The following is a 49,711-nucleotide window of genomic DNA, read 5'->3' on the forward strand; positions in this document are numbered from 1 at the left end:
GAAAGTCAATGAAATCAACGGTCTACCCAGACCACCCCCGCGCCAGTGCTAGCTTTGCGTACCGTCACTTATTGCACTGAAAACGAGGAGACCCCGATTTCGTCCCAATGGGCGCGGACGTGCTTGATGTTGAGCGTGCCGCCGATCATGGGTTTCAGCGCGTCATAGGCGGCGTCGCCCTTCGGGATGTAGAGCTTGGTGTCGCCCAGGTCGCGGATGCGCGGCGCGAAGCGGAAGCCCAGGAGGTGCATCAGGGCGAAGACGTGATCGGTGAAGCCCGCCGTGTCGGTGTAATGCTCCTCGATCCGCAAGTCGGACTCGTGGTACAGCAGGCCGTCGAGCACGTAGGTCGAATCGCGCACGCCGACGTTCACGACCTTGGTGTGAAATGGCGCGTACTGGTCAGAAATGTGGGTGTAGAACGTCCGCCCTGGGCTGCTCCCGTATTTCGGGTTGATGTGGCCGGTGCTCTCGGCCTTGCTGCCGGTGCGGAAGTTCTGGCCGTCCGACGATGAGGTGGTGCCGTCGCCCCAGTGCTCGGCGAAGGGATGGCGGAACTGTGCGTTGACCAGATCGGCCAGCGCCGCCCCGTAGGTTTCGTCGCGGATGTGCCAGGCTTGCAGCCAAGCCAGCTTGGCGTAGGTCGTGCCGGGGCAAGACTCCGCCATCTTGGTCAGGCCCAGGTTGATCGCGTCGGCGAGGATCGTGGTCAGCAACAGGTTCTTGTCTTTGGCCGGGTCGCCCGATTTCAGATGCGCGAAATGCCGAGTGAAGCCCGTCCATTCGTCCACCTCCAGCAGCAGTTCGGTGATCTTGACGTGCGGCAGGATCATTGCCGTCTGGTCGATCAGCGCTTGGGCGGTGTCGGGTACCGCCGCGTCGAGCGGCGTGATCTTCAAGCCTGACTCGGTGATGATGGCGTCCGGCAGCTCGTTGGCCGTCGCCATACGGTTGACGGTGGCAAGCTGTGTTTCCAGCAGCGTCAGCCGGTCGTTCAGGTACCGGTTGCAGTCGGTGGCCACGGCCAGCGGCAATTCGCTGGCCTGCTTGAGGCTGGCGAATTTCGCGGGCGGCACCAGGTAGTCCTCGAAGTCCTTGAACTGGCGCGACCCCTGCACCCAGATGTCGCCGGAACGCAACGCGTTCTTCATCTCCGACAGCGCGCACAGTTCGTAGTAGCGCCGGTCGATGCCGGTGTCGGTCATGACCAGCTTCTGCCAGCGCGGCTTGATGAACTCGGTCGGCGCGTCGGCGGGCACCTTGCGGGCGTTGTCGCTGTTCATGCCGCGCAGCACCTCGATGGCGTCGAGCACGTCCTTCGCGGCGGGAGCGGCCCGCAGCTTGAGCACGGCAAGGAATTCCGGCGCGTAGCGGCGCAGCGTGGCGTAGCTTTCGCCGATGCGGTGCAGGAAATCGAAGTCCTCGGGCTGCGCAAGCTTCTGCGCTTCGGTGACGCTCTCGGCGAAGGCATCCCAGGACATGACGGCCTCGATGGCGGCGAACGGATCGCGGCCCGCCTGCTTGGCCTCGATCAGCGCCTGGCCGATGCGGCCGAACAACCGCACCTTGGCGTTGATCGCCTTGCCGGACGCCTGGAATTGCTGCTGATGCTTGTTCTTGGCGGCGTTGAACAGCTTGCCCAGGATGCGGTCGTGCAGGTCGATGATTTCGTCGGTGACGGTGGCCATGCCCTCGATGGCAAGCGCCACCAGGGTGGCATAGCGTCGCTGCGCCTCGAACTTGGCCAGGTCGGCGGGCGTCATCTGGCCACCCTCACGGGCGATCTTGAGCAGGCGGTTCTGGTGCACCGACCGCTCGATGCCAGAAGGCAGGTCGAGCGCCTGCCACGCTTTGAGGCGTTCGATGTGTTCCAGCATGTGCCGCGAATTCGGTTTGACGGGCGATTGGCGCAGCCAGGCCAGCCAGGTCGTTTTGCCGTTGTCCCGACGCTTGAGCAGATCGTCGAGGCGGCGGCGATGCGCGTCCGACAGCGGTTCGGCCAAGGCATCGTAGATGCGCCGGTTGGCGCGGGTGATTGCTTCGGCGCTCGCCCGCTCGACGGCGTTGAGGGCAGGCAGAATGACCGACTGCTGCCGCAGGTGCTCGATCAAGGTGCTGGCCAGCACGATGCCCTTGTCGGTCTGCAAGGCCATCTCGGTCAGCAACTGGACGGCCTGCCGGTAGTGGCCCATGGTAAAGGGCTGGAAGCCGAACACCGTTTGCAGTTCGACCAGGTGCTCGCGCCGGGTCTGCTCCCGCTGCCCGTATTCGTCCCAGCTTTCGACGCTGACCTTGAGCTGGTCGGCGACCAGTTTCAACAAGGGCGGAAACGGCGGCTCATCGACGCCCAGGATGACACCAGGAAAGCGCAGGTAACAGAGCTGCACGGCGAAGCCCAGCCGGTTGGCCGGGCCGCGCCGCTGCCGGATGATGGAGAGGTCGGTTTCGCTGAACGTGTAGTGACGGATCAACTCATCCTTGGTGTCCGGCAACGCCAGCAGGCTTTCGCGCTCGGCGGCGGACAGGATTGAACGACGTGGCATATTTACTGATCCGTTCTCAAGTATTGATACAGGGTTTCGCGACTGATTCCGAATTCACGAGCCAGCTTGGTCTTTTGCTCGCCAGCCTCGACACGTTGGCGCAGTTCGGCAATACGCTCAGACGACAGGGATTTCTTCCTGCCACGGTAGGCCCCGCGCTGCTTGGCGAGCGCGATGCCCTCGCGCTGCCGCTCGCGGATCAAGGCGCGTTCGAACTCGGCGAACGCGCCCATTACCGACAGCATCAGGTTCGCCATCGGCGAGTCCTCGCCGGTGAAGGTCAAATGCTCCTTAAGGAACTCGATGCGTACGCCGCGCTGGGTGAGGCCCTGCACCAGGCGGCGCAGGTCGTCGAGGTTGCGCGCCAGACGATCCATGCTGTGCACCACGACCGTGTCGCCTTCGCGCACGAAGGCGAGCAGCCGTTCCAGTTCGGGCCGCCGTGTGTCCTTGCCCGACGCCTTGTCGGTGAACACTTTATCCACCTGGATCTGTTCGAGCTGCCGTTCTGGGTTCTGGTCGAAGCTGCTGACGCGGACGTAACCGATGCGCTGACCGTGCAAGGTATCCTCCTGAGGGAAATGTGTCAGGAAGAAATCTATGACCCTTGACGGCGCATGTCAATCAATTCGGAAGGCAACTCTATTCTGACGATTTAGCGCCGGATGGTCTGACGCCAAGTTAGGGTATGCCTCAATCTGACGGTAGCGAGTCGCAGGCGTTCGGATCGGCATCGGTTTCGTTCCCTGTCTTGGCACGCGCTTCGAAGCGTTGATAACACTCCAACCCGCAGAAGTGCTCGACGTATTCCGCGCCTTCCGGGGTGAAGGCGGCATCGAGCGGGATTTCCTTGCAGCACACGCAGCAACTGGTGGTGGTCGAGTCACTTGCATTCATGGTGGCACCCCTCCATTGACTGACGAAGACGGCGAATGCCGCCGCCGGCATTGGCTTCGCGAACAGGAAGCCTTGTCCTGTGTCGCAGTCCGCTTGTCGCAATAGATCAAGACTCGCCGATGTTTCCACGCCTTCAGCCACCACATCCATGCCCAGCCCGTGCGCAAGCTGAATCACGGTGTGCACGATGGTTTGGTCGCGGCGGTCGTTGGCGAGCCCGGCGACAAACGATTGGTCGATCTTGAGCGTGCTGATTGGGCAGCACTTCAGATGTTGCAGACAGGAATACCCCGTCCCGAAGTCATCGGCGGCGAAGCGCACACCGATCTGCCGCAAGGCGTCCAGGGCGGGGAAGATCGCCGGATCACCAAACGCGACCGATTCGGTCAGCTCGATTTCGAGATACTCGGCGGGCAACTCGGCATCAGCCAGCACGCCCTTTACCCACCCGTCGAAGTCCGGTCCCACTTGGCTCGCCGAAACATTGACGGCCAGCCGGAACGGTCGCCATGCCAGCATTCGCCAGTCACGCATCTGGCGGCAGGCTTCGCCCAGCACCCAAGCGCCGATTTCAGGCATCAGGCCGGACGATTCGACCACGGGCAGGAACTGGCCCGGTGGCAATAGTCCAAGCGTCGGATGACGCCAGCGCAACAGGGCTTCCGCGCCGACAATCCCACCACTGCGCAGATCGACGACGGGCTGGTAGTGCAGTTCAAGCTGCCCGCGCTCGACCGCTTGGGCCAGTTCCGGCGTCGTCCATCCATCCGGCCGGAAAGCGCTCATTCTCTTTCCCTGAATGCCCGCAACGCCCGCGACAGGGACAGAAGGAACAGGCCGGTCAAACCGAGCGCCGCGATGACCCAATGCTCGCCGAGGAAAGCACCGGCGGTTGTGCCGGCCAGCACGACAGCGAGGATGGGCAGGTGGCAGGGGCAAGTCAGCACAGCCAGTCCGCCCCACAGGTAGCCGGTGATCGGTTTGTGCGTCTCGGACGGCAAGCGCTCGGGGTTGTTCATGGCAGACTCTCCGCGTGCTGTGCCGGCTCGGTCGGCAGGGTGGCCAACTGCACTTCCAGATCGGCCAACGCTTCGCGCCGACGCTCGACGAACTGACGCAGCAGGGCAAGCTGCGCGGCCGCTTCGTCGCCGTCCGCCGCATCCAGCGCCCGGCACAGCCGCGCCAGCGCGTCGAGGCCGATGCCCGCCTCGAAGGCCGCCCGCACGAAGCACAGCCGTTGCAAGGCGGCGTCATCGAACAAGCCGTAGCCGCCTGGTGTGCACGCCACCGGGCGCAGCAATCCGCGCAGCAGGTAGTCGCGCACGATATGCACGCTCACCCCGGCATCAAGAGCCAGCCGGGACACCGTGTAGGCGTTCATTGAACACCTCCTTTTTCTCACCCGGCGCAGCAGGAAAGCTGCTTCACATCCTTGTTGAAGGTCTGCGCCGCGAGCTTCAACCCCTCGACCATCGTCAGGTAGGGGAACAACTGGTCGGCCAGTTCCTGCACCGTCATGCGGTTGCGAATGGCCAGAGCCGCCGTCTGGATCAGTTCACCCGCTTCCGGCGCGACCGCCTGTACGCCGATCAGCCGATGGCTGCCTTCCTCGATAACCAACTTGATGAAGCCGCGTGTGTCGAAGTTGGCGAGCGCACGCGGCACGTTGTCCAAGGTCAAGGTGCGGCTGTCGGTCTCGATCCCGTCGTGGTGGGCTTCCGCCTCGCTGTAGCCCACGGTCGCCACTTGCGGATCGGTGAACACCACGGCCGGCATTGCGGTCAGGTCGAGCGCCGCATCGCCGCCGGTCATGTTGATCGCGGCACGGGTGCCGGCCGCTGCCGCCACATAGACGAACTGCGGCTGGTCGGTGCAGTCGCCGGCCGCGTAGATGTTCGGGTTGCTCGTGCGCATGCCTTGGTCGATGGCGATGGCACCTTGCGCATTGACAGTGACCCCCGCTGCGTCCAGCGCGAGGCTGCGCGTGTTCGGTGTCCGACCGGTGGCAACCAGCAGTTTGTCGGCGCGCAATTCACCGTGCGTGGTGGTCAGCACGAATTCACCGTCCATATGGGCGACCTGGCTGGCTTGCGTGTGCTCCAGCACCTCGATGCCCTCGGCACGGAAAGCGGCTGTCACCGCCTCGCCGATGGCCGGGTCTTCACGGAAGAACAAGGTATTGCGCGCCAGGACCGTGACCTTGCTGCCCAGCCGGGCAAAGGCTTGCGCCAGCTCCAGCGCCACCACCGACGAGCCGATTACGGCAAGGCGTTCGGGAATGGTGTCGCTCGCCAGGGCCTCGGTGGAAGTCCAGTAGGGTGACTCTTTCAAGCCCGGAATCGGCGGGACCGCCGGGCTGGCACCCGTGGCGACCAGGCAGCGGTCGAACATCACGACGCGCTCGCCACCCTCGTTCAAACGGACGGTAAGGCTCTGGTCGTCCTTGAAGCGCGCCTCACCGTGCACAACGGTGATGGCCGGATTACCGCCCAGGATGCCTTCGTACTTGGCGTGCCGCAGTTCGTCGACGCGGGCCTGCTGCTGGGCCAGCAGCTTACTGCGGTCAATCGTAGGCACAGTTGCCGCAATACCGCCATCGAACGGGCTTTCCCGGCGCAGATGGGCGATGTGGGCGGCGCGGATCATGATCTTGGACGGCACACAGCCGACATTGACGCAGGTGCCGCCGATGGTGCCGCGCTCGATCAGCGTGACCTGCGCGCCTTGCTCGACGGCTTTCAGCGCCGCCGCCATCGCGGCTCCACCGCTGCCAATGACCGCTACCTGCACCGGGGGCTCGTTGCCACTGTGCTTTTCGGCGGCGGCCATCCATCCCCGCACCTTGTCGAGCAGTCCGACGCGGTTGTCCGCCAGTGGCGCATCGGCTAGCGTTGCCTTGTAGCCCAGTCCGGCCACGGCGGCAGTCAGCGCGTCCGGCGATGTGCCCGGCACGATGGCGAGTTGCGCTGTGCCCTTCGGATAGGACACCAGCGCCGACTGCACGCCTGGCACTTTTTCCAGCGCTTCCTTGACGTGCGCCGCGCACGAGTCGCAAGTCATGCCGGTGATTTTTAGATGGGTCATGCAACAGATCCTTTATCGTTTGTGGCGCCAGACAATGACGTCCGTTGTGCTGCGGTGCCGTTTTCAGTGACTCACTGCTTGACGCTGGACGGATAGCCCGCGTCTGCGGTTGCCTTGGTCAGCTTCTGCACGCTGGTCTTGGCATCGTCGAAGGTGACGACCGCTTGGCGTGTCTCGAAAGTCACGTCAACTTTGCTGACGCCTTCGACCTTGGAAATCGCCTTCTTGACAGTGATCGGGCAGGCGGAGCAGGTCATGCCCGGTACGGACAGCGTGACGGTCTGGGTGGCGGCCCAGACGGGGGCAACAACGGCGGCGAGGGCGAGGGAGGCAAACAGTTTCTTCATGGTGAACTCCGATCAGTAGAAAAATGGCATGACGTAGGGAAATCCGAGCGCGACCAGAACCAGCGCGGCCACGATCCAGAAAATGAGCTTGTAAGTAGCTCGCACTTGGGGAATCGCGCAGACCTCACCCGGTTTGCAGGCCGCTGCCTGCCGGTAGATGCGCCGCCAGGCGAAGAACAACGCCACCAGCGCCACGCCGATAAAGATGGGGCGATAGGGTTCCAACACCGCCAAGTTGCCGATCCAAGCGCCGCTGAACCCCAAGGCGATCAGAACCAACGGCCCGAGGCAGCAAGCCGAGGCGAGGATGGCGGCAAGCCCTCCAGTGAAGAGCGCGCCGCGCCCGGTTTTTGGTTCAGACATGCGCTTGTCCTTTCGAATTGAAATTGGATAGCGTAACCTTACTTCCGTACTCATGTACGGAGTCAAGCGATATGGAAAACAATTTGGAGAACCTGACCATTGGCGTTTTCGCCAAGGCGGCCGGGGTCAATGTGGAGACCATCCGTTTCTATCAGCGCAAGGGCTTGTTGCTGGAGCCTGACAAGCCCTATGGCAGCATCCGCCGCTATGGCGAGGCGGATGTAACGCGGGTGCGCTTCGTGAAATCAGCCCAGCGGCTGGGCTTCAGCCTGGATGAGATCGCCGAGCTGCTGCGGCTGGAGGATGGCACCCATTGCGAGGAAGCCAGCAGTCTGGCCGAGCACAAGCTCAAGGACGTGCGCGAGAAAATGGCTGACCTGGCGCGCATGGAGGCCGTGCTGTCTGAGTTGGTGTGCGCCTGCCATGCGCGAAGGGGGAACGTTTCCTGCCCGCTGATCGCGTCACTACAGGGTGGAGCAAGCTTGGCAGGTTCGGCTATGCCTTAGCGTGCTTTATTTTCCGTTTTCTGAGACGACCCCTGCCTCGCCGGAAGTGGCGATGCTCGAGAAAAAAAGCCGCCTCGATCTCGGGCGGCTCCAGGGGAGGGCAGGGGGGCGATCACCGCTTGCAATGCACCAGGTCGTCGTTCACCCACGCACTTTCGACCAGGCCGTTTTCGCGCAGCTCGTCGCACGCTTCGCCTACCTGCTCGCGCCACTTCTTCGGCCGGGTGGAATCCGAGCCGCACATCAGCCGGAACGTCTCCAGCTTGAGCGGGTACGGCTCCTTGTGGGTGGCGAAGTAGTCGAACATGCGCCGCGCGGTGGGCGACAGCTTGCGGTACTTCTCCCACACGAATTTCGTGTAGTGGTCGCCGGCGAACAGCACCACGATTTCGGCGTCGATCTCGACCTGGCAGCGCGACGTGCGCTTGCCGCGATCCAGGACGCGGAAGCGCCGGATCAGCGACACCGATTCGAGCCGGCCGATGCGTTGGGATGAGAACTGCATGGCCGACGCCTGGAGCCGCGTCAGGCATTCCTCGGCCCTTGTGTAGTACCGACCGTTGATTGACCAGTCCAAGTCCTGGCAAAGCTCGTAGAACGTGAAGGAAACCGGCTCTCCGAGCGCGGTGCGCTTCGCGTACTCCAGCACCTGGGCGAATACCAGCTCGTCGTCGTCGGCGCGCAGCTCGATCCCGGTGTAGGTGATCTCCACGTCTTTGTTGACGTGGTAGATCGACTGGCCTTGCAGCGCGGCGCGCGGCACCTTCTTGTTGCGGACGGTGAAGATCGCCGACCGCCCGAAGTCGTTGGGCAGTGCCCGCATGTGATCCGGCCAGGGAGCCAGGTCGAACAGCGAGAGCTGCATGTCCTTGATCTGCTGCTTCGTGTGCTTGAGCAAGGCCGTCTGCTTGGCCTCGCTGACCTTCTCGGCCAGCTCACCGCCGGCCGTTCGCTTCTTGGTCGCCATCGCACTACTCCGTTTGTCCTGGGCCAGCGCGCCGATCTGCTCGGCCATCTTGTTCACGGCGGTGCGCGGTTCGGGCGGCAGGCCCATCGTGCGCGCAAGCTCGGCCGATTCCTGCGCCATGCGCTCGGATCGCTCGACGGCGGCACTTGCCGGCGTCGGTAGCTTCGGCGGCAAAGCCGCCTCGTTGTCGCCGGCCGTGGCCGGCAGCTCGAAGAGGGAACCGGCGGGGCGGAAGGCCCCGCCGGCGCTGCCCGAGTCCCTGCGAGCGGCGGCGGTACGGGCGGCAAGGTCGGTGGCGTCGGCTTCGCTAAGCCCGCCCTCGATGAGCTTGCGCCTGTATTCCTGCTCGTTGAACTCGTTCTGCATCTAATCTCCCTCCTAGCATACTGCCCGGCCGTGGCCGGGCCTGGCCTTACTGGCCGCCGCCTGGCGCTTTGGTGTCCAGGTATTCGATTTCCTCGGCGATGAAATCGAAGCCGTATTCGGTCTTGCCGTCCTTCTCGTACTTCGTCGGCTCGATGCGGCCCTGGACGAACACCTTGGAGCCTTTGCCCAGGTACTTGCCCGCGTTCTCGGCCAGGCCGCCGAACGACTTGATGCGGAAGAAGTCCGTCTGCTCCTGCTTCGCACCGGCTGCGTTGCGCCACACGCGATTGACAGCCAGGTCGAAAACGGCGCGGGCGCTGTTTTCGCTATGGCGAACGTCGGTATCGCGGGTAAGATTACCGATAAACTGGAACAGGTTGTGGCTCATTCGTCATGCTCCTTTCGCTAATGGAGTCGTCAGTTTAGCTAAACCTGCGTCCGTGGTCAAGAACTTTAGCGGCTAAAATTTTCTGCCGCCCGCACCGAGAAGGCATACGGGCCTTGTACAACTACATCTTCTTCACGAACGTGCTCCGGCTGCTCGATGAGCGGCACATGACGAAAAAGGAGCTATCGGACAGGTCGGGGGTTTCGATCTCCTTCCTGTCCGATCTCACTACTGGCAAAGCCAACCCCTCCCTAAAGGTGATGGAGGACATTGCGCAGGCCCTTGAAACTCCCCTGCCGCTCCTGCTTGAATCGACCGACCTGGACAAAGAAGCCCTTGACACCCTGGCCGGCGGCAAGGCACCCCGAAGCCTGCCGCCAGGCTTCGAGCGCGTGGCGGCCGTGCTGCCAGAACACCAGGCGTTCATCGTCAAGAAGTGGGGCGAAGCGACAAGGAAGAAACTTAGAGGGAGTTGACGCCAGGATGTGAGAAGGGAAGGGAAGCGGCGCGGAACTGAGCCACAAGAGCCAGCCAAGTTTTAGCCGCTAAAGCCCGCCGGGGTGGCTCAACCCCCGGACAACCCATAACGCAAACGCCACGGGTTCGGCGCGAGGGCGCACGGAGCATGCGCCGCGTTGTCGCCTCTTTCGCCCCTGCAATCCGCGATGCAACGTCGCGGCCGAAGTCACCCTTGTGCGCTTCGGTGTTGCGGTCGAAATTAGTTCGGTATATCGTATGAACCTGTGTAGAATGCGCGAAACGCAACGGCATACAGGGCATACGGAATGACCGACCAGAAACCAGAACACAACAGCATCAAGGAACGGGCGAAGAAGAAGCTCGAACGCGACATGGGGCCGGAGCTGCTGGCCGCCCTCAACGATCCCAAGACCGTTGAAATCATGCTCAACGCGGACGGCAAGCTCTGGCTCGAACGCCTGGGCGAGCCGATGAAGTGCATCGGCACGCTGCGCGTCGCGCAGGCGCAAGCCATCATCGAAACCATCGCGGGCTACCACGGCAAGGAAGTCACGCGCTCCAAGCCGATCCTGGAAGGCGAGCTGCCCCTTGATGGCAGTCGCTTCGCCGGCCAGCTCCCGCCGGTTGTGCCCGCACCCACCTTCGCCATTCGGAAGAAGGCCGTCGCCATCTTCACGCTCGATCAGTACGTCGAACGCGGAATCATGACCGCGCCGCAGCGCGAGGCATTGATTGCAGCGGTGCGCGCGCACCGGAACATCCTTGTGATCGGCGGCACCGGCTCGGGCAAGACCACGCTGGTGAACGCGATCATCAACGAGATGGTGATTCAAGACCCGACCGAGCGGGTTTTCATCATCGAGGACACCGGCGAAATCCAGTGCGCCGCCGAGAACTACGTCCAGTACCACACCAGCATCGACGTGAACATGACGGCGCTGCTGAAAACCACCCTCCGCATGCGCCCCGACCGAATCCTGGTCGGCGAGGTGCGCGGCCCCGAAGCCCTTGATCTGTTGATGGCCTGGAACACCGGGCACGAAGGAGGTGCTGCAACCCTGCACGCAAACAACGCCAAAGCTGGATTGGATCGGCTCGCCATGCTCATCAGCATGCACCCCGATTCCCCGAAACCCATTGAACCGCTTATCGGCGAGGCGGTTCACGTGGTTGTTCATATCGCCCGCGTCGAAGGCTCGCGGCGCATCCAGGAAATCTTGGAGGTTTCCGGGTTCGCCAACGGCCAGTACATCACCAAAACCCTCTGACTAGGAGTTACGACCAATGCAAGCAACCTTCCCGGCATTCCGCCTCAACCGCAACGCCCTGTTCTACATGGGCCTCTTCGCCCTCCTGGCGTTCTTCCTGCTGGCCCCCCAGCACGCATTCGCCTCCGAGGGCACCGGCGGCTCTCTGCCGTATGAGAGCTGGCTGACCAACCTCCGCAACTCCGTCACCGGCCCGGTGGCCTTCGCGCTGTCGATCATCGGCATCGTGGTCGCCGGCGGCATCCTGATCTTCGGCGGCGAACTCAACGGCTTCTTCCGCACGTTGATCTTCATCGTCCTGGTCATGGCCCTGCTGGTCGGCGCGCAGAACATGATGAGCACGTTCTTCGGCCGTGGCGCGGAAATCGCCGCCCTGACCGATGGCGCGCTGCACCAGGTCAAGGTCGCCGCGCTGGACGTGGCCGGCTTCCCCGGCGAAGCCGTCATGCGCTGGGCCGAGCGCGGCCACATCGCGGGGTAAGTCATGGCTCTGCGCGCGATCCCCATCCGTAGGGCCGGCAACCGAGAAAACCTGTTCATGGGCGGGGATCGTGAGCTGGTGATGTTCTCGGGCCTGCTGGCCGGCGCGCTGATTTTCAGCGCCCAAGAAGTGAGGGCAACGGTGTTCGGCATCGCCTTGTGGTTCGGCGCGCTCTTCGCGCTGCGCCTCATGGCGAAGGCCGATCCGAAGCTGCGACACGTGTACCTGCGGCACCGCCGGTACAAGCCGTACTACCCGGCTCGCAGCACGCCCTTCCGTGACAACACGCCGAGTCAAGGGAAGCAATACAAATGATCGAAGCAATCGCAATTGCCATTGCTGTGCTCGGTGCGGTTCTGTTGCTCATCCTCTTTGCCCGCATCCGGGCTGTCGATGCCGAGCTGAAGCTCAAGAAGCATCGCGCCAAGGATGCCGGCCTGGCCGATCTGCTCAATTACGCCGCCGTGGTCGATGACGGCGTGATCGTGGGCAAGAACGGCTCCTTTATGGCCGCCTGGCTGTACAAGGGTGATGACAACGCCAGCAGCACCGAGGAACAGCGGGAAATGGTGTCGTTCCGCATCAACCAGGCCCTGGCGGGCCTGGGGAACGGCTGGATGGTGCATGTCGATGCTGTGCGTCGGCCTGCGCCGAACTACTCGGAGCGGGGCGTGTCATCGTTCCCCGACTCCGTTTCCTTCGCCATTGACGAGGAACGCCGGCGCTTGTTCGAGGGCCTGGGCGCGATGTTCGAGGGCTACTTTGTCCTGACCGTCACGTGGTTCCCGCCAGTGCTGGCCCAGCGCAAGTTTGTCGAACTCATGTTCGATGACGATGCGGTGGCTCCCGACCATACGGCGCGCACTACGGGCCTGATTGCGCAGTTCAAGCGCGAGATCACCAGCCTGGAATCGCGCCTGTCCTCGGCGGTCAAGATGACGCGCCTGCGCGGCCAAAAAGTCGTGTCGGAAGAGGGCAGGGAAGTCACGCACGATGACTTCCTGAGCTGGTTGCAGTTCTGCGTGACGGGCCTCCATCACCCGGTCATGCTGCCCAGCAATCCGATGTACCTCGATGCGGTAATCGGCGGGCAAGAGCTGTGGGGCGGCGTCGTGCCCAAGATCGGGCGCAAGTTCATCCAGGTGGTCGCCATCGAAGGCTTCCCCTTGGAGTCAACGCCTGGGGTGCTCTCGGCCCTGGCCGAGCTGCCCAGCGAATACCGCTGGTCGAGCCGCTTCATCTTCATGGATCAGCACGAGTCCTTGAAGCACCTGGACAAGTTCCGCAAGAAGTGGAAGCAGAAGATTCGCGGCTTCTTCGATCAGGTGTTCAACACGAATACCGGCTCGATCAACCAGGACGCGGCCGCGATGGTCGGCGACGCCGAGGCGGCCATCGCCGAGGTCAACAGCGGCTTGGTGGCGGCCGGCTACTACACCAGCGTAGTCGTGCTGATGGACGAGGATCGGGAGCGCCTGGCGGCCTCCGCGCTCCTGGTCGAGAAGGCCGTCAACCGCCTGGCCTTCGCGGCCCGTATCGAGACGATCAACACGCTCGATGCGTACCTGGGCAGCTTGCCCGGCCACGGCGTCGAGAACGTGCGCCGGCCGCTCATCAACACGATGAACCTGGCCGACCTGCTGCCGACAAGCTCGATCTGGACGGGCAGCGCCACGGCTCCGTGCCCGATGTACCCGCCGCTGTCGCCGGCGCTCATGCACTGCGTGACGGTGGGCGCTACGCCGTTCCGCCTGAACCTGCACGTGCGCGACCTGGGCCACACCTTCATGTTCGGCCCGACCGGCGCAGGCAAATCGACGCACCTGGGCATCATCGCCGCGCAGCTCCGTCGCTACGCCGGCATGTCGATCTACGCCTTCGACAAGGGCATGTCGATGTACCCACTCGCGGCCGGCATCCGCGCGGCCACGAAGGGCAAGAGCGGCCTGCATTTCACGGTGGCCGCCGACGATGACCGCCTGGCGTTCTGCCCGCTCCAGTTCCTCGAAACGAAGGGGGATAGGGCCTGGGCGATGGAGTGGATCGACACCATCCTGGCGTTGAACGGCGTCAACACCACGCCGGCGCAGCGCAACGAGATCGGCAACGCGATCATGAGCATGCACGCCAGCGGCGCGCGCACGCTCTCCGAGTTCTCGGTGACGATTCAGGACGAGGCGATCCGCGAGGCCATCAAGCAGTACACGGTGGACGGCTCGATGGGCCACCTGCTCGACGCCGAAGAGGACGGCCTGTCGCTGTCCGACTTCACGGTGTTCGAGATCGAAGAGCTGATGAACCTGGGCGAGAAGTTCGCGCTGCCGGTGCTGCTCTACCTGTTCCGCCGCATCGAGCGCGCACTGAAAGGCCAGCCCTCCGTCATCATCCTGGACGAAGCCTGGTTGATGCTGGGCCACCCCGCGTTCCGCGCCAAGATCAGGGAATGGTTCAAGGTGCTGCGCAAGGCCAACTGCCTTGTGCTGATGGCGACGCAAAGCCTCTCCGACGCGGCCAACTCGGGCATCTTGGACGTGATCGTGGAATCGACCGCGACCAAGATTTTCCTGCCTAACGTCTACGCCAGGGATGAGGACACATCGGCGCTCTATCGCCGTATGGGCCTCAACGCGCGTCAGATCGAAATCCTGGCGACTGCCATTCCGAAGCGTCAGTACTACTACGTCTCGGAGAACGGCCGCCGTCTCTATGACCTTGCCCTGGGGCCGATGGCCCTGGCCTTCGTCGGTGCGTCCGACAAGGAATCGGTCGCCACCATCAAGAGCCTCGAAGCCAAGTTCGGCCACGAATGGGTGCATGAGTGGCTGGCCGGCCGTGGGCTGAATCTCAACGACTACCTGGAGGCCGCATGAGCATCGCCGACACCCTCAAGGGCTTGATCTTCAAGAAGCCCGCCAACTCCGCCGAGCCGCGCGATCCGCGCCGCTCGAAGGAACCGCTCGCCGGCGGCCGCCGTGCGGGCGAGGCCGAGAACCCCTACCTGGCCGCGCGCCGCACCTGGAACGATCACGTGGGCAGCGTCGTCTCGCAGCGCCAAACCTGGCAGGTGATAGGCATCCTGTCGCTGTTGATCGCGCTGGCCGGCGTGGGTGGCGTGATCCACATCGGCAGCCAGTCGAAGTTCATCCCCTACGTGGTCGAGGTGGACAAGCTGGGCCAGACGGTGGCCGCCGGCCCGGTGCAGGCCGCAGGGAAGGCCGATCCGCGTGTCATCCACGCCGCCGTTGCGGACTGGATGAGCTGCGCGCGCATGGTGTCGCCTGACGTGGCCTTGCAGCGCAAGTGCGTGTTCAAGGCGTACTCGATGCTCGCCCCCAACGATCCGGCGACGCCAAAGATGAACGAGTGGTTGAACGGCACGCCCGATTCCAGCCCGTTCAAGCGCGCCGAGAAGGAAATGGTCAGCGTCGAGATCAAGACCGTCATCCCGCAAACGCCCGACACCTGGCAAGTCGAGTGGGTGGAAACCACGCGCGACCGCCAAGGCACGCTGAAAGGTCAGCCCGTCACCTGGCGCGCGCTCGTGACTACCTACATCGCCGAGGTCACGCCCAACACCACCGATGAGCAACTGCGGAACAACCCGTTGAGCATCTACGTGCGTGATTACTCCTGGTCCCGCATCCAATGAATTCGAGGTCATCCACCATGAAGAAAACCCTCTCCGCTTTGATCGTGGGCGCTGCTGTGGCGGTGCCCTCCCTGGCTCTGGCCGCCCCTGGCGACGACATTGCCGACAAGTATTTCAACAAGACCAACCCGACGCTGACCGCTCAAGAGCGCGCGGCGCTCGCCATCGCCAAACGGTGGGAAGCGGGGTCGGCGACCGGCATCAAGCCGGTGGCCGGCTCGGGCGGTGCCATCAAGTTCGTGTACGGCGCGCAGCAGCCGAGCATCGTTTGCGCGGTGCTCCAGGTGTGCGACGTGGCCTTGCAGCCCGGCGAACAAGTGAACTCGATCAACCTGGGCGACACGGCCAGGTGGACGGTGGAACCGGCCATCACCGGCAGCGGCGCGACCGAGGTTCAGCACCTCATCATCAAGCCGATGGACGTGGGCCTCGAAACCAGCCTGGTTGTGACCACGAACCGCCGCAGCTACCACTTCCGCCTGCGCTCGCATCGCACCGAGTACATGCCGCAAGTCTCGTTCACGTACCCCGAGGAAGCGCAAGCCAAGTGGGACGCGATCCAGCGCCGCGAGAAGCAGGAACGCACCGACAACACCCTGCCGGCGACGGGCGAGTACCTGGGCGATCTCTCGTTCGACTATGAGCTGTCCGGGTCGGCGAGCTGGAAGCCTGTGCGCGTCTACAACGATGGCCGCAAGACCATCATCGAAATGCCCGGCACGATGCAGCAGACCGAAGCGCCGACGCTCCTGGTCGTGCGCAAAGAGGGCGGCTTGTTCACCGACGACGAAACGGTGCTGGTCAATTACCGCGTGCAGGGCAATCGCTACATCGTGGACACGGTGTTTGACCGCGCGATCCTGATTGCCGGTGTTGGCAGTAGCCAAGACCGCGTGACCATCAGCCGGAGGAAGTGACCATGCGCAAGATCGTCTCTCTCGCGCTGCTCGCCCTCGCCCTGGGCCTCGGCGGCTGCGCAACCACCAGCCAGTACGGCAACTTCGTCCAGTCGGCCGCGCTCGATCAGCAGAAGCTCGCCACCGACGCGGTGCAGCAGCTCGCCACGCTGTACGCGCCGGCGCGCACGCGCCTGGAGCTGCAACAGCCGACGCCCGATCCGTTCGGCCAGGCGCTCGTCAAGTCGCTGCGCGACAAGGGCTATGCCCTCCTGGAGTACGCCCCGGCCGGCGCTTCCACGCAGGCCCCGGCCTCGGCGGCATCGCAGGCGAGCGCACCGGCCACCACGGCCGCGTCGGGCGGCCTGCCGTTGCGCTACGTGCTCGACCAGGCTGGCGACTCGAACCTGTACCGCCTGACCTTGATGGTCGGCAATCAATCCATCACCCGCCCTTACCTGGCGCAAAACGGCACGTTCGCGCCGGCCGGGTACTGGGTGCGCAAGGAGTGACGCCATGACAGAAAACGCCGATCAGATGGCACCTGACGCTTCGCCTGGCGAAGTGTCCAAGAAGGCGGGCGTCCGTCGCGTCAACAACATGCCCATGTACATCCTCGGCGGCGTCCTGCTGTCGTTCGTGCTGGTCATGGCCCTGGTCGCGGCGGATCGCGCGGCCAAGCAGAACGCGCCGGCGGACGGCCCCAAGGAGAAGGCCGGCAACACGTCGATGTTCGCCAAGGAGATCGCAGGCGACAAGACCGGCGGCTTGATCGAGCCGGCAAGCCCGCTCAAGGTGCCCGACATGCCGACCGGCCCGGCGTCGGCTCCGCTGGAGATCGCGCGGCCGTCCAACCCGGACGCGCCGCCGGCCCCGCCGGCCAACCCCGGCAACCCGGGCCAGCCGGTGAACGACGACGAGGCCCAGCGCATCCGCATGGCGAAGATGCAGATGTTCGGCGAAGCCGTGAAGGCCAAGACCACCGTGCGCGTGGATGCCCCGCGTAGCAACGGCTCCGCGCCGGGTGGCCCGAGCACCTACACCGGCACGCCGCAGACGCGCGATGAAATGCTGAACCGCATCGCAGCGGTGCAGCAGCAAATCGACGCGCAGCGCAGCAACGATCCGACCGCCGCCTATCAAGCACGCCTGGCGCAGATTCGCGGCATGGGCGTCGGTGGTGGCGGCGCGGCTCCGGCCGCCGGCGGCATGGGCGCGGGCGGTGCGCCGCAGCTCCTGCAAACCTCGACCAGCGGCGGCGGGCGCAACAGCATGGCGCAGTTCGGCCAAGGTGGGCAGGGCGACCGCTGGAAGCTGGATTCGCAGCCGGAAGCGCCGCGCACACCGTTCGAGCTGCGCGCGGGCTTCGTCGTGCCGGCCACGCTCATTTCGGGCATCAACTCCGATCTGCCGGGCCAAATCATGGCCCAGGTCGCGCAGGACGTGTACGACACACCGACCGGCAAGCACCTGTTGATCCCGCAGGGATCGCGCCTCGTCGGCTCGTATTCGAGCGACGTGGCCTACGGCCAAGCGCGCGTGCTGGTTGCGTGGCAACGCATCGTGTTCCCCGATGGCAAGGCGATGGACATTGGCGCGATGCCAGGCGCGGACAGCGCGGGATACGCGGGCTTCCACGACCAGGTGAACAACCACTATGTGCGCCTGTTCGGCTCGGCCTTCCTCATGTCCGGCGTGACAGCAGGCATCACCTACAGCCAACGCCAGAACCAGGCCACAAACACCTATGGCGCACCGAGCGCCAGCAGTGCCCTAAGCGAAGCCCTCGGCCAGCAGCTCGGCCAGGTTACGGCGCAACTCATCGCCAAGAACCTGAGCATTTCGCCGACGCTGGAAATTCGGCCGGGGTATCGCTTCAACGTCGTGGTCACGAAGGACATGACGTTTTCCAAGCCGTACCGTTCCTTCGATTACTAACGCCATAGGAGAAAAGCACCATGAAGCCGAAGTTTTTAGCCGCTAAATTGGCCCTCGTCATTGCTGTTTCGAGCACGCTGGCGGTCACACCTGTGCAGGCTGGCATCCCCGTCATCGACGGCACCAACCTGTCGCAGAACATCATGACGGCCATCGAATCGGTGGCCCAGACGCTCAAGCAAATTGAGCAGTACAGCACCCAGCTCCAGCAGTATCAAAACCAACTCCAGAACACGATGGCCCCGGCCGCGTATATCTGGGATCAGGCGCAATCGACCATCAACGGGTTGATGAACGCGGTCAACACGCTGGATTACTACAAGACCCAACTCGGCAGCCTGGACAGCTACATCGGCAAGTTCCAGGACGTGAACTACTACAAGAACTCGCCGTGCTTTACGGCGGCAGGGTGCTCCGACGCGGAACGCGCAGCACTTCGGAATGTGGCCCAGCTCGCGAGCGAGTCGCAGAAGAAGGCCAACGATGCCTTGTTCAAGGGCCTCGATAGGCAGCAAACGAATCTCACGGCCGATGCAGCGACGTTGCAGCGTCTTCAATCGGCAGCGCAGGGCGCGCAGGGCCAAATGCAGGCCATCGGCTACGCCAACCAGCTCGCCAGCCAGCAGGCCAACCAGCTCTTGCAGATTCGTGGCCTGCTGATCGCGCAGCAGAACGCGATGGCAACCAAGATGCAGGCCGACGCCGACAAGGAAGCCCAGCAGGCGGCAGCGGCCGCACAACTGCGCCAGGGCAGCTACCGGGCCAGCCCGGCGCGCACCTGGTAAGGGGGATTCATGAAAGCAATCAAGGCTCTGTCCTTGGCCTCGGCCGCCCTCGTGGCGGCCTTGGTCGCCGGCTGCGACAACAAGCCGGCCACGGCCCCCATGCCGGAAGTGAACGACGAGAACTGCAAGCCCGAGAACATCGCCAAGATCGAGGACAAGGGCGTCCAGCAGGCTTTTTCGTCGCTGTGCTTGCGTCGTGGTGGGGATTTCAAGCCCAGCCCGAAACGCGAATGGTGAGGTGCTGACGATGAGAATGCCAGCCAATCTAAAAACCCTCGCCCTGCCGCTGTTCGTCTGGCTGGCGTTCTTCGCGGTCGATGCCCACGCGGCCATCGACAACGCCGGCGTGTTCGATAGCGTGCTGGATCGCTACCAGGCCGCCGCGAGCGGCTGGGCCGGTGTCATCACCACGGCCGCAACCTGGCTCTTCTGGACGCTGGTTGTGATCTCGATGGTCTGGACGTTCGGCATGATGGCCTTGCGCAAGGCCGACATTGGCGAGTTCTTCGCGGAGTTCGTCCGCTTCACGATCTTTACCGGCTTCTTCTGGTGGGCGCTAACCAACGGCCCTAACTTCGCCTCGTCCATCTATGCGTCGTTGCGGCAGCTCGCCGGCAACGCGACGGGCCTGGGCAATGCTCTGTCGCCCTCGGGCATCGTGGACGTGGGCTTTGCGATCTTCGACAAGGTGATGGATCAGTCCTCGGTGTGGTCGCCGGTGGACAGCATGGCCGGCATCCTCATGGCCGTGGCGATCCTGGTCATCCTGGCCCTGGTCGGTGTGAATATGCTTCTGCTGCTCGCGTCGGGCTGGGTGCTCGCCTACGGCGGCGTGTTCTTCCTCGGCTTCGGTGGTTCGCGCTGGACTTCCGACATGGCGATCAACTACTACAAGGTCGTCCTGGGCGTGGCCGCGCAGCTCTTCGCAATGGTGCTCCTGGTGGGCATCGGCAAGACCTTCCTCGATGACTACTACTCGCGCATGAGCGCCGGCATCAGCCTCAAGGAAATGGGCGTGATGCTGATCGTCGTCATCATCCTCTTGGCGTTGGTCAACAAGATTCCGCCGCTCATCGCCGGGATCATCACCGGCGCGAGCGTGGGCGGTGCCGGCATCGGCCAGTTCGGTGCAGGTGCTGCGTTGGGTGCCGCAGGCATGGCAGCAGCAGCGGCCGCGACCGGCGGCGCCGCTCTGGCCGCCGGCGCAGCCTCGGCCGCCGGTGGTGCCTCTGCCGTCATGGCCGCCTTCTCGAAGGCCAATGAGAACGTGTCGGCAGGCACGGACGTTATGTCGGCCTTCTCGGGCGGCGGCAGCTCGGGCGGCGGTGCGGGCGGCGGCGGCGACGCCGGCACCGGCAGCACGCCCTTCGCTCAGGCTGCGGGCTTTAGCGGCAGCTCCGGCGGTGGCTCTTCGTCGGGTGGCGGCAGCCCCTCGACCGGCAGCAGCTCGGGCAGCTCGAAGGGCGGCGATAAGGGCGGCGGCAAAGCCGACGCCGGCGGCCAGGGCAGCAGCTCGACGGCCAGCACCGGCAGCAGTGCCGACAAGGCCGCCAAGAACGAACCCAAGCCCGCCGGCGGGGCAGGGCAAGGGCAGCAGGCCGCACCGGGCAGCACCGGCCCCGGCTTGCTCGCATCGGCCGCATCGGCCCTCGGCACGGCCGGCCGCATCGCCGCCGACGCCGGCGCGAACTTGGCGAAGGGAACCGCCGATGTTGCCAAGGCCAAAGCCGCGAGCCTGCGCGAAGCCGCAGCCGAGCGGATCGCCGACACCACTGGCGGAAAGATCGCCGCCGCGATCAAGGCGCAAGGAAGCGGCACGGCCGAGAACATCGACGTGCCCGACCAGCAGCCCGCGCCGAGCTTCGGCGACAACAGCCTGGCAGGCGGCCCTGCCGATGCCGATCCCGAGTCCGAAGTAGCTGCGTTCGCCAACCGCGAGCAAGGCCGCGACGGCACAACTGCGTAACCAAGGAGAGTCCAACCATGAAGAAGAAACTGTTTGCCCTGGCCGCCCTCGTGGCAGCCCTCGGATCGACCGCCGGCACGGCCAGCGCGCAAGACGTGCTGACCGGCGACACGCGCCTGGCCTGCGAGGCGATCCTGTGCCTGTCGTCGGGCACGCGCCCGAGCGAATGCACGCCGTCGCTGTCGCGGTACTTCAACATCACGAAGCGCAAGCTGTCGGACACGATCCGCGCCCGCCTGAACTTCCTCCAGCTTTGCCCGGTGGCGAGCCAGACGCCGGAAATGCAGTCGCTCGTGTCGGCGATCTCGCGCGGCGCTGGCCGGTGCGACGCGCAGTCGCTGAACTCGACGTTGGTGATGTGGACGGGCGGCTACGACGATGGGCGCACGTACATCAGCAACCAGTTGCCTGACTACTGCGGGGCCTACACCGGCCACGCCTACACCGACTTCGCCAGCAGCGGCACGCTGCCGCGCTATGTCGGGACGCCAGAGCGGGGCGGGTATTGGGTCGAAGCGCGCGACTATGACCGCGCCTTGGCCGAGTACAACGAACGCATCCGGCGCGAGGACGAAGAGCGCCGCCGTCAGTCCTGGCTGAACTGAGGGAGGGGAGGGCATGCCGTTCTTCGCCGATCTGCCGCCGCAGCTCCAGGAGCGCGTCGTCTGCTCGATCTCGGCCGCCGTCAAGTACGAGGTGCCGGTCAACATCGTGTTGGCCGTCGCCGAGAAAGAGGGCGGCAAGCCGGGCCAGTGGGTGCGCAACTCGAATGGCACGCATGACGTTGGCCCGATGCAGTTCAACACCGCGTACCTGGGCGACCTGGCCCGATACGGCATCACGGCGAACGATGTGGCGGCTGCCGGCTGCTACTCGTTCGACCTGGCCGCCTGGCGGCTGCGGATGCACATCCGCAACGACAAGGGCGACCTCTGGACGAAGGCGGCGAACTACCACTCGCGCACGCCGCAGTACAACGCGGTGTACCGGGCCGACTTGATGCGCAAGGCGTCGAAGTGGGCCGATTGGCTCGAAGCTCGGTTCGTCACGCTTGACGTGACGAAGGCCGGGGCCACGCCCTCGACGCCCAGCCAGCCCGCGACGGTGGCCCAGCGGGCGACGCCGGCGGCCAGGCCGGCACCAGCACCCCAGCAGGCCGCCCCAGCGGCCGCAGCAGCTCGCAGCGTGTCGGTGGCCGGCTACGTGCCCCGCACGGTGTCTTTCAACACTTCACGCGAGGGGTCGGCCGAGTAGGCCGGCTCTTCCGATTTAGCGGCTAAACATGGACAAATTCCACGCCTTCATGATGCGGTACACGCTGGGCGTCGGCCGGTTGCTTCAAGCCTATTGCAAGTGGGCGGAAGGGCAGGCCAAGAACCAGCTCGATTTGCTTCTGCTGGGCCTCGGCCCGATCTTCGCCTTGGGCCTTCTGCTGTGGGCGCTGCCGGCGTGGATCGGCAAGCCCATCGCCTTCGTGCTCTCACTGCCAGCGCTCTACATCATCTTCCTGGTGCTGCGCGCCTACGCGATTCGCGGGGGCCGGCGCTGATGAAGGCCCTGCGGATTCCTGATGGAACCGTCGAAGCGTTGAAGTGGCTCGCACTGGTTCTCATGACCGGCGATCACGTCAACAAGTACCTGTTCAACGCGACGCTGCCGGTGCTGTTCGAGGCCGGCCGCGTGGCGCTCCCCCTTTTCGTGTTCGTCCTGGCCTACAACCTGGCCCGGCCGGGCACGCTCGAACGCGGCGTGTACGGCCGCACCATGTCGCGCCTGGCGATGTTCGGCGCGCTGGCCTCCGTGCCCTTCGTGGCCCTCGGCGGCCTGTACGCCGGTTGGTGGCCGCTCAACGTGATGTTCACGCTGCTGGTCGTCACGGCCACGGCTTACCTGGTCGAACGTGGCGGCAAGCTGCACCTGGCGGCCGCCGGCGTGGTGTTCCTGGTCGGCGGCAGCTCGGTCGAATATTGGTGGCCGGCCGTGGCTTTCGGCCTGGCGGTGTGGTCGTACACGCGCCGGCCGAGCTGGGCCGCCGCGGCGGTCGCGGTGCTGGCCTGCGCGGCCCTGTGGTTCGTCAATCGCAACCTGTGGGCCTTGGCAGCCCTGCCGGTGCTCTTCCTGGCCTCGCGGGTGGATGTGCGCGTGCCGCGCCTGCGCTGGGCCTTCTACGCCTATTACCCGCTGCACCTGGCCTCGCTCTGGTTGATCCGCATCCCCATGAGCAAGGCCGGCTACCTGTTCTTCTGATTGGAGTCCTGCCCCATGCGAAAACCCGTTCTTCTGGCCCTCTCTCTGGCGTTCCTGGTCAGCGCGCAAAGCGCACTGGCCGCCGGCGACGCCGGCAACTTCGGCACGCCGATCAAGTCCGGCGTATCGGTGTCCTTCCCCGACAGCAGCGCGACATTCCAGCCGACGCCAGAGGCCCTGGAGCTGCTGGCCGACGCTAGGAATGCGGCGATCATCTACATCAGCGGGCGCACCAGCACACTACGGCCCAGCGCGGCCGATGAGGCCCTTGCACTACGCCGTGCGCTCTCGGCCAGGTCGTACTTGGTGGCGCGCGGCGTCTCGCCGCTCAAGATCATGGTGAACTTCGCATCGGCCGCCGATTTCGTGGCAGACAACTCGACGGCCGAGGGCCGGCGCGAGAACCAGCGCGTGGACATTGAGGTGGTCTACATCCCCACCTACTGAGCGATCCGGCATCGCCATTCCTGGCGGTGCTGCAGGTCGCTCCAGCAGCTTCGCATCGTCGGCTCTGACGATGCAGGCCCGGCCGGCTTCCCTTGACAGCATCGCCATTTCTGACGATGCTGGCCAAGTCCCGATTTACTCCAGGAAGAAGGCCATGAGATACCCCGGCGGCAAGGGCGGTGCCGGCGTCTACCAGACGATCATCAACAACATCCCGCCTCACGACACGTACATCGAAACGCACCTGGGCGGCGGCAACATCCTGGAGCGCAAGCGGCCCGCTGCCCGCAGCGTCGGCATCGACGTTGATCCCGAGGTGATCGAGGTCTGGCAGCAGCTCGACGTGCCCGGCCTGGAGCTGCACCACGGCGACGCCGTGGCCTGGCTGGAGTCCCACCAGTTCACCGGCTCCGAGTTCGTCTACGCCGATCCGCCCTACGTGATGGACAGCCGGCGCGGCGGCAAGCTATACCGCCACGAATACGACGACGCCGACCACGTGCGGCTGCTCGACGTGCTGGCCGGCTTGCCGTGCGCGGTGATGGTGTCGGGCTACAGCTCAACGATCTATGACAGCTCTCCCTTGGCGTCATGGAGAACCATCGACTTCAACGCGATGACGCGCGGCGGCATCGCTATCGAACGGCTGTGGATGAACTACCCCGAGCCGGCCGAGCTGCACGATCTGCGCTACCTCGGCAGCAACTTCCGCGAGCGCGAGCGCATCAAGCGGAAGAAAGCCCGCTGGCAAGCGAAGCTCGCCAAGCTCGATCCGCTGGAGCGGGCGGCGATCATGGAATGCCTGCGCGAGCTGGAGGCGGCCGAGTAGGTCACGCCTGCGCCTGGTTGTGCAGCGCCCATACGCGCTTGACCTGGCTTTCACTGCACCCGGCCAGCCTGGCCGTCTCTGGAATGCTGTGGCCTGCGCTGCGCAGCGCCACGATGCGTTCATGCACCTTTGTGTTGGCCTTGCGGCCGGTGTAGCGGCCGGCGTCCTTCGCCAGCTCGACGCCCTGCCGCTGCCGCTCGCGGCGATCCTCGTAGTCGTCGCGGGCCATCTGCAACGCCAGCTTCAAAAGCATGTCCTGGATCGACTCCAGCACCACCTTTGCCACGCCCTTCGCCTCGGCGGCCAGGTCGGATAGATCGACCACGCCAGGGACAGCCAGGCGCGCGCCCTGGGCGCGGATCGAGGCCACGAGGCGTTCGGCCTCGGGCAGCGGCAGGCGGCTGATGCGGTCGATCTTCTCCGCAACGACGACTTCACCGGGTTGCAGGTCGCCGATCATGCGCAGCAGCTCGGCGCGATCGGCGCGAGCGCCCGAAGCCTTCTCGCGGTAGATGCCGGCGACGTAGAAGCCGGCGGCCCTGGTGCTCTCCACGATGGCGGCCTGCCTGGTCAAGTCCTGCTCGTCGGTGCTGACGCGCAAGTAGATGCGCGCGACCTTGAAAGCGACGCCGGCGGCCTGGTGCTCGGTCGGCGTCCGCATGATGCGGTCGGCACCTTCGACCAGGCCATCGCCGCCGACGCGCAGCGGTGGCGTCTTGGCGAGCGCCTGGCGCGCTGCGCGTGACTGGCGCGGCATGGCCGCAATCTGTGTTTCCTGGGCGGTGCGCGGCGTGATGATCGCGCTGCGCTTCGCCTTGGTCTTGCCTGGGAAGTAGCCGTTGCGGCTGGTCATGGGTTCCTCCGGTCATTTTGGGTATACGCAAAGTGTCCGGTCATGCTACCCCCGGCCAAAAAGGCCGTCATGCGATTTATCTTGGCCGGGTCGTTATTGGCGGGTCTAAATGGCCGCTCCGTGGATCTCATCGCCAGAAATGGCGATGCGAGATCCAGGGCAGGGCGGCCGCCATCGTCAGACCTGGCGATGGTCGACGCCGGCGCGCATCGTCGGATGTGGCGATGCGAGCTCGAGGTCGGTGGCCACCGCCGGCGACCTGGTGCCATCGTCGGCAATGGCGATGCTGCAGCTCGACGTGCGCGGCCTGGTCGTCTCGGCATCGTCGGATGCGGCGATGCTCGAGCGAGGCGAAAAAAAACCGCCTCGGGGTGTCCGAGGCGGCAAGTCTGCATGCGGTTCAGGGAGGAAGAAACCGCGCCGGCGATCAGGGAGGAAAACCGCGCGGCCTGATGTGCAGCTCGGCCACTTTAGCCGGATTTTTCGACTTATCCGATGCGAGCGGCCCGCCGTGGGCGCTGCTCGATCTGCTGTTGCTTTTTCTCGACGTGCTTCTGCTCCTGGTGCTGCTGCTCGTCGCGCTGCACCTGGCTGATGGCCGCGCCGATCTGCCGCTTCACGCCCTCGATGCCCAGCTCGCTCTTGTGCGCCAAGTCGTTGAAGTCGGTGTGCTGCTTCATCGTGGACAGCGCCGCGATCTGCGCGCCGCTCAACATCGACGCCTTGAGCTTGGCCGCCTCGTCGCCGGCCAGCTCGACCTTGCCGGCGGCGGCGTCGGCAAGGCGCTGCTCGGCGCGCAGGTGGGTCTTGAAGCTGTCGGGCGTGATGGCGGGCAAGTCGCGCGGGTAGGTGTTCTCGGCCGGCGCGAAGATCGGGAAGATCGCCTTGCCGCCCACGGCCTGGGCGGCCGCCTCGGCCTTCTCCCGGCCGGGGTTGTTGCCGTGGGTCATGACCAGGTGCCGGTCGTCGTCGCCGGCGATGATGATCGGCTTGTCCGGGAACTTGGCGTGCAGCGCCTTCGCCACGGCCTCAAGGTTGCCGCTGTCGAAGGCGGCGACCGTGGCGTGGCCCACGGCCTCGGCCACCTGGGCCGCCGTGGCGTAGCCCTCCGAGATCACCAGCGCCGGCGCGGCCGCCAGGGCGTCCATGCCGCCGACCGGGTGGAAGCATCCTTCCTTCTTCGAGTCCTTGGCGAACCGCTTAGTGCCGTCCTCCTGGATGTATTGCATCGTCCATTGCTTGCCCTCTGCGTCGAAGGCCGGGATGTAGGTCTTCTGGCCTTCGCGGTCGGTCATCACGCCGGCCTGCGCCTGGATGCCTTTGGCTTGCAGGTAGGGCGTCGGCTGCTCGATGGGCACGAGGTCGGCCATCTGCCGACCGACGCGCTGCGCGGTGGCCTCCTGGGCCTTGTCCTGCTCGACGGCTCGCTGTGCCAGCTTCTCGGCCGCCTCGGCCTGGAGCTTGGCCTTCTCCTGGTCGCTCAAGGCGTAGCCCTTGCTCTTCCAGGTAATGTCCGTGCCGGTCTTGTTGTTGATGATCCGCCCGGCCGGGTGCCCGTCCAGGTGGCCCACGTAGAAGCCATCGAGCGCGCCCTTCTTGCCGCCCTCGACCGGCACGCGGTGCCGCTTGCCATCCATGATCGGGTGATCGCCCTGGGCGTTGCTGCCGGTGAACAGGCCGGCGCTGCGCATGGCCTCGGCGAACTCTTCCCTTGGCGTCATCGCTGGCCCTTGCTGGGCCTGCACGTTCTCGGGCTTCCAGCGTTCGAGCTTCGCCGCGTCGGCGCGCGGGCCGACATACCAGGACTTCGCGGCCTTGTCCCAAAGCGCGCCGGCGGCCTTGGCCGCGTTGCGCTGCTCGTAGGGCACGGCCAGGTACTGGCGGGCCTGCTGGGCCTGCTGCGCGGGCTTCTGCGCCTCGCCCTGGGCTTCGGGTGCCGGCTGGGCCGAACGCGGCTCTACGGCCGCTGTAGCGGCTCCCTGCGCCCATTTGGCGAAGGGAGCGGCATCGGTGCCCGGCGGCACGTACCAGGACTGTTGCTGCCGATCCCAACGCGCCCCGAGGCTCTTGGCCTCGTCCTTCTCCTTGTACGGCACGTTGATGTACTGCCGTTCGGGCTTCTCGGCCTGCGGCTGCGCCTGCTGCCGCTCGCGTTCCTGGCGCTCCAGCTCGGCCGCGCGGCGCTGCGCGTCGCTGTCGTTGAGCATGGCCGACGCCTCGGCGGTCTTGCGTGCCTCTTTAGCGGCTGAAATGTCCTCTTCGGTCGCGTTGGGGTCGCGCCGTACACGCTCTTCCTGCACGCGGGCCAGCTTGGCGGCGCGCTCGTGCTGGTTGTCGGTGCCCAGCGCATCGACCAGGTGCAGGCGCTCGGTCAGAGCCTCGGCCTGGCCCTCGGTGCGGGTGCCGGCGACGAAGGCAAAGGCGTCCTCGCCGAACTGCGCATCGGCCTTGCGCGCGTAGACCTGGAACGCCTGCGGCTCGATGCCGGCCTGGGCGGCATCGACGGTCTGGCCGTCCTGCTCGGCCACGCCGACGATGCGCAGCTCTCCGCTCCAGTCGGGCGGCAGCTCAACGCCAAGGTGTTGACGGGTCGCGTCGGCGAACGCCTGGCCGTCGATCTCGCCGGCGGCGAGCTGCCGGCGCGCGGCGGCGGCCTGCTCGATGCCCTGCACCGCGTCGGCAGGATGGGCGGCCAGCAGGGCGGCCGCCTGGTCGTTGGTCGGTGGGGTCATGTTCGCCTCCTGGTCTGCGACGGCCGCTTGCTGCTGGGTCAGCGCCGGCAGGGCCATCAACTGGTCGGGCGCGTAGTTGTTCAGCTCGTCCAGGCTGCGAACCTGGTGGGGTTCACCGTCCTGGTCGTGGAACGCAAAGATGCGCTGGCCGTCGCTCCACCTGGCTTCGGCGTCGATGCTCGACACGATCTGTTCGCCGTGCTGCTGGAGCTGCTGCGCGAGGTGGAGCTGTTCGGCCATGTTGGCGAACTCTTGCGCCAAGCCCTTGCGCTCCAGGTAGGCGTTGTCGGTGTCGGTGTGGCTCGGGTCGATGCCGAACACCGGCGACAGCCGGTCATGCGCGACCGCGTAGAACTGCTCGGGATCGGTGCCGGTGATGCTGCCCACGGTTTCGAGGCCACGGCTGCGCAAGGCGTCTTCCAGGGTGTCGCCCTGGAATGCCTGGTAGTGGCTGAAAGACACGTCCGGGTTGTCCAGGACTTCGGCAATGTCCACGGCCAGGGCCTGGGCCACGGCTTCGTCCTGGGCCTGGCTCTGCTGCTGGTCTTGCTCCTGAACCTGCTTCTGCTCGAAGGCCAGCACGTAGTCGTGAATCTTCTCGGCATCGGCGGCCGCGCGGAACACCTCCAGCGGCTCGTCTTGCAGCGCCTTGATCCACGAACCCACATAGGCGGCGTGCTGGCCCGGATCGTGGCCGATGCCCAGCTCGTCGCCGACGATCATGGAAGCGATTTCGGCGCGCAGCTCTTCCTTGGCGTACCCCTCGCTCCCGAACGGGTGCGCCAGGTCGCGGTCAAGGCGCGAAGCGTGGCCCGTCCAGTGGCCCAGCTCGTGCAGCGCGGTCGCGTAGTAGCGGTCGGAGCTGGGGAACTGGCCGCGCTCCGGCAGGGTGATGCTGTCGGTCGAAGGGCGGTAGAACGCCCGATCACCGGCGGCGTGGGTGATCGTCGCGCCCGAGGCTTTCAGGATGTGCTCGGCGCGCTCGACGGCGTTCCAAGTCTGTTCCTTCTTCGGCTGGAGCGGCGGCAGGCCGTCGATCTGCTCGCCGTTGAACACGGTCGCAAAGAACACGCGCGGCCGCTCCAGCATGACGGTTTCCTTGACCGGCTGGCCCTTCGCATCGAGGACGGGCCGGCCGCTGTCGTCCAGCTTGTCTTGCTCTTCGCTGAACTTCCAGTATTGAACCGGCGTGCCTTTCTCGCCCTTGCGAACCTGCGCGCCCACGGCGGCGGCCTGCTTGTAGGTCATCCAGCGCGCATCGCTGCGGCCCTGGGCCATCAGGTGGATGGCGTTGATCCCTTTGTACCGCTTGCCGGTGGTCGGGTTCATCGGCAGGTAGGCGTTGGGTTCGCCCGGCTCCCACGGCTTTTGCCACGGTGCGGTGCCGGCCTTGAGCTGCTCGATCAGCTTTTCGGCCACGACTTCGTGAAACGGCTTCTTCGGCTCCATGTTCTCGTCCCTTCGGAATAGCTCGTTGAACTGAGGGAAGTTCTGCTGTGTCCGGGAACGGTCGCGCAGGCCCTGGGCGACCATGCACACGATGTTGTGCAGGTCGTCGGCCTGCATGGGCCGCACGCGGGCGATGCAGGTTTCCGTGAATGACTGTTGGCCGCGCTGCTGCACCTGGTCGGCGACCTGGTGCTGGCTCGGCTCGATGCCCTCGCAGTGCAGGGCAAACACTTCCTCGGCGCGCACGTCCAGGGACTGGCCGGCATAGCGCCGGTTCACGTCATCCCATAGCGGCTTGAGGGTGGGTTCGTTGCGGGCGGCCGCCAGGCCGTCCAGCAAGGCGCGCTTCTCGCCCGGCGCGAAGGTGTTGGCCCCGTAGTGGCCTAGCACCTCGTGCCGCAGCGTCATCAGTAGGTCGCCGGCGCTCTCGACGTTCTGCAAGGGCACGTCCACGCGGCCACGGTAGGCGCGGCCGGCGTGCAGCGTCTCCTTGGGCACGTAGCCGCCCTTCATGTCGGCCGGCACCTCGGCCGCTCGCGGCCCGTACAGCTCGGCCGCGTCCTCGCGGAACTTGTAGGCCAGCTCCAGCGCGCCGGGGTAGTCGCGGACGAAAGCCCGCGTCACCCCTTGCGCCTCGGCTTTCGTGATCGGCATGGGTCAGCCCTCCGACGCCTTGCGCGCGGCGGCCTGGGCAACCGTCTCGCCGGGCCGCAGGTCGTACAGCTCGCGGGCGTTCGTGGTGGTGATGAACGGCGGGATGTCGGCGCTCGGGCCTTCGTCGTCCAGGAATGCCGGCTCCAGCGCGCCATCGACTTCCACCAGGTCGTCGCCGCTCGCGGCGGCGTCCTGCTCGGACAGCGCGTCCTCCACGAACGCGCCCACGCGCTCGGCTTCGTCGGGGTCGAACTCGACCTGGAAGCCGGGCGTCAGCGCGTCGGCCATCTTCTCGCGCACGGCCTCGCGGCCGGCGGCGTCGTCGTCAACCGGCGGCAGGACGGCCAGCGGCTCGTCGTGGGCGGCGGTGTTGGTGGTGGTTTGCTCGTTCATGGTCGATCTCCTTCGCTGTGGTCATTCGGATGCCGGGCCGTTGCGGCCCTTGCTGTAGTCGGGCCGACCCTTGAGGTCGGGGTAGGTCTGCTTGCATGTGGGGAAGTTGCTGCAACCCCACCAGAATTGCCCCTTCTTCTTGCTCGGCCGGCGCGACAAGCCGCTGCCGCAGGCCATGCACTTGTGAAGGGATGACACCGGCGCGGCTTCCTTGCCGCCGGCGATGGTCACGGCTCCGCTGTTGGCCTTCGCCACCTGGTCGCGGATGAACGTCTCTTGCTTCGTGATGAAGGCGTCCAGGGCGGCCGTGCCCTGCTCGACGCCTTTCAGCATCCGCTCGTAGAGCGCGGTCAGCACCGGGCTTTTCACAACCTCGGGCAGCGCGTCGATGACGCTGCGGCCGAGGGTCGTGCTGATGATCTGCTTGCCTTTGACGGCCAGGAACTCGCGCCGCTTCAACTCGGAAATGATCGACGCACGGGTGGCCGACGTGCCGATGCCGTCGCCCTCGCGCAGCATCTTCTTGTGCTCGGCATCGCTGACGAACTTGTGGATGTTCTCCATCGCGCGGATCAGCGTGCCCTCGGTAAAGCGCGCTGGCGGCTTCGTCTTGGCGTCCTTGCGGGTGGCGTCCGTGCAGGTCACGGCGTCGCCCTGGGCCATCGACGGCAGGGCCTGCGTGCCGCTGTCGTCGTCCTCGTCCTTCTCGCCTTCCTCGTCGGCCTGGCTGTACACGTCACGCCAGCCGTTGCGCGTGACTACCTTGCCGCTCGCGGCGAAGTTCTCGCCCGCGATCTCGACGCCCACGGTGGTCTGCATGTACTCGTGCAGCGGGTAGAACTGCGCCAGGTAGGCGCGCACGATCAGGTCGTAGATGTTGCGCTCGCGCTCGCTGAGGGCGGCCTTGCTGCCCTTCTGCATGGTCGGCACGATGCCGTGGTGCGCGGTGATCTTCGAGTCGTCCCACGTCTTGGACTTGATACGCGGATCGGCACCATCGACCAGGCCGGCCAGTTCGGGGTTGACGTGCTTGATCGCCTCCAGCACGCGCGGCGCGTCGGCGTGCTGCGACTCCGGCAGGTAGGCGCAGTCGGTGCGCGGGTACGAGGTCAGCTTGTGCGTCTCGTAGAGCGCCTGGCAGGTGTTCAGCACGTCCTCGGCGCTGTAGCCGAACTTGGCCGAGGCCAGTGCCGTAATGTCGGACAGGGCGAAGGCCAGCGGCTGGTTCTGCTTCTTGGCCTCCTGTTTGTACGCGGCGATGGTGCCCGGCTGGCCCTTGACGGCGGCCACCAGGGCGTCGGCGACGGCGGTATCGACAAGGCGGCCTTCGCTGTCCAGACCGGCTTGATCCTCCTTCGCCTTCCATGCGGCGGCGAAGCTGCCGCCGGCGTGCTGCACCACCGCCCGGATGGTGTGGTACGGCACGGCCTTGAATGCCTCGATCTCGCGGTCGCGGGCGACCACGAGGGCCAGCGTCGGCGTCTGCACGCGGCCCACGGTCAGCAGGGCGCGCGAGCCGCCGCGCTGCGCGCGCAGCGTGTACGCGCGGCTGAGGTTCATGCCGATCAGCCAGTCGGCGCGCTGCCGCCCGCGTGCAGCGTCGGCCCAGCCTGCATAGGTGGTGTTCTCCTTCAACGCGGCCAGGCCGCGCTTGACGGAAACGGAGTCCTGCGCGCTCACCCAAAAGCGGCGCACCGGCTTGCTGTTGCGGAAGTGCTCCAGCACTTCGTCAACCAGCAACTGGCCTTCGCGGTCGGGGTCGCCGGCGTTGACGATCTCCTTGGCCTCCTTGAGCAGCTTGCCGATCACGGCGAGCTGCTTCTTCGCGTCGTCCTTGGGCTTGAGAATCCAGCTCTCGGGGATGATGGGCAGCTCATCGACGCGCCAGACCTTCTTGCCGGACTGGCCGCGCGGCACGTCATCGGGCGTGTACTCGTCGGGGTCGGCCTGTTCGAGCATGTGCCCGAAGCACCAGGTCACTTTGTCGGTGCCGCACTCGATGAAGCCGTCGCCCTTGCCGGTCGCGCCCAGCTCGCCGGCGATGGCCTTGGCGACGGACGGCTTTTCTGCGATGAAAAGGCGCATGGTGTGTCTCCCTACCAGGTGATGACCGGACGGATCACGGTCTTGATTTGCGAACGATTGATCGGGCCGAAGTAGCGGCCGTCGAAGGATGTGGCGCTCACGTCCGACATAAGCAGCACCTCGGAATTGCCGAGCGTGTAGCTGTTGGACTGATAGCGCGGCAGCGGCCGACCGGCCTTGTCGGCCTTGATCGGCGCGCTGAGGGGCAGCAGCTCGCCGTTGACGCGCACGCCGTCATCGGCGACGGCGACGGCATCGTCTTTAGCGGCTAAAACGCGCTTCATCATGTAGCCGTAGCCGCCCTGGCAGAAGCCGGCCCCGATGTAGCCCCTCTCCTTGGCGTCATCGAACACGCCGAGCTGCGGCGGGCAGAAGAGGACGTAGGCCCCCTTCTCCACCGGCGCGCTGCTCGTCCAGTACAGGCCGACCGGAATGCTCTTGGTGGTGTTCACGCGGGCACCGGCGGCATAGCCGCCGGCGGCCAGCAGCAGGGCGGCCACGCCCGCGATGACGACGCCTGCCGCGATGCGTTTCAGGATGCGGCTCATATCGTGATGCCCTCCCCTTCCGTCTCGGCCTGTGCGACGGCGCGCAGGCGGTCGCTGACCTTGGGCGCAGGGATCGCGGCGCGTGCCGAGAACACTGGGTCTTTGAAGTACAGGGGTTGCTTGCCGTAGATCGCCGGGTAGCCCGCGACGTAGATCACCATGTCGCCGGCTTCTTCGATCTCGCCCTGGGCGTTCTTCTTTGGCCCCGGCATGCGCAGGCATTCGTCGGGCGTCAGCAAGGGCCGCTGCACTTCCTGGTAAGTGCGCGACACCTGGCCCAGCATCGCCGCCGTGCGGCGGCCGCTGGTCGTGATCTGCTCCTTCACCACGGTGGTCTGCCCGGTGAGGCGGGACAGGTGTTCGGCCGTCTCGACGCGGTTGGGCGGGTAGGCGTTCTGCACGTGGCAGTTCGACGTGATGCTTTCGTCGTGGCCGTAGCCCGTCTCGCGGCTCTTGAGCTGGTTAATGTCCTGGCAGATGAGGTAGCACTTGATGCCGTAGCCGGCCACGAAGGCCAGCGACTCTTGCATGATCTCCAGCTTCCCGAGGCTCGGGAACTCGTCCAGCATCATCAAGAGCCGGTGCTTGTAGTGCGCCACCGGCCGGCCGCCCTCGAAGTCCATCTTGTCGGCCAGCAGGCGCACGATCATGTTCACCATGACGCGCACCAGCGGCCGCAGGCGGGCCTTATCGTTGGGCTGGGTGACAATGTAGAGGCTTACCGGGTCGTCCTCGTGCATCAACTGCTTGATGCGGAAGTCCGACCGGCTGACGTTGCGGGCCACCACGGGGTCGCGGTACAGGGCCAGGTACGACTTGGCCGTGGACAGCACCGATCCGGCTTCTTCCTCGGGCCGATCCATCATGTCGCGGGCCGCCGAGCCGATGGCGTGATGGTTCTGGCCGTCTACGTGCCCGTAGGTCGCCATTTCCATCCAAAGCTCGCCAATGTCCCGGTTCGGGTCGGCCAGCATCGCATCGACGGACGGCAGCGTGGCGGTGCCGCCATCGTCCTTGGCCTTGTACAGCGCGTGCAGGATCACGCCGACCAGGAGCGCGAAGGCGGTCTTCTGCCAGTGCGAGTCCAGGCCCTTGCCGTCCGGGTCAACGATCAGCGTGGCAAGGTTCTGCACGTCACCCACCTCGTATTCGGTGCCGAGGCGGATTTCGTCCAGCGGATTCCAGCAGACGCCGCCCGAGGTGCTGGCCGGCTCGAAGCGCAGCACCTTGTTCTTGGCGTGCTTCTGCCGCCAGCCGGCGGTCAAGGCCCACAACTCGCCCTTCAAGTCGGTGATGACGCTGCTCGCGCCCCACGACAGCAGCGTGGGCACCACCAGGCCGACGCCCTTGCCCGAGCGCGTGGGCGCGTAGGTCAGCACGTGCTCGGGGCCGCTGTGCCGCAGGTAGAAGAAATTGCCGTCCTTGTCCTGCCAGCCGCCCACGTACACGCCGGTAGCCGTGGGTGCGGCCTTGCCGGTGACGATCTCCAGGACGTTGCGCTCGCGTGGCAGCAGGCCGGCCGCCTGAATGTCCTTCTTCTCGGCCCAGCGGGCCGAGCCGTGCAGGTACTCGTTCGCCTTCGAGCTGTTGGACGTGACGACCTTCGCCACGGCCACGCCCAGCAGGCCCACGGTCGAAACCAGCATCCCCATGCTGCCGGCCTTCATGATCTCGTCCGGGTACTGGCTGTACCACTTGTACGTCCAGTGCAGGATCGACCAGGGCGCGTACACGTGGCCCACGTTGGGGCCGAGGGTCGCGTGATAGGCGAACGTGTGGGCGAAGAACTGCGTCGCGGCCTGGAGGCCGCCGACCATCGAGGCCGCGCCCAGCACCGGCAGCAGCTTGCTCGGCTTCGGTTTGGCGGTTCGGACTTGCGGCCCTACCGCGTTGTTCATCTTGATCTTCATCTACTCCTTCCTTTCGACGTTTTGATGGAGCCTTTCGCGGTGATCGAGACGGCATCGCCGACCGCGATGCGCGTCAAGCGCCGGGCCGTGGCCTGGTCGATGGGCATAACCATGACCTCATCACCTCGTTTCAAGAGGGCCAGCGCCTGGCCCTCGATAGTCCTGGTGCCCTGGAACGTGAGCGCACCATCACCGGCAGTATATCGGGAATGCTTCGGTATATCGAAACCTTTTAGGCGCTTTGCCTCGCGTTCGGCGATGTACTTGTCGGCGGCGGCGACGCCCGGCGGCGTCTGGCCTACTCCTGTTCCTGGCCGAGAAATTCCCCGTCGCAGTGCGTGATCTGGTTGGGTTCCTTGCTGCTCCACGTGACGAGGAACATCACGCGGCAATAGCACTTCACTTCCGCCGGCGATGCGAACCACACCGAGTTCGGACAGTGCTCGCAAACGGTGCTGGCTTTGGGGCGGCGGTTTTCTTCCAAGGCGTCCAACGTCGGGCTTCCGGTGGACGGTGGCGGCGTGAAGGCCGGCGTCGGCGCGGTCGCCTCGGCCGGCGGCTGGCCGGCCGTCGCCTGCTCGGGCGACGGCTGCGGCTCCGGTAGCGTGCTGGTCGGCAGCGGGCCGCTGTCCAGGGCCGCCAGCGCCGCGTCCAGTTCGTCCTCGATGCTCTGGTCTTTCGGTTCGCTCATGGGTGTTCTCCTTGTTCAAAAGCGCCTGCCGCCGGCTCTCAAGAGCCGGATCGGTGAAGGTGATGGGTAGCTGGGAATCGACGGCGGCGCGGATCATCTGCGCCTTGAACTCCACCGTGCCGTTGACGGTGATGCGGTTGCCGTAGCGTTGCATCGCCAGGCGCAGGGCTTCTTGCAGCCCTTCGCGCGTGGCCTCGCGGGAGACTTGCAGGCGGTCACCGTCATCGCGCACGGCGCTCATGCCGGCGCGGAAGATGATCGTCCCCTTCTTCGTGATGTTGTCCACCGCCGGCGCGTGGCCGGGCTTCGCCTGGCCCTCGCCCCGGATGGTGTTGCCCTTGAGGCCCTGGGCCGCCTCGCGGGCGCGCAGGGCGGCCAGGGCGTCGGCGCCGCCGTGCTGCGCCTCCTTCTTGAGCCAGTCGGCCCACGTGCGCCGGCTGTGCTCGGCGTAGAGGGCCGTGCGCTCCTGCTGGAACTGCTTGTTGATCGCCTGGAGTTCGCTGCGCAGGGCCTTGCTCGCCTGGGCGTACAGCAGCTTCTTGTTCGCGCGGCCCTCGCCGACCACCTTAATCGTGGCGCGGCGCAGGCGGTTCGACCTCTTGGCCGCCTCGATCAGCCGATCCTTGCGATGCCGGGCGCGCTCCAGGGCCTGGGCGCGCGCCGTGGTCAAGCTCTGCTGCTCGGCCTTGTACTTCGCGTACAGCTCCACGGTGTTGACGCGAAGGCGGATGGGGTCTTTGCGGTACTGCCGCTTCGCGGTGGTTTGCGCCTGCCGTTCGGGCGAAGCCTCGAACGGGCCAAGCCGCGCCTCCAGGCTCGGCTTGGAAAGGTCGCGGGCTACTGTGCTCGCCTTCACCATCGTTCCGTCGCCGGCCTCGAACACGAGGCCATTGGCGCGGACGCGCAGCTCCATTCCGTTGTCCCGCATGACCTGGTGCAGTTCCTGCCAGGACTGCGCGCCCTTGATCTCGTCCAGGCACTCGCGCTTGATCCAGCCGACCAGGCTTTCAACGCCGGCATGCCGCTCCATGTCGGCGGCCCGGCCCTCCGCGCCGCGCTTGCGCGGCTCGTGGTTGTCGCGCTCCAGGCCGTAGTCGCGCTCCAGGGCCGTGCAGAGTTCCGCCAGCGCCCGGTGCGGGTAGTACGGCTCGTGCATCGTGTGCCGCGTCGGGTGAATCTTGTTGATGGCGATGTGGATGTGCAGGTTGTCGGTGTCGTTGTGGACGGCACTGATTCGCTGATGCTCGCCATAACCCAGCCCGACGCAGATGCGTTCCTCAATCGCGCGCAAGGTGTCGGCGCTGGGCTGCTCGCCGGCCCGGAAGCTGACGATCAGGTGGTAGGTCTTGTCGCCCTTCGCGCGGGTGTTCGTGTGCTGGGTCGCCAGCACCTCCGTGATGGCGTCCTGGATGGAACCGGCTTCGCAGTTCGTCGCCTGCACGTGGCCCAGCCGGTGGTCTTTGCTTTGGGCGTCGGTGATGTAGTTCGCCAGGCCCGCGAAGTCGCTCTTGCCAAGCGAGCGCATCGGCACGTGCTTGGCGATCATGGCCGCCCCTCCGGCTTTTTAGCCGCTAAAGAAGTCAAGGCTCGGCCCTCGGCTGAACCACGGCCTTCATGATCCGGCTCATTTCGTCCTGGGTGGCCTCGATCCGGCCCAGCAGGGCCAGGATGGTCGCCTCGCCGAACTGGAGCGTTCGCACGTCATCGGTCAGCCAGAGCTTGAGCAGGCCGCCAAGGCGGCCAAGGTCGCCGTTGACGCGCACCAGCTCGCGCACGTGCTGGTAGTCCATGACGCCCTTGATCTGGTAGCCCTGGCCCACGTCGCGCAGATAGCGCGCCACGCTGACGCCCGCCCTCTTGGCGTTCGCCTCGATCTCGTCTTTCTCTTCGGGGAACACCGGCACCCGCAGGTGCTGCCGCCGCCGGCGGCCGTGTTCCTTTTCGTCGTTCTCCATGCCTCGCCTCGTCTCTCATGCCGGCGGTAGCCGGCTGCCTCGCAGAGCAGGATGACCCGTTGAGCGCCCCCGGCGCGAATAAGGGACAGTGAAGATAGATAACCGGCTCGCCGGTTAGCTAACTTCACACATCCTGCCCGCCTTACGGCGTTAATAACACCAAGGAAAGTCTACACCAGCCATTACGATTTATCCGCAACTATCGCGCTATCAGGCCGCAAAAGCAGCAACGGATATAGCGAAAACCGCCACAATGGCCCATAATGCCGCTATCGAAGCGTGCCAATGCACGCCGATAGCGGACTTTTTGCGTTTCCGTAGCGCCGCTTAGTAGCGTTACATTTGCGATGAGAGGATTAGATGGACGAACACGATGCCAAAGACCTACCCCGAAGAGCTGGCTGAATGGGTGAAGGGACGGGAAGCCAAGAAGCCGCGCCAGGACAAGCACGTGGTCGCGTTCCTGGCCGTCAAGAGCGACGTTCAAGCGGCGCTCGATGCGGGCTATGCGATGAAAACGATCTGGGAGCACATGAAGGAAACCGGCCGGCTGCGCTGTCGGTACGAAACCTTCACCCAGCACGTGAAGCGGTACATCAAGGCCGCGCCGGTAGCTTCCCCGCCGCCTCCCGCCACTCCCCCGGACAGCCAGCCCAAGGGCGCGAAGCCCGAGCCGAAGGCCGCCCCGCCGGCCTCGGAATCCAAGAGTGAGCCGCCCAAGATCGGCGGCTTCACGTTTGATGCGACTCCAAAGAAAGAGGATTTACTGTAATGGCGAAAATTCACATGGTTCTGCAAGGCAAGGGCGGCGTCGGCAAGTCGATGATCGCGGCCACCATCGCGCAGTACAAAGCCGGCAAGGGACAGAAGCCGCTTTGCATCGACACCGATCCGGTGAACGCGACGTTCGAGGGCTACAAAGCCCTCAACGTGCGCCGGCTCAACATCATGGACGGCGACGAGATCAACACCCGGAATTTCGACGCCCTGGTCGAGATGATCGCGTCGGCCGAGGGCGACGTCATCATCGACAACGGGGCCAGCTCGTTCGTGCCGCTGTCGCACTACCTCATCAGCAACCAGGTGCCGGCGCTGCTCCAGGACATGGGCCACGAACTCGTGGTGCATACGGTCGTCACCGGCGGCCAGGCCCTGGTGGACACGGTGAGCGGCTTCGCCCAGCTCGCCAGCCAGTTCCCGGCCGAATGCCTGTTCGTGGTCTGGCTGAACCCGTATTGGGGGCCAATCGAGCACGAGGGCAAGGGGTTCGAGCAGTTGAAGGCGTACACGACCAACAAGGGCCGTGTGTCCGCCATCATCCAGATTCCGGCGCTGAAAGAGGAAACCTACGGCCGCGACTTCGCCGAAATGCTCCAGGATCGGCGCACCTTCGATGAGGCCCTGGCCGATTCGGCGCTCACGATCATGACGCGGCAGCGGCTCAAGATCGTGAAAACCCAGCTCTTCGCCCAGCTCGAAAACGCGGCGGTGCTCTGATGGCGGCCGACGACAAGATCGAGGAGCTGATACGGGAGATCGCGGCCAAGCACGGCATCGCCGTGGGCCGCGACGATCCGATCTTGATCCTCCAGACCATCAACATGAAGCTGATGCAGGACAGCGCATCGGCCCAGCAGGAAATCTTGGACGCCTTCAAGTCGGAACTGGAGTCCATCGCCCACCGATGGGGTGATGACGCCAAGGGAAAGGCGGAAAGGACGCTCAACGCGGCGTTGGCGGCCAGCAAGGACGCCATGACGCGGGGAATGCAGGAGGGCGCGAAGGCGGCCGCCGAGGCCGTGCGGCGTGAGGTTGAGGCGGTGACGGCGCAGCTCGTCGCGCCGATCCGCGAGGCGCGGCGCGTCGCCATGATGAACATGGTCGCGGCCGGCATGGCGGTCGTGGCCGCCGGCCTGGCCCTGTGGGCCTCGCTGTAGATGGCGATGCGGGATCTCATCGTCAGAACTGGCGATGGTCGACCGCGCCGGCGGCATCGCCAGGTTCGGCGATGCTGGCCAGCTCCCGGCATCGTCGCTTGTGACGATGCTGCAGGATGATTCCACCAGGCCCTCGGCGGGCCTCCCTCGCCAGAAATGGCGATGCTCGAGAAAAAAGCCCGGCGACCGCCGGGCTTCGTTTTTATGCGGGCCTGGCTGACAGGCCCAAGGACTGCGATCTCCCTGGCCGCTCCTGGGCCTGGGATTGCTTGCGCTCCTGCTCCTGCTTGCGCATCAGCAGCTCATGCCGGCGGGCGGCCTCGCGCATGGCATCCCAATCGGAAGCCAGCTCGGGGTTCTCGGCGCGCATCTTGCGCGTCGCCAGCTCTTCGATCTTCGGCGAGTGCAGGCCCATGCCTTCCTTGATCTCGCGGACGGCCTCCAGGCGCGCGTGAAGCGTCTGCAAGCGGGCCTGCTGCTGCGCCTGCTGGTTCTGCCAGGCTCGCTTAGAGCCGGGCAAGGAAAGCCGGCCAGGCGCGGACGCCTGGGTCTGCTGCAAACGGGCCTGCTGCCGGTCGATCAGGTTTTCTAGCCTGTCCTCGATGTGCTCCACCTGGTCGTGCTTGGCCTGCACGTAGAGCGCCAGGGTTTCGGGGTAGGACTGCTCGACCGGGGCCGCCTCTAGGGTGGCCTGCTGCTCGATCTCGGCCGCCTGGGCGGCCTCCAGCAAGTCGGCTCCGGTGTCCTCGCGCGAAGCGCCGAAGGCGGCACCGCCGAGGGTGGCCGGCGCGCTGACGCGGGCCGGCTTGGTGGCGCGGCTCTCGGTGCCGCTGCCGGGGATGGTGAGTCGTTTCAAGGGCGTGCCTCCTTTTTAGCCGCTAAAGCTACATGGAGCGCCCCCGCGTCAGTTTCGGGGCCTCTGCGGCGACTGCCGCCTTGCCCTGGGCGTTGTAGCTGATGCTCTTTGCGCTCCCAATTTCAGGTACTTTATCGAAATCTGACCGAGCGTGCATGACAAAGTTCTTGCCGATCTGCTGGTACACGTTGGTGGCGTCGGCATGAACGATCACGCCGGCGTGGGTCTGCTTCTTGTCGGCCGCTTGGGCCGTGTACAGGTTGTAGATGCCGGGCTTCAACGCGCCCGCCTTGTCTACTTTCTGATTCGTCCAAGCGCCGTCCTTTTCGGCCTGAACGATGCGTTGACCGTTCATGACCAAGAGGCGTTCTTTCATCGGGCACTCCTATGGTTGCCGTAGTTCTCAAAAGGGTGATGGTGGCCCCATGCAAGCCGCGCTCCAACAAAAAAGCCGACCTCGGCAAAGCGAGGCCGGCTCTTCCCAGCGGCCGGGTTGTGCGTTTTGTCAGGGTTCCAGGGTAATTTTAAGGAAAACCAACCGATTTATCAGGTCTTTTTGCGTCCGCCGCTGGTCGGATCGGCCGCCCGGCCTTGCGCCATGACGGTTTCCAGGGCCTCCAGCCGGCCGCGAAGCCCGGCCGCTTCCTCGCGGGCCTGGGCAGCGTCGCGCTTCGCCTGGTCGCGCTCGCCCTGGGCGGCGGTCAGCCGCTCGGCCTGGCGGTGTGCCTCGGCCGCCATCGCCTTGCGCTGCTCCTGGTGGGCCTGCTCGGCCGCCTCGGCCTTGGCCTGCACCTTCACCAGCTCCGCGCGCACCTGGTCGCGCTCGGCGGCGGCCGCCTCGGTGGCCTTCCGCTGCTCGGCCTGAGCGGCGCGCGCCTGGTCGGTCGCCTGGTTCGCCCGCTCCAGGTCGGCACGCAGCTCGCCGGCGCGGCGCTCGATCTCGGCGGTACGGCTGTTCGCGGCCGCGAGGTCGGCCCGCAGGGCCTCCACCTGGTCGGCGCTGGCCGTGGCCCTCTCCTGGGCCTTGTCGCGCTCTGCGCGCGCCTGGCGGGCTTCCTGATGGGCGTGATCCAGCTCCGTGCGCAGCTCGCCGGCCCTGGCCTCGGCCGTGGCCGCGCGCTCGCTGGTCGCCGCGAGCTTGCCGCGCAGCTCGTCGGCCTCGCCCTTGGCGGCCGCCTCGACGGCCTCCAGGGCCGCGATGCGGGCCTTGGCCTCGTCCAGCTCGCCGGTGAGCTGGTCGGCCAGCTCTGCGGCTTCCTGGCGCGCTGCTTCCGTCTCCTGGCGCACGGCCTCCAGCGCCTCGCGCTCGGCGGCCAGGCGGTTGTTCGCCATTTCCAGCGCCACGGCCCACAAGTCGCCGCCCAGCTCGGCCAGCTTGTCAGTGATCGCCTGCGGTGCCGGCTCGCGGATCGGGGCGGCCTGGCTGGCCTTGCGTGCGCGCCACTCGTTCATCGCCTCGCTGATGGTGGTGAAGCTGCCGCTGCCGAGCTGCTTGCGCACGTTCGCCAGCGTGGGGTTCTGGCCGGCCGCGTCCAGTTCGTCGGCCACCGCAAATATCTGCTCCTTCGAGATCGCCATGTCGGGCCTCCTTTGGCCGGTTGTATGTTGTAGCGTGAAGCATACTACAACATACAACACTACGCAAGCGGTTTAGCTGAACTTTTTTTAGCGGCTAAAACGCGGGCAAAAAAAGCCCCGCTCGATGGCGGGGCGATGGGTGGGGGTCGGTGGTCGGCGATGCCCGGCGCTGGGCGTGTCAGCCCTCCAGCAGCGCGACAAGCTGCACGGTGCCAAGGTCGGCCTCGAACTCCTGGCCGTCATCCTCGTATTTGAGCCAGGCCCAGCCCTCGGCCGGGGGCCGGCGGTTGAGGATCAGCCGTGCCGGCCGGTCGTCGTGCTTGACCTGGATGATGGCCTTCTTGAGCTTGTCGGGGTCGGCCTCCTTCGGCTCCTTCTTCCCCTTGGCGTCATCATCCTGCGGCCCCTGCTCGCCGTCGCCGGCCTCGGCGTCGGTCTTGCCGGTCAGCGCATCGACGGTGTTGGGATCACGGTCGCCGTCCTCGTGACTGCGCTTGTCCTCCAGGAACTCGCGCAGCAGCTTCACCGAGCCGCGCGTCAGCTCCTGGCTGTCGTCGGCCAGCCAGGCGGCCACCTCGTCGGGGTTCTTCTTGTAGGCCGTCACCAGCTCGTTGATGACAGTCACGTCCTTGCCCCGGCCGCTATTGAACGCCTCGGCAATGGGTTCGGGCAAGTCCAGCAGCGTGACGTGCTGCGTGACGAAGGCCGGCGACTTGCCGATCTCCTTGGCGATCTCGCCCTTCTTCTTGCCCTTCGCCAGCTCGCGGCCGATGAAGTCGGCGATCTCACGCGCCGTCAGCTCGTTGCGTTGCAGGTTCTCGATAACCTGGTCGGCCTCGTTGTAGTCGTTGTCGATGAAGGCCGGGATCGTGGTCTTGTGCGCCCACTTCGAGCCGCGATAGCGCCGCGCGCCGTGGTTGATGAGGTAGCGCCCCGGTGCGTCCGGGTTCTCGCGCACGCTGATGGGCGACTTCACGCCGCGCGCTTTGATCGTCTCGCCGATCTCCGCGATGCTCTCCGGCGAGAAGCCGGGGTTGTCGGCCGTGCGCGGCTGGTGCGGGTCTTCGTCGATCAGGTCAAGCGGCAGCTCCTGCGGGCCTGCGCCGCCGGCGTTGGCCGCCGGCTGCTCGTTCAGCAGGCCGGCCAGGTCGCCCAGCCCGTCCAGGCCCAGCCCGGACGATTGCGGCTTGTCCTGCTCCTTCTTCTTGGCGTTGGTCTTGGCGCTCATTGCGCGATCTCCATCTTCGTGAACACGTAATCCGCCAGCGCACGCACCTCCTGGGTGGCCTTCCGCGCGGCGGTCTTCTTGATCTTCCACACCGGCATCTGCTCGCCCAGCGCCTCGGCGATGCTGTCACGCGCGCCGATGCTGAACGGCAAGATGAGCTGCGGGTATGCCTGCTGCAACGTCGCCAGGTTGTTGACGTGGCGCGGCTTCCGCGCGTCCACCTTGTTCGGCACCATGCCGAGGAAGCGCAGCTTGGGGTTCTGCTTGCGCAGGTTGCTGATGACCGCGACCATCTTCTTCATGCCCTGCAAGCTGTACGCCTCCATTTCGATGGGCGACAGCATGTAGTCGGCCGTCAGCACGGCCGCCGTCATGGCGACGCCAAGGGAGGGGGCCGTGTCGATCAGGCACACGTCGAAGAACTCGCCCAGCGCGGCCACACTGGCCCGCAGCGCGGCGGCCGCCTGGGAAAGCTCCATCTTGTCCAGGTTCGCCAGGTTGGCGTCTGCCGCGATCAGCGCCAGGCCGTCATCCTCCCGGTCAGCGAACCAGGCGCGCAGCTCGTCGCCGCCGGCGGTGAACATGCGACTGGCGGGATAGCCCGAGTCGTGGCCGGCCAGCGTCCAGCTCGCATTGCCCTGGGTGTCCAGGTCGATCACTGCAACCCGAAGGCCGCGCTCCTGGAAGTCGAACGCCAGGTGGCAGGTTGCGAACGTCTTGCCTTGACCGCCTTTCTGAATTGCCGTGACCAGTGTTTTCATGAGTTGGGTTCCTGTTTCCTCTTTCCCTTGGCGTCGGCTTCCCAACGCTTGACGATGAACGCTTGATGCTCCGGCAGTACCGCCGTCACCCGCTCGAAGCCCTGCGGGAGCACTTCCCCCGCCACTGCCCACACGCGGCTGACCGCTTGCGATACCGCCCCCTTGGTCAGCCCCAGCGAGGCCACAAACTCGGCCTGGGGCCTTCCATCGACCAGCACGCCGCGCGCTATGTCGATGGTCTGTTGCCCGATCTCCAGGCCCTTGATCGCCGCCTGGAATTGGGCTTCGGTTAGCCGTTTCTTCATGGAGAACACCCATATAAACTCCACACCCGGTTGTTGAACAAAAGGCGGTGCCAGCCGCCGACCATGTGCAGAAGTTTAGCTAAACTCGCCGCCCGCGTCAAGCGTTTTAGCGGCTAAAAATGGGCGCGTGATCTTCTTTCTTGGCGTTCAACCTGGCCGCGTCAGCGGCACTCATGAAGAACGTCATCAGCGGGCCGACCGTGCGGCTCGAACCGTTGGCAAAGCACACGTCGAACTGACCGCCGGCGGTGTGCGGATCGACGCCTTCCACCAGTCGCCAGGGGTCAAGGCCCCATTCCTCGGATTGCGCGCTGTACCAATAGGCCGGCGCATCGCCGTTCAAGTCGCTGGCCGCGTACTCGCGCACCAGGACGGCCACCCGGCCGGTGTTCGGCTCCACGAATCCCGGCGGGTAGGGTAGGGTCTGTTTTTTCATGTCAAAGCCCCTTCGGCTTGTAGATCGAAACGAAGTAGGTGATCGCGGTCAGCACCGCGAAGTACGCCAGGAACGACCAACCGGCATACACGCCAGGCGTGTTCCAGTGGTAGAGCATCCGCACGAACTGGAAGAAGGTGGCAATCGACAGCACCCACTTGAGGATCGGCCAGACCAGCACGGTCGCCACCCATACGAACTTGACCAGGCCGGCCAGCAGGCCAGCACCGGGGGCCTTGTTGGGGGCAGCAGACGCGGCGGCAGGCTCCACCGGCGCGGGCGCGGCGGGCTGCTCGATCTCCTTGGGGAACTTGATGATGTTGGACATAGCTTGACCCTCCACGCGCTTACGTGTTGAATGCTGGGTGCTCCCACTCGGAAGCATGGTTACGGTGTGCCAGCACCAGGCCAAGCGCCCCGGATCACTCCGGGGCGTTCCTCCACCTGGGGCCGCCCTTGATCTTGCCTCGGCTCACGCAATACTCCTTCTTGGCGTCCTCGATAGGCCCGGCCGTTGCCGACCGGGCCATGTGCTCTTACCAGCCGGCCCGGCGCTTGGCCTGCTCGACGGCTTCCATCGACCAATGGCCCTTGGCCTGCCCCTCCAGGGAGCATCCGGCGAAGTACGCCTTGCCGCGCAGTTCCTCGGCTTTGCACACCAGCTCGGCCGCCTCGGCCATCATGGCCGCGATCTCGTCACGGCGGGCCGGGAAGTCGGTCGCTGCCGCGCCCTCCAGCTCGTCAATCCAGGGCATAATCTTGTTGTCGCTCATCGGACTTTCTCCGGTAGTTGACCTGGGCAATGTGCCCGGCCTTCAAGTGCTATATTAGGGCAAAATGCCCTAACCTGTCAAGCACTTTAGCTAAACTTTTTTCGCTTTACCGGAATCCGAAGGCTAAACTTTAGCCGCTAAAACCTTTCCCTTGGCGTCAATCCTCTTTCCAGATCACGCCCAGCCCGGCCTGGTCGCACAGGATCGCCCATGCCGCATAGGGAATCGGGGTGTCCTCGCCGATCCAGCGGCGGATCGTGCGGTCGCCCTTCGCGCCCAGCCCCAGCGCCTTCGCGGCCTTGCTGCCGCTGAACCCGGCCAGGCGCAGCACCTCTCGGACTTCCTCGCCGGTCGGTTGCGCCCAGCGTTCGGCCGGCTTCAAGCACTCCAGCCGGATATTGGCGTCGTTCGTCATTCGTTCGTTCTCCTGGTCAAGTGATAAGCCGCAACTGGTCGAAGCCGTAGATCGACTGGATGCAGCTCGGGTCTGAATCGACCACGCGCCGGCCTGCGCGATTGGTCTTGTACGTTACCGGCCTGTCGTCGTGCGCCCACACCTGGCGGGTGTCGGGATGCACCTTCACGATGATGATGCGCTTGCCGATGTAGCGGTCGAAAACCGGGTGATGGACGCTCACGATCTCGCACCGCTGGCCGGGCTTGAACTCCACCAGGTCGGCCGGGCCTCCATCGCCATTCCTGGCGATGCTGCAGGTTGCCGCGCTCGCTCGCGGCATCGTTGTTTCCGGCGATACAGGCCCGCCCTCGCCCGGCTCGGCATCGTCGGCTTTGACGATGCTGCAGGTCATCGTCGTTTCTGGCGATGCGGGATCTCGCTCCGGGCCTGCGCCGGTGATTTTTCCCTTGGCGTCCAACCCGGCGGCCCTGGCCGCCTTGATCCTGGTCGCGGCCTCGGCCGCCCAGCGCCTGGCGATGAAGGCCCGATGCGAGGGCAGCACCACATCGACCAGGACGAACCCCGGCGGCACCAGGACGGTCGCCGGTGCGCGCCGCGCCGGCGGCTCCAAGCCGGCCAGCCAAGCGGGCAGGGGAGCATCGGCCAGGCGGTCGCGGTAGCTGGCCTCGACCATCACCGGGCGCTTCTTCTCGGCTCGCTGCGCAGCCAGGATGCCGCGCGCAACCTCGTCCACCGTCATGCAGCCCTGCGCCGTGTCGAAGTGCGAGCGGTAGCCCGTTTCGGAGATAAACGGCCTGTCCAGGTCGATGACGTGGAACTGGAAGTGGGCACCCAGCGGCCCGCCGTAGCCGGCCTCGTACTCCACCAGGGCGCGCATGTCGCCATCCGCGACCAGGAACTGGCCGCGCTGGCCCCACAAGGGCACGTCGCCAGGCACCGCCGCGCAATGGCGCTCGATGACCTGGCCGGGCGCGTCGTGGTCGGCCATGCTGCCCACGTGCGTTCCGCCGTTCATCTTCCAGATGACGGCCTCGTATCGGTCGCTGGCCGCCTCGGCGGCCGCACCGTCACCGCGCATGATCGCCGCGTCGATCTCCACCACGGCCGCCACGGCGGCGGCCAGCAGCTCGTCGCGGTCGGTGGGCAGCTCGGCCAGCAGCTCGGCCGCCGGCGCGTTCCAGTCCTGGCCCGGCTGGGCCGGCGTCTTGCGTTTCTTCGCCATCGGCCGGCCCCTCAAGTGTCAGCACGCCGCCACGCGATCACGTCGCGGGCTTCGTAGCCGTGGCGCTTGCAGTCGTCGCAGAATCCCGAGCTGAACCCCTTGTGGTTCGTGCCGATCCATGCGGCCGGCTTGCCGCATTCGTGGCCGTAGGTGCCCGGCTCGGCGTTGTGGCACTTGCCGTCCGTCGCGTAGCTGTTCGTCGGTGCCTGGGGAGCGTTGTTCCTGGTCATGGTCGCCTCCTGGAAGCCCCGGCCGAAGCCGGGGCCGCCCCTCATCAGTCAATAGCCCGGTAGATCGCGGCCGCCTCGGCGTGGCTGGCTGCGAAGCCGCGCAGGAAGTGATAGCGGTCGATCAGGGCATCGCCGGCGTCCGTGTCGGCGGCCTCGGCCGCGAGCTGACCCAGCGCGAACAGGGTTGCGACAATGCCGGCGGCGTCGGCCGACAACTCGCCTCGGAAGCCGTTGCCGTCCACCTCGATCTCCAGGCGGTCGGCCAGGTCGGGGGCCATGTAAAAACCGCCGTCCGACAAGGTGTAGTAGTGCCAATACGCGCCGCTGTAGCGTTCGCAGAGCCGGCGAAGCCAGGCATACACCAGGGCCTCGCCGCGCATCATCAGACGCGGGCCGAAGTAGGCGGGCAGGAAGTCGAGGCGCTGGGCCTCGGCGACCAGGGAAGCGGTAACGGGTTGCTCTTGGGTGTTCATCGGACTTTCTCCGGTAGTTGACCTGGGCGAAATGCCCGGCCTTCAAGTGCTATATTAGGGCAAAATGTCCTAATCGTCAAGCACTTTAGCTAAACGTTTTAGCCGCTAAACCTTGCCCTTTCCCTTGGCGTGCATTACAATGTAATTCACGAACCCAACCGGAGAACCAATCATGGCTGCAAACCAGCTCGTACAAACGCGCATCGACGGCGCGATCAAGGAAGAAGCGGCGGCCGTCCTGGCCGCGATGGGCCTTACCGTGTCCGACGCGGTGCGGCTGCTGCTCACGAAGGTGGCCCAGGACAAGGCGCTGCCCTTCGAGCCGCTGATTCCGAACGCCACCACCATCGAGGCGATGAAGGAAGCCCGCAAGGGCAAGCTGCCGCGCTTCGCCACCGTCAACGATCTGATGGCCGATCTGCATGCGGCAGATTGAGCGCACCGGCCAGTTCAAGCGCGACTACAAGCGCGAGGCGAAAGGGCAGCACCGGGCCACGCTCGACGCCGACCTGGTGCCCGTCCTGGTCGCGCTCGCCGACGACCAGCCGCTGGAACCTCGGCACCGCGACCACGCGCTGACCGGGGACTGGAAGGATCACCGGGATTGCCACGTCAAGCCCGACCTGGTGCTGATCTACCAGAAGCCCGACGCCGACACGCTGCGCCTGGTGCGCCTCGGCTCTCACTCCGAACTCGGCTTGTGATCGGCGCGGGCCTGGCCCCGCGTCTCACGTTTCATTGACACTTGAGGGGCGCTTTCCGCGCCACCGGCCGAGCTGGCCGACCCCCTTCCTTGGCGTAAAACCTGCGGCGGTGGAGCTGCTGCGATGCTTGAGGATCGCGCGGCCGGTCGAACCGCGGCGACCTGGTTGGGGAGTGTGAGGGGGCTTTGCCCCCTCGCAAGCTCTCGAACTTACTGCCTTCCGCCAGGCGCTTGCGCCTGGCTCTCCTAAGCCGTAGCGCCGAAGGCGCTCCATTGTGGGGTGAGGCCGCAAGGCGGCCGAGGGGCGTAGCCCCTGGGGGGATGGGAGGCCGCTTGCGGCCGGGTGGGATCGAGAAGGGGGGTTTCCCCCCTTCGGCGGCCGGTCATGCTGCGCGGTAGCTTGGGCCGTGTTGCCGTTTTTTTCGCCAGCCTCTGGTTAAAACTACCTGGTTATATAAAAAGGTTATAAAGACGGTTAAAAACCTGGTTAGCATGACCGAAAAACGCGCGTAAACCGTTGTCACGCCAAGGAAAAGCGCGAAGAGGCCGCCCCTCAAGTGTCAATGGATAAGCCCCCCATGTGTCAATACGCTGCCCCTCAAGTGTCAAGAACCGCGCCCCTCAAGTGTCAGTAGGGCCGCCCCTCAAGTGTCAATACCGGGGCAGGGTTCCTAACAGGGTTATCCACAACTTCGGTGGATAACTCCATGCCGATCAGGCACTTAGGCCGCCTCGGCGGCCGCCTGGACGGCTCGACCAGGCCGAAATCGGCCGCTGCCCCCCAAGTGTCAACATCGCGCCGGCCCCGCTGCCCCTCAAGTGTCAACGTCAGGGCTGCGCCGGCCGGCCTCGGCCGACTTGTCCCGAAACTGTCCACAACGGCCGCGCCGGTGGGGCAGGGCAGGGAAGGCCCCGGAAACGGGCCAGGAAGGCCCGTCAGGGCCGCAAAGCCCAGCGGCGAGGGCCACCGGCCCGGTGAGGGGTCTCCTCGTTTTCAGTGCAATAAGTGACGGTACGAAAAGCTAGCACTGGCGCGGAGGTGGTGTTGGTAGATCGTTGATTTCATTGACTTTC

Annotated in this window: 54 protein-coding genes and 1 pseudogene; 24 read left to right on the forward strand and 31 right to left on the reverse strand. The window is 65.6% G+C overall.

Translation table 11 applies throughout. From position 1 onward, the window contains the following. Window positions 1-95: 95 nt before the first annotated feature. The 8 genes and pseudogenes from BLQ61_RS16675 to merT all read right to left on the reverse strand — a co-directional run. Window positions 96-2,543, reverse strand: a pseudogene (locus BLQ61_RS16675) (Tn3 family transposase); the annotation flags it as partial. Between the two features lie 2 nt (window positions 2,544-2,545). Then, window positions 2,546-3,106 carry a recombinase family protein gene (locus BLQ61_RS16680; protein ID WP_003124096.1) on the reverse strand — a complete coding sequence of 187 codons (561 nt, stop codon included), beginning with the start codon at window positions 3,104-3,106 and terminating at the stop codon, window positions 2,546-2,548. A 130-nt stretch (window positions 3,107-3,236) separates the two neighbouring features. After that, window positions 3,237-4,226, reverse strand: coding sequence for a DUF3330 domain-containing protein (locus BLQ61_RS17675; protein ID WP_003132006.1), 990 nt, complete (start codon window positions 4,224-4,226; stop codon window positions 3,237-3,239). Next, complete coding sequence (gene merE, locus BLQ61_RS16690) at window positions 4,223-4,459, reverse strand: broad-spectrum mercury transporter MerE (RefSeq protein ID WP_003132004.1); 237 nt, start codon at window positions 4,457-4,459, stop codon at window positions 4,223-4,225. Before merE ends, BLQ61_RS17675 begins: the two co-directional genes overlap by 4 nt. Further along, complete coding sequence (gene merD / locus BLQ61_RS16695) at window positions 4,456-4,821, reverse strand: mercury resistance co-regulator MerD (protein ID WP_000995360.1); 366 nt, start codon at window positions 4,819-4,821, stop codon at window positions 4,456-4,458. The genes merE and merD overlap by 4 nt, the downstream gene beginning before the upstream one ends. A gap of 17 nt (window positions 4,822-4,838) precedes the next feature. After that, window positions 4,839-6,524 (reverse strand): mercury(II) reductase, encoded by a 1,686-nt coding sequence (merA, locus tag BLQ61_RS16700; protein ID WP_003158917.1) that lies wholly within the window; start codon window positions 6,522-6,524, stop codon window positions 4,839-4,841. Between the two features lie 71 nt (window positions 6,525-6,595). Continuing rightward, window positions 6,596-6,871, reverse strand: coding sequence for a mercury resistance system periplasmic binding protein MerP (gene merP, locus BLQ61_RS16705; protein WP_003131987.1), 276 nt, complete (start codon window positions 6,869-6,871; stop codon window positions 6,596-6,598). 12 nt (window positions 6,872-6,883) lie between these two features. Continuing rightward, on the reverse strand, window positions 6,884-7,234 hold the full coding sequence (gene merT, locus BLQ61_RS16710) for a mercuric ion transporter MerT (protein ID WP_003131974.1): 351 nt from the start codon (window positions 7,232-7,234) through the stop codon (window positions 6,884-6,886). Window positions 7,235-7,305: 71 nt separating this feature from the next. Between merT and BLQ61_RS16715 the strand changes: the two genes are divergently transcribed. Next, window positions 7,306-7,740 carry a mercury resistance transcriptional regulator MerR gene (locus tag BLQ61_RS16715; RefSeq protein ID WP_003131969.1) on the forward strand — a complete coding sequence of 145 codons (435 nt, stop codon included), beginning with the start codon at window positions 7,306-7,308 and terminating at the stop codon, window positions 7,738-7,740. A 112-nt stretch (window positions 7,741-7,852) separates the two neighbouring features. Here the strand turns inward: BLQ61_RS16715 and trfA are convergent, their stop codons facing one another. After that, complete coding sequence (trfA, locus tag BLQ61_RS16720) at window positions 7,853-9,073, reverse strand: plasmid replication initiator TrfA (RefSeq protein ID WP_011114072.1); 1,221 nt, start codon at window positions 9,071-9,073, stop codon at window positions 7,853-7,855. A 46-nt stretch (window positions 9,074-9,119) separates the two neighbouring features. Then, window positions 9,120-9,461 carry a single-stranded DNA-binding protein gene (locus BLQ61_RS16725; protein WP_000019167.1) on the reverse strand — a complete coding sequence of 114 codons (342 nt, stop codon included), beginning with the start codon at window positions 9,459-9,461 and terminating at the stop codon, window positions 9,120-9,122. Window positions 9,462-9,574: 113 nt separating this feature from the next. On the opposite strand from BLQ61_RS16725, the gene BLQ61_RS16730 reads away from it, so the two are divergent. The 18 genes from BLQ61_RS16730 to BLQ61_RS16815 all read left to right on the forward strand — a co-directional run bounded on the left by BLQ61_RS16730 (window position 9,575) and on the right by BLQ61_RS16815 (window position 24,447). After that, window positions 9,575-9,937 carry a transcriptional regulator gene (locus tag BLQ61_RS16730; RefSeq protein ID WP_011114045.1) on the forward strand — a complete coding sequence of 121 codons (363 nt, stop codon included), beginning with the start codon at window positions 9,575-9,577 and terminating at the stop codon, window positions 9,935-9,937. A gap of 309 nt (window positions 9,938-10,246) precedes the next feature. Next, complete coding sequence (trbB, locus tag BLQ61_RS16735; protein ID WP_000132020.1) at window positions 10,247-11,209, forward strand: P-type conjugative transfer ATPase TrbB; 963 nt, start codon at window positions 10,247-10,249, stop codon at window positions 11,207-11,209. A 16-nt stretch (window positions 11,210-11,225) separates the two neighbouring features. After that, window positions 11,226-11,690: a conjugal transfer system pilin TrbC gene (gene trbC, locus BLQ61_RS16740; protein ID WP_011114046.1), complete on the forward strand. Its 465-nt coding sequence runs from the start codon at window positions 11,226-11,228 to the stop codon at window positions 11,688-11,690. Window positions 11,691-11,693: 3 nt separating this feature from the next. After that, complete coding sequence (locus tag BLQ61_RS16745; RefSeq protein ID WP_001207961.1) at window positions 11,694-12,005, forward strand: conjugal transfer protein TrbD; 312 nt, start codon at window positions 11,694-11,696, stop codon at window positions 12,003-12,005. After that, a complete protein-coding gene (locus tag BLQ61_RS16750) occupies window positions 12,002-14,560 on the forward strand; it encodes a VirB4 family type IV secretion/conjugal transfer ATPase (protein ID WP_091572950.1) in 2,559 nt (852 codons plus the stop codon). The genes BLQ61_RS16745 and BLQ61_RS16750 overlap by 4 nt, the downstream gene beginning before the upstream one ends. After that, window positions 14,557-15,339 (forward strand): conjugal transfer protein TrbF, encoded by a 783-nt coding sequence (locus BLQ61_RS16755; protein WP_011114048.1) that lies wholly within the window; start codon window positions 14,557-14,559, stop codon window positions 15,337-15,339. Before BLQ61_RS16750 ends, BLQ61_RS16755 begins: the two co-directional genes overlap by 4 nt. A gap of 17 nt (window positions 15,340-15,356) precedes the next feature. Continuing rightward, window positions 15,357-16,256: a P-type conjugative transfer protein TrbG gene (gene trbG / locus BLQ61_RS16760; RefSeq protein WP_006122480.1), complete on the forward strand. Its 900-nt coding sequence runs from the start codon at window positions 15,357-15,359 to the stop codon at window positions 16,254-16,256. 2 nt (window positions 16,257-16,258) lie between these two features. Continuing rightward, window positions 16,259-16,747, forward strand: a complete 489-nt coding sequence (locus BLQ61_RS16765; RefSeq protein WP_006122479.1) for a conjugal transfer protein TrbH — start codon at window positions 16,259-16,261, stop codon at window positions 16,745-16,747. A 4-nt stretch (window positions 16,748-16,751) separates the two neighbouring features. Further along, window positions 16,752-18,173 (forward strand): TrbI/VirB10 family protein, encoded by a 1,422-nt coding sequence (locus tag BLQ61_RS16770; protein ID WP_011114050.1) that lies wholly within the window; start codon window positions 16,752-16,754, stop codon window positions 18,171-18,173. 20 nt (window positions 18,174-18,193) lie between these two features. Continuing rightward, window positions 18,194-18,958, forward strand: a complete 765-nt coding sequence (gene trbJ, locus BLQ61_RS16775; RefSeq protein WP_010890135.1) for a P-type conjugative transfer protein TrbJ — start codon at window positions 18,194-18,196, stop codon at window positions 18,956-18,958. A gap of 9 nt (window positions 18,959-18,967) precedes the next feature. Beyond that, window positions 18,968-19,195, forward strand: a complete 228-nt coding sequence (gene trbK, locus BLQ61_RS16780) for an entry exclusion lipoprotein TrbK (RefSeq protein ID WP_000644148.1) — start codon at window positions 18,968-18,970, stop codon at window positions 19,193-19,195. A gap of 16 nt (window positions 19,196-19,211) precedes the next feature. Then, window positions 19,212-20,924 carry a P-type conjugative transfer protein TrbL gene (trbL, locus tag BLQ61_RS16785; RefSeq protein WP_015586029.1) on the forward strand — a complete coding sequence of 571 codons (1,713 nt, stop codon included), beginning with the start codon at window positions 19,212-19,214 and terminating at the stop codon, window positions 20,922-20,924. A gap of 17 nt (window positions 20,925-20,941) precedes the next feature. Beyond that, entirely contained in the window at window positions 20,942-21,529 is a 588-nt protein-coding gene (locus tag BLQ61_RS16790; protein ID WP_010890138.1) for a TrbM/KikA/MpfK family conjugal transfer protein, read from the forward strand. A gap of 13 nt (window positions 21,530-21,542) precedes the next feature. Next, window positions 21,543-22,178 (forward strand): transglycosylase SLT domain-containing protein, encoded by a 636-nt coding sequence (locus BLQ61_RS16795; protein WP_011114052.1) that lies wholly within the window; start codon window positions 21,543-21,545, stop codon window positions 22,176-22,178. A gap of 28 nt (window positions 22,179-22,206) precedes the next feature. Next, entirely contained in the window at window positions 22,207-22,473 is a 267-nt protein-coding gene (locus BLQ61_RS16800; protein ID WP_010890140.1) for a hypothetical protein, read from the forward strand. Then, window positions 22,473-23,171, forward strand: coding sequence for a TraX family protein (locus tag BLQ61_RS16805; protein WP_011114053.1), 699 nt, complete (start codon window positions 22,473-22,475; stop codon window positions 23,169-23,171). Before BLQ61_RS16800 ends, BLQ61_RS16805 begins: the two co-directional genes overlap by 1 nt. A gap of 15 nt (window positions 23,172-23,186) precedes the next feature. Further along, window positions 23,187-23,618 (forward strand): OmpA family protein, encoded by a 432-nt coding sequence (locus tag BLQ61_RS16810; protein WP_001665065.1) that lies wholly within the window; start codon window positions 23,187-23,189, stop codon window positions 23,616-23,618. A gap of 154 nt (window positions 23,619-23,772) precedes the next feature. Continuing rightward, entirely contained in the window at window positions 23,773-24,447 is a 675-nt protein-coding gene (locus tag BLQ61_RS16815) for a DNA adenine methylase (protein WP_011178411.1), read from the forward strand. Window position 24,448: 1 nt separating this feature from the next. Here the strand turns inward: BLQ61_RS16815 and BLQ61_RS16820 are convergent, their stop codons facing one another. The 8 genes from BLQ61_RS16820 to traJ all read right to left on the reverse strand — a co-directional run bounded on the left by BLQ61_RS16820 (window position 24,449) and on the right by traJ (window position 37,717). Continuing rightward, entirely contained in the window at window positions 24,449-25,300 is an 852-nt protein-coding gene (locus tag BLQ61_RS16820; protein ID WP_011296189.1) for a recombinase family protein, read from the reverse strand. 488 nt (window positions 25,301-25,788) lie between these two features. Further along, the gene (locus BLQ61_RS16830; RefSeq protein WP_011114055.1) at window positions 25,789-30,135 is read right to left on the reverse strand and encodes a zincin-like metallopeptidase domain-containing protein; all 4,347 of its coding nucleotides are present in this window, start codon (window positions 30,133-30,135) and stop codon (window positions 25,789-25,791) included. A gap of 3 nt (window positions 30,136-30,138) precedes the next feature. Next, window positions 30,139-30,528 (reverse strand): protein TraD, encoded by a 390-nt coding sequence (locus tag BLQ61_RS16835; RefSeq protein WP_006122510.1) that lies wholly within the window; start codon window positions 30,526-30,528, stop codon window positions 30,139-30,141. A 21-nt stretch (window positions 30,529-30,549) separates the two neighbouring features. Beyond that, entirely contained in the window at window positions 30,550-32,613 is a 2,064-nt protein-coding gene (locus BLQ61_RS16840; protein ID WP_011114056.1) for a DNA topoisomerase III, read from the reverse strand. A gap of 11 nt (window positions 32,614-32,624) precedes the next feature. Further along, the gene (gene traF, locus BLQ61_RS16845; protein WP_006122512.1) at window positions 32,625-33,161 is read right to left on the reverse strand and encodes a conjugative transfer signal peptidase TraF; all 537 of its coding nucleotides are present in this window, start codon (window positions 33,159-33,161) and stop codon (window positions 32,625-32,627) included. Continuing rightward, entirely contained in the window at window positions 33,158-35,071 is a 1,914-nt protein-coding gene (locus BLQ61_RS16850; protein ID WP_000694765.1) for a type IV secretory system conjugative DNA transfer family protein, read from the reverse strand. The genes traF and BLQ61_RS16850 overlap by 4 nt, the downstream gene beginning before the upstream one ends. Beyond that, a complete protein-coding gene (gene traI / locus BLQ61_RS16855) occupies window positions 35,068-37,308 on the reverse strand; it encodes a TraI/MobA(P) family conjugative relaxase (RefSeq protein WP_011114057.1) in 2,241 nt (746 codons plus the stop codon). Before traI ends, BLQ61_RS16850 begins: the two co-directional genes overlap by 4 nt. Before the next feature lie 34 nt (window positions 37,309-37,342). Then, window positions 37,343-37,717 (reverse strand): conjugal transfer transcriptional regulator TraJ, encoded by a 375-nt coding sequence (gene traJ / locus BLQ61_RS16860; RefSeq protein WP_000426567.1) that lies wholly within the window; start codon window positions 37,715-37,717, stop codon window positions 37,343-37,345. Window positions 37,718-38,090: 373 nt separating this feature from the next. On the opposite strand from traJ, the gene BLQ61_RS16865 reads away from it, so the two are divergent. From BLQ61_RS16865 to BLQ61_RS16875, 3 genes are read left to right on the forward strand one after another with little or no spacing between them, the layout of a single operon-like run. After that, a complete protein-coding gene (locus tag BLQ61_RS16865) occupies window positions 38,091-38,489 on the forward strand; it encodes a TraK family protein (protein WP_001127128.1) in 399 nt (132 codons plus the stop codon). After that, complete coding sequence (locus BLQ61_RS16870) at window positions 38,489-39,214, forward strand: nucleotide-binding protein (protein ID WP_011114058.1); 726 nt, start codon at window positions 38,489-38,491, stop codon at window positions 39,212-39,214. The genes BLQ61_RS16865 and BLQ61_RS16870 overlap by 1 nt, the downstream gene beginning before the upstream one ends. Continuing rightward, a complete protein-coding gene (locus tag BLQ61_RS16875; protein WP_000718516.1) occupies window positions 39,214-39,654 on the forward strand; it encodes a conjugal transfer protein TraM in 441 nt (146 codons plus the stop codon). The genes BLQ61_RS16870 and BLQ61_RS16875 overlap by 1 nt, the downstream gene beginning before the upstream one ends. 202 nt (window positions 39,655-39,856) lie before the next feature. Here the strand turns inward: BLQ61_RS16875 and kfrC are convergent, their stop codons facing one another. From kfrC to BLQ61_RS16940, 13 genes are all read right to left on the reverse strand, one after another. Beyond that, complete coding sequence (gene kfrC / locus BLQ61_RS16880) at window positions 39,857-40,510, reverse strand: IncP plasmid survival protein KfrC (protein ID WP_000826922.1); 654 nt, start codon at window positions 40,508-40,510, stop codon at window positions 39,857-39,859. Window positions 40,511-40,538: 28 nt separating this feature from the next. After that, a complete protein-coding gene (gene kfrB / locus BLQ61_RS16885) occupies window positions 40,539-40,886 on the reverse strand; it encodes an IncP plasmid survival protein KfrB (protein WP_000664557.1) in 348 nt (115 codons plus the stop codon). Window positions 40,887-41,056: 170 nt separating this feature from the next. Further along, window positions 41,057-42,088 carry a DNA-binding protein gene (locus BLQ61_RS16890; RefSeq protein WP_011114059.1) on the reverse strand — a complete coding sequence of 344 codons (1,032 nt, stop codon included), beginning with the start codon at window positions 42,086-42,088 and terminating at the stop codon, window positions 41,057-41,059. Between the two features lie 178 nt (window positions 42,089-42,266). Next, window positions 42,267-43,316 (reverse strand): transcriptional repressor gene korB, encoded by a 1,050-nt coding sequence (locus BLQ61_RS16895; protein ID WP_011114060.1) that lies wholly within the window; start codon window positions 43,314-43,316, stop codon window positions 42,267-42,269. After that, window positions 43,313-44,077, reverse strand: coding sequence for a ParA family protein (locus tag BLQ61_RS16900; RefSeq protein WP_011114061.1), 765 nt, complete (start codon window positions 44,075-44,077; stop codon window positions 43,313-43,315). Before BLQ61_RS16900 ends, BLQ61_RS16895 begins: the two co-directional genes overlap by 4 nt. Further along, a complete protein-coding gene (locus BLQ61_RS16905) occupies window positions 44,074-44,382 on the reverse strand; it encodes a transcriptional regulator KorA (protein WP_011114062.1) in 309 nt (102 codons plus the stop codon). The genes BLQ61_RS16900 and BLQ61_RS16905 overlap by 4 nt, the downstream gene beginning before the upstream one ends. 106 nt (window positions 44,383-44,488) lie before the next feature. Next, window positions 44,489-44,818: a DUF2761 domain-containing protein gene (locus BLQ61_RS16910; RefSeq protein ID WP_011114064.1), complete on the reverse strand. Its 330-nt coding sequence runs from the start codon at window positions 44,816-44,818 to the stop codon at window positions 44,489-44,491. 1 nt (window position 44,819) lies between these two features. Beyond that, a complete protein-coding gene (gene kleE, locus BLQ61_RS16915; protein WP_011114065.1) occupies window positions 44,820-45,146 on the reverse strand; it encodes a KleE stable inheritance protein in 327 nt (108 codons plus the stop codon). 208 nt (window positions 45,147-45,354) lie between these two features. Continuing rightward, window positions 45,355-45,591: a stable inheritance protein KleA gene (gene kleA / locus BLQ61_RS16920; RefSeq protein ID WP_011114066.1), complete on the reverse strand. Its 237-nt coding sequence runs from the start codon at window positions 45,589-45,591 to the stop codon at window positions 45,355-45,357. Between the two features lie 157 nt (window positions 45,592-45,748). Then, a complete protein-coding gene (gene korC / locus BLQ61_RS16925) occupies window positions 45,749-46,006 on the reverse strand; it encodes a transcriptional repressor KorC (RefSeq protein ID WP_011114067.1) in 258 nt (85 codons plus the stop codon). 16 nt (window positions 46,007-46,022) lie between these two features. Beyond that, window positions 46,023-47,231 carry a hypothetical protein gene (locus BLQ61_RS16930; RefSeq protein WP_011114068.1) on the reverse strand — a complete coding sequence of 403 codons (1,209 nt, stop codon included), beginning with the start codon at window positions 47,229-47,231 and terminating at the stop codon, window positions 46,023-46,025. 11 nt (window positions 47,232-47,242) lie between these two features. Further along, window positions 47,243-47,461 carry a hypothetical protein gene (locus tag BLQ61_RS16935; protein WP_012478187.1) on the reverse strand — a complete coding sequence of 73 codons (219 nt, stop codon included), beginning with the start codon at window positions 47,459-47,461 and terminating at the stop codon, window positions 47,243-47,245. Between the two features lie 44 nt (window positions 47,462-47,505). Next, complete coding sequence (locus BLQ61_RS16940) at window positions 47,506-47,934, reverse strand: antirestriction protein (RefSeq protein ID WP_011114069.1); 429 nt, start codon at window positions 47,932-47,934, stop codon at window positions 47,506-47,508. Window positions 47,935-48,106: 172 nt separating this feature from the next. Between BLQ61_RS16940 and BLQ61_RS16945 the strand changes: the two genes are divergently transcribed. Both BLQ61_RS16945 and BLQ61_RS16950 read left to right on the forward strand, forming a co-directional pair. Next, window positions 48,107-48,370 (forward strand): type II toxin-antitoxin system RelB/DinJ family antitoxin, encoded by a 264-nt coding sequence (locus BLQ61_RS16945; RefSeq protein WP_011114070.1) that lies wholly within the window; start codon window positions 48,107-48,109, stop codon window positions 48,368-48,370. Then, window positions 48,357-48,638, forward strand: coding sequence for a type II toxin-antitoxin system YafQ family toxin (locus BLQ61_RS16950; protein ID WP_011114071.1), 282 nt, complete (start codon window positions 48,357-48,359; stop codon window positions 48,636-48,638). Before BLQ61_RS16945 ends, BLQ61_RS16950 begins: the two co-directional genes overlap by 14 nt. Window positions 48,639-49,711 lie beyond the last annotated feature (1,073 nt).

The sequence above is a fragment of the Oryzisolibacter propanilivorax genome, assembly GCF_900103645.1.
GTDB lineage: Bacteria > Pseudomonadota > Gammaproteobacteria > Burkholderiales > Burkholderiaceae_C > Melaminivora > Melaminivora propanilivorax.

Coding starts and splice junctions, on each gene's coding strand:
- BLQ61_RS17675 (WP_003132006.1), bottom strand. CDS start 4,226: ATGAGCGCTTTCCGGCCGGATGGATGGACGACGCCGGAACTGGCCCAA.
- merE (WP_003132004.1), bottom strand. CDS start 4,459: ATGAACAACCCCGAGCGCTTGCCGTCCGAGACGCACAAACCGATCACC.
- merD (WP_000995360.1), bottom strand. CDS start 4,821: ATGAACGCCTACACGGTGTCCCGGCTGGCTCTTGATGCCGGGGTGAGC.
- merA (WP_003158917.1), bottom strand. CDS start 6,524: ATGACCCATCTAAAAATCACCGGCATGACTTGCGACTCGTGCGCGGCG.
- merP (WP_003131987.1), bottom strand. CDS start 6,871: ATGAAGAAACTGTTTGCCTCCCTCGCCCTCGCCGCCGTTGTTGCCCCC.
- merT (WP_003131974.1), bottom strand. CDS start 7,234: ATGTCTGAACCAAAAACCGGGCGCGGCGCGCTCTTCACTGGAGGGCTT.
- BLQ61_RS16715 (WP_003131969.1), top strand. CDS start 7,306: ATGGAAAACAATTTGGAGAACCTGACCATTGGCGTTTTCGCCAAGGCG.
- trfA (WP_011114072.1), bottom strand. CDS start 9,073: ATGCAGAACGAGTTCAACGAGCAGGAATACAGGCGCAAGCTCATCGAG.
- BLQ61_RS16725 (WP_000019167.1), bottom strand. CDS start 9,461: ATGAGCCACAACCTGTTCCAGTTTATCGGTAATCTTACCCGCGATACC.
- trbB (WP_000132020.1), top strand. CDS start 10,247: ATGACCGACCAGAAACCAGAACACAACAGCATCAAGGAACGGGCGAAG.
- trbC (WP_011114046.1), top strand. CDS start 11,226: ATGCAAGCAACCTTCCCGGCATTCCGCCTCAACCGCAACGCCCTGTTC.
- BLQ61_RS16745 (WP_001207961.1), top strand. CDS start 11,694: ATGGCTCTGCGCGCGATCCCCATCCGTAGGGCCGGCAACCGAGAAAAC.
- BLQ61_RS16750 (WP_091572950.1), top strand. CDS start 12,002: ATGATCGAAGCAATCGCAATTGCCATTGCTGTGCTCGGTGCGGTTCTG.
- BLQ61_RS16755 (WP_011114048.1), top strand. CDS start 14,557: ATGAGCATCGCCGACACCCTCAAGGGCTTGATCTTCAAGAAGCCCGCC.
- trbG (WP_006122480.1), top strand. CDS start 15,357: ATGAAGAAAACCCTCTCCGCTTTGATCGTGGGCGCTGCTGTGGCGGTG.
- BLQ61_RS16765 (WP_006122479.1), top strand. CDS start 16,259: ATGCGCAAGATCGTCTCTCTCGCGCTGCTCGCCCTCGCCCTGGGCCTC.
- BLQ61_RS16770 (WP_011114050.1), top strand. CDS start 16,752: ATGACAGAAAACGCCGATCAGATGGCACCTGACGCTTCGCCTGGCGAA.
- trbJ (WP_010890135.1), top strand. CDS start 18,194: ATGAAGCCGAAGTTTTTAGCCGCTAAATTGGCCCTCGTCATTGCTGTT.
- trbK (WP_000644148.1), top strand. CDS start 18,968: ATGAAAGCAATCAAGGCTCTGTCCTTGGCCTCGGCCGCCCTCGTGGCG.
- trbL (WP_015586029.1), top strand. CDS start 19,212: ATGCCAGCCAATCTAAAAACCCTCGCCCTGCCGCTGTTCGTCTGGCTG.
- BLQ61_RS16790 (WP_010890138.1), top strand. CDS start 20,942: ATGAAGAAGAAACTGTTTGCCCTGGCCGCCCTCGTGGCAGCCCTCGGA.
- BLQ61_RS16795 (WP_011114052.1), top strand. CDS start 21,543: ATGCCGTTCTTCGCCGATCTGCCGCCGCAGCTCCAGGAGCGCGTCGTC.
- BLQ61_RS16800 (WP_010890140.1), top strand. CDS start 22,207: ATGGACAAATTCCACGCCTTCATGATGCGGTACACGCTGGGCGTCGGC.
- BLQ61_RS16805 (WP_011114053.1), top strand. CDS start 22,473: ATGAAGGCCCTGCGGATTCCTGATGGAACCGTCGAAGCGTTGAAGTGG.
- BLQ61_RS16810 (WP_001665065.1), top strand. CDS start 23,187: ATGCGAAAACCCGTTCTTCTGGCCCTCTCTCTGGCGTTCCTGGTCAGC.
- BLQ61_RS16815 (WP_011178411.1), top strand. CDS start 23,773: ATGAGATACCCCGGCGGCAAGGGCGGTGCCGGCGTCTACCAGACGATC.
- BLQ61_RS16820 (WP_011296189.1), bottom strand. CDS start 25,300: ATGACCAGCCGCAACGGCTACTTCCCAGGCAAGACCAAGGCGAAGCGC.
- BLQ61_RS16830 (WP_011114055.1), bottom strand. CDS start 30,135: ATGCCGATCACGAAAGCCGAGGCGCAAGGGGTGACGCGGGCTTTCGTC.
- BLQ61_RS16835 (WP_006122510.1), bottom strand. CDS start 30,528: ATGAACGAGCAAACCACCACCAACACCGCCGCCCACGACGAGCCGCTG.
- BLQ61_RS16840 (WP_011114056.1), bottom strand. CDS start 32,613: ATGCGCCTTTTCATCGCAGAAAAGCCGTCCGTCGCCAAGGCCATCGCC.
- traF (WP_006122512.1), bottom strand. CDS start 33,161: ATGAGCCGCATCCTGAAACGCATCGCGGCAGGCGTCGTCATCGCGGGC.
- BLQ61_RS16850 (WP_000694765.1), bottom strand. CDS start 35,071: ATGAAGATCAAGATGAACAACGCGGTAGGGCCGCAAGTCCGAACCGCC.
- traI (WP_011114057.1), bottom strand. CDS start 37,308: ATGATCGCCAAGCACGTGCCGATGCGCTCGCTTGGCAAGAGCGACTTC.
- traJ (WP_000426567.1), bottom strand. CDS start 37,717: ATGGAGAACGACGAAAAGGAACACGGCCGCCGGCGGCGGCAGCACCTG.
- BLQ61_RS16865 (WP_001127128.1), top strand. CDS start 38,091: ATGCCAAAGACCTACCCCGAAGAGCTGGCTGAATGGGTGAAGGGACGG.
- BLQ61_RS16870 (WP_011114058.1), top strand. CDS start 38,489: ATGGCGAAAATTCACATGGTTCTGCAAGGCAAGGGCGGCGTCGGCAAG.
- BLQ61_RS16875 (WP_000718516.1), top strand. CDS start 39,214: ATGGCGGCCGACGACAAGATCGAGGAGCTGATACGGGAGATCGCGGCC.
- kfrB (WP_000664557.1), bottom strand. CDS start 40,886: ATGAAAGAACGCCTCTTGGTCATGAACGGTCAACGCATCGTTCAGGCC.
- BLQ61_RS16890 (WP_011114059.1), bottom strand. CDS start 42,088: ATGGCGATCTCGAAGGAGCAGATATTTGCGGTGGCCGACGAACTGGAC.
- BLQ61_RS16895 (WP_011114060.1), bottom strand. CDS start 43,316: ATGAGCGCCAAGACCAACGCCAAGAAGAAGGAGCAGGACAAGCCGCAA.
- BLQ61_RS16900 (WP_011114061.1), bottom strand. CDS start 44,077: ATGAAAACACTGGTCACGGCAATTCAGAAAGGCGGTCAAGGCAAGACG.
- BLQ61_RS16905 (WP_011114062.1), bottom strand. CDS start 44,382: ATGAAGAAACGGCTAACCGAAGCCCAATTCCAGGCGGCGATCAAGGGC.
- BLQ61_RS16910 (WP_011114064.1), bottom strand. CDS start 44,818: ATGAAAAAACAGACCCTACCCTACCCGCCGGGATTCGTGGAGCCGAAC.
- kleE (WP_011114065.1), bottom strand. CDS start 45,146: ATGTCCAACATCATCAAGTTCCCCAAGGAGATCGAGCAGCCCGCCGCG.
- kleA (WP_011114066.1), bottom strand. CDS start 45,591: ATGAGCGACAACAAGATTATGCCCTGGATTGACGAGCTGGAGGGCGCG.
- korC (WP_011114067.1), bottom strand. CDS start 46,006: ATGACGAACGACGCCAATATCCGGCTGGAGTGCTTGAAGCCGGCCGAA.
- BLQ61_RS16930 (WP_011114068.1), bottom strand. CDS start 47,231: ATGGCGAAGAAACGCAAGACGCCGGCCCAGCCGGGCCAGGACTGGAAC.
- BLQ61_RS16935 (WP_012478187.1), bottom strand. CDS start 47,461: ATGACCAGGAACAACGCTCCCCAGGCACCGACGAACAGCTACGCGACG.
- BLQ61_RS16940 (WP_011114069.1), bottom strand. CDS start 47,934: ATGAACACCCAAGAGCAACCCGTTACCGCTTCCCTGGTCGCCGAGGCC.
- BLQ61_RS16945 (WP_011114070.1), top strand. CDS start 48,107: ATGGCTGCAAACCAGCTCGTACAAACGCGCATCGACGGCGCGATCAAG.
- BLQ61_RS16950 (WP_011114071.1), top strand. CDS start 48,357: ATGCGGCAGATTGAGCGCACCGGCCAGTTCAAGCGCGACTACAAGCGC.